This is a genomic window from Serratia sp. SA088, assembly GCF_049065515.1.
In the GTDB taxonomy this organism is placed as follows: Bacteria; Pseudomonadota; Gammaproteobacteria; order Enterobacterales; family Enterobacteriaceae; genus Serratia; species Serratia nematodiphila.
This window is the reverse complement of record NZ_JBAKGW010000006.1, coordinates 227,302-282,465: the sequence shown is the minus strand read 5'-3', so window position 1 is coordinate 282,465 and position 55,164 is coordinate 227,302. Positions and strand designations below refer to the sequence as shown.

Below are 55,164 nucleotides of genomic sequence, written 5' to 3'. Positions count from 1 at the left end.
GGCCAAAGCGTGACACCACGTTGCCCTGGTGTTCGTTCAGGCCCTTGATCGCACCGGCCACGATGCCGATGGAAGAGAAGTTGGCGAAGGACACCAGGAACACCGACAGGATCCCCAGGCTGCGCGGCGACAGCTCGGCAGAGACTTTCTGCAGTTCCATCATGGCCACGAATTCGTTGGAAACCAGCTTGGTGGCCATGATGCTGCCAACCTGCAGGGCTTCGTGCTTAGGAATGCCCATGATCCAGGCGAACGGATAGAAGAAGTAACCGAGGATTTCCTGGAAGCTCAGGCCGAAAATGGCGCTGAACACACCGTTGAGCGCGGCGATCAGGGCGATGAAGCCAATCAGCATCGCGGCGACGATAATCGCTACTTTGAAGCCCGCCAGGATGTATTCACCCAGCATTTCAAAGAAGCTCTGGCCTTCGTGCAGGTTGCCGAGGTGCAGCTCTTCTTCTTTATTGGTGTCGTACGGGTTGACCAGCGACAGCACGATAAAGGTGCTGAACATGTTCAATACCAGCGCCGCCACCACGAATTTGGCATCCAGCATGGTCATATAGGCGCCGACGATGGACATGGAAACCGTAGACATCGCGGTCGCCGCCATGGTGTACATGCGCTTTTCCGACATCTTGCCCAGGATATCCTTGTAGGCGATGAAGTTTTCGGATTGCCCCAGGATCAGCGAGCTGACGGCGTTAAACGACTCCAGCTTGCCCATGCCGTTCACTTTCGACAGCACGGTGCCGATAATGCGGATGATGAACGGCAGCACCTTGATGTACTGCAGAATACCGATCAGCGCCGAAATGAAGACGATCGGGCACAGCACCTTCAGGAAGAAGAACGCCAGGCCTTTGTCGCCCATGCCGCCGAACACGAAATCAGTCCCTTGTCCCGCAAACCCGAGCAGTTTGTCAAACAGCGCGGCGAATCCTTTTACGAAGCCCAAACCCGCTTCCGAATGCAGGAAAAAGTAGGCCAGCAGTACTTCGATAACCAGTAGTTGAATAACATAGCGAATGCGGATGCTTTTACGATCGCGGCACACCAACAGGGCCAGGATCGCTACCACCACTATCGCCAACGCAAAGTGCGCAATATGGGACATGTTTGCTCCAAATTTGAGGCAGGCTGAATTTCGGCTGTCATTTTATGTAACGCTACGTTTAAAAACGAGACTTCTATTGCAAATATGGAAAATCATAGTGGGAGTTCTCCTAAAGTGTTGCGCAAAAGCATAAAAAATCAAGATGTTAAAGCAGCAATAGGAAATTCGTATTCTTGTGCTAACCTGTCTTTCAGGGGTATTGCAGCCAAAATCCCATCAGAAAAGCACGGAAATCGGCAAGCTCCGCGCTGAACCCTTCGATAAAACCGTTAATGTTGGCTATTACAGAGATAAGTTTTACCGCTCTAAATGCGCTTGATAATTATTATCATTTATATAGAGTGGAGATAAACGTAATTTCAGTAAGGGTTCAACATATGCTGAACAGTCGCGTGGTTGAAACCACCTCCGGTCGCTCCGCCAGAAAAATCAAACTCTCGCTCATGGGGCCCGCCTTCATCGCCGCTATCGGCTATATCGATCCCGGCAACTTCGCCACCAACATCCAGGCCGGCGCCTCATTCGGCTACAGCCTGCTGTGGGTGGTGGTTTGGGCCAACGTGATGGCGATGCTGATCCAGCTGTTGTCCGCCAAGCTGGGCATCGCCACCGGGAAAAATCTGGCCGAGCATATTCGCGATCGCTTTCCGCGGCCGGCGGTGTGGGCCTATTGGGTACAGGCGGAGATCATCGCCATGGCGACCGATCTGGCTGAGTTTATCGGCGCGGCGATCGGCTTCAAGCTGCTGCTCGGTGTCTCTCTGTTACAGGGCGCAGTGCTGACCGGCATCGCCACCTTTTTAATTCTGATGCTGCAAAAACGCGGGCAAAAGCCGCTGGAGCTGGTGATCGGCGGGCTGTTGTTGTTCGTCGCCGCCGCTTACATCGTCGAGCTGGCTTTCTCCCAGCCGCAGTTGGCGCCGCTGCTGAAGGGGATGGCGCTGCCCGATTTGCCTAACGGCGATGCGGTATTCCTGGCTGCCGGGGTATTGGGCGCCACCATCATGCCGCACGTGATCTATCTGCATTCGTCGCTCACCCAAATCGGCGGCGAGCACGACAAGGCGGAACGCTATGCCGCCACCAAAGTCGACGTCGCCGTGGCTATGACCATCGCCGGTTTCGTTAATCTGGCGATGATGGCCACCGCCGCCGCCGCGTTTCATTTCAGCGGCCACAGCGGCATCGCCGATCTCGACGTGGCTTACCTGACGCTGCAACCGCTGCTCGGGCACGCCGCCGCCACCGTGTTCGGCCTGAGCCTGGTGGCCGCCGGCCTCTCTTCTACCGTGGTGGGCACGCTGGCGGGGCAGGTGGTGATGCAGGGGTTCGTGCGTTTCCATATTCCGCTGTGGCTGCGGCGCGCGGTGACCATGCTGCCGTCGTTTATCGTCATCATGTTGGGGATGGATGCGACGCGCATTCTGGTGCTGAGCCAGGTGCTGCTCAGCTTCGGCATTGCGCTGGCGCTGGTGCCGCTGCTGGCTTTCACCGGCAATCGGGCGCTGATGGGGGAAATGGTCAACGGCCCGCTGGTGCAAAATCTGGGCAAGCTGATCGTACTGGTGGTGGTTGGGTTGAACGGCTACCTGCTGATCGGCAGCGTGCTGTAAGCGAAAACAGTGCGGGCCGGCGTTGCGCCGGCCCGTCGTCGTTAATCGCGGTCGTCATCGCCGTGGCGGCGCCAGCGATCGCGGTCATGATCGTGATGGTGCTTTTTCTCTTTCTTCCAGTGGTGCTTATCGTAGTGTTTGTCGTATTTACGATAGCGTCCTTCATGATAGTAATAGTGTTTACGCCAGTAGTCGCCATCGCGCCAGCGATAGCCGTCCCAGTAGTAACCGCGACGGCTGCGGTCGCCGAGATAACGGCCCTGATGGCCTTGCCACCAGTCGCGATCCCGCCAATCGTAACCGTCCCAGTAACGGCCGCGGTTATCCTGATCGCCGATGCGCAATGAAACGCCCGGCATCAGATCGATGCTGATCCCTTCGGCATGCGCCTGCTGTACGGCGGGCAGTACCGTCGCCGCCAAAATGGCGGCCAAGAGCAGAGGTTTAAACATGGCTTCTCCTTCCCGCTTGCGCGGCCTGGCCGTTTGTCACTTTATGAAGCGCGTTCATCAGTTTAAAAGCGGCCTTATCGTTATTTTTGCTGCAATATCGGCATCATAGCGCCGGCATATAGGGTTGAATCTGAGAGCCACTCTGAAAATGATGCAGGAGGTTAAGATTTGAGATTTTTCTGGAGTATCGCCGCTCGATTGAACGGCGGAATTTGTAAACGATTACAATAAGATGTTCTCGATCTGCGCGAGCTCTTCTTCACTGAAGTGACGATTGGCCAGCATGCCCACCGCGTCTTCTATCTGCGCATTCTTGCTGGCGCCGATCAGCACTGAGGTCACGCGATCGCCGCGCAGCACCCAGGCCAGTGCCATCTGCGACAGCTTCTGCCCGCGTTGCCGCGCCAGCGCATCGAGGCGGCGCACCTTGTCCAGTCGCTCGGCGGTCAGCTGCTCCGGCTGCAGGAAGCGGCTGCCGCTGGCGGCGCGAGAATCTTGCGGGATGCCGTGCAGGTAGCGATCGGTCAGCAGGCCGCCCGCCAGCGGCGAGAAGGCGATAGATCCGACGCCATGTTCCTCCAGCGTATCCAGCAACGCCGTCTCCGGCCCGCGTTCCAACATCGAATACTTCGGTTGATGGATCACGCACGGCGTGCCGAGCTGCTGCAGAATGGCGAAGGCCTGTCGCGCGCGCTCGGCCGGGTAGTTGGACAGGCCGACATACAGCGCTTTGCCCTGGCGCACCAGCAGATCCAGCGCCGCCATGGTTTCTTCCAGCGGCGTGTCCGGATCCGGCCGATGATGATAAAAGATATCCACATACTCCAACCCCATGCGCCTCAGGCTCTGATCGAGGCTGGCGACCAGGTACTTTTTCGAGCCCCAATCACCGTAGGGGCCGGGCCACATGGTGTAACCGGCTTTGGAGGAGACGATCAGCTCATCGCGCCAGGCCCGCAGATCGGCGTTGAGAATGCGGCCAAAGTTCTCCTCGGCGGCGCCGGGCGGCGGGCCGTAGTTATTGGCCAGATCGAAATGGGTAATGCCGCGATCGAAGGCGCAGCGGATCAGGCCGCGGGCGTTATCGTACAAAGTGGCGTCGCCGAAGTTGTGCCACAGGCCGAGTGAGACGGCGGGCAGCTTCAGCCCGCTGCGGCCGCAGCGCCGGTATTCCATATCTTGATAACGCGAGGGGGAGGCTGGGTAAGACATAGTTATCCTTGTCGGCGAGAGGTGAAGTGCTTTGAGTGTATACGTTTCCACACCGTGTTGCCGCGGGAGCGATCACGGCGCCGGCATGTAACGCCAGGTTGCCGTTCGATGCCGGGATGATTGTTCGAAATTTGAACGGCATCTTCGATAATTAAGATAATCGCTTCAGCTGCAGACAGGTGATGATCATGACTCAGACCTATACGGTGGCCGATTATCTGCTCGATCGTCTGGCCCAAATCGGCATCCGTCATTTCTTCGGCGTGCCGGGGGATTACAACCTGCAATTTCTCGATCGCGTCCTCGCGCATCCGCAAATCACCTGGGTAGGCTGCGCCAACGAGTTGAACGCCGCCTATGCGGCTGACGGCTATGCGCGCTGCAAACCGGCGGCCGCGCTGCTCACCACCTTTGGCGTGGGGGAGCTGAGCGCGTTGAACGGGGTGGCCGGCAGCTACGCCGAATACCTGCCGGTGATCCACGTGGTCGGCTCGCCGGCGCAGCGCGCCCAGCGCGCCGGTGATTTGCTGCATCATTCGCTGGGGGATGGCGACTTCACTCATTTCGCCCGGATAGCCAAAGAGGTGACCGTCGCGCAGGCCGACCTGACCGCCGACAACGCCGCGCTGGAGATAGACCGCCTGATCGGCGTCGCCTTGCTGGAGCATCGCCCGGTTTACCTGATGTTGCCCAGCGACGTCGCGCAGGCGCCGCTGCCGAGTAAACCGGCGCCGCTGATGCTGCGCCAGGCCAGGCTGTCGCGGAGCGCATTGCAGGCGTTTATCGCCGCAGCGCGTGAAAAGCTGCAATCGGCGCGGCAAGTGTCGCTGCTGGCGGACTTTCTGGCGGACCGCTTTGGTGTTGAAACGGCGCTGGATAGCTGGATGCAGGAAGTGGCGATCCCGCACGCCACGCTGCTGCTCGGCAAGGGCGTGCTGGATGAGAACCGCGCAGGTTTTGTCGGCACCTACTGCGGCGGCGCTTGCGATCCGTCGGTGCAACAGTCGATCGAAAACGCCGACGTGGTGATCAACGTCGGCGTGCGCTTCACCGACACCATTACCGGAGGATTCACGCATCATCTGCCGGTGGAAAAATGCATCGATATTCAACCGTTCGAAGCCTGGGTCGGGCGGCAGCGCTTTAGCCGCATTCCGATGCGCGAGGCGGTGCAGGCATTGCACCGCCTGAGCCTGTCGCTGGCGTCGCGTTGGCCGTTGCCGCCGATCGTCCGCCCGGCGCTGCCGGAAGGCGATGGGGAAGGGCTGGATCAGCACGCCTTCTGGCGGCAAGTACAGGATTTCCTGCGGCCGGGGGATATCGTGCTGGCCGATCAGGGTACCGCCTGTTTCGGCGCGGCGGCGCTGACGTTGCCGCGTGGCTGCCGCCTGATCGTGCAGTCGCTCTGGGGATCGATCGGCTATACCCTGCCGGCGACGTTCGGCGTGCAGACCGCCGAACCGCAGCGCCGGGCAGTATTGCTGATCGGCGACGGCGCCGCGCAGTTAACCGTGCAGGAACTGGGATCGATGCTGCGCGACGGGCTTAAACCGGTGATCTTTGTGTTGAACAATCAGGGGTATACCGTTGAGCGCGCGATCCACGGGCCGGAGCAACGTTATAACGACATCGCGCGCTGGAACTGGACGCAGTTGCCGAAGGCGTTGGCCGGTGATCGGCCGGTGAAGGCGTTGCGGGTCAGCGATCCGGACGGATTGCGTCAGGCACTGCGCGAGGTAGCGGACGACGAGCGGCTGGCCTTCATCGAAGTGATGCTGCCGAAGATGGACATTCCGGAACTCCTCGATACCGTCTCTCGCGCCATTCAGGCGCGCAACGCCGCCGCTTAAGGCAGGGTGTCGCCCAGCAGGCGCTCCAGCATCCAGAACCCCGCCGGGCCCGGCGGGGTCAGTTTGGACCAGACCGCATCCACCGAAATCAGTTTGGGCCAGCCGCGCGGCCGCAGCTGGGTGAGCCTGGCGTGGCCGTATTGCTGCACCAGCCAGTGCGGCAACACCGCCCAACCGAATCCCTGTTCCGCCATCTCCAGCAACAGCAGATAGCTGGGTGCCGACCAGACCAGCCCGCCTTGCCTGGCCGCCTCGGCGCCGGTGTAGGTGTTCAGGATCAACTGGCGGGTGCTGGACAATTGCTCCGGCGTCGGCGCAGCGACCGGCGCCAGCGGATGCTGATGGGCGACGAACAGCCCCATTTCGGTCTGCTCAGGCAGCCGGGAGAAGGCGATATCCGGCGGATAACTTTTTTGCACTTCCACCATGCCCAAGTGCGCGCGGCCGCTTTGCAGCAGATCGATAACGTCGCCTTCCTCAGCGATCATCCATTCCAGCTCAATCTCCGGGTAGCGCTGTTCGAACAGTTGCATCAACCGATCGTGATGCTTGGGCTGGTAGGTATCGGAAAACACCATGCTCAGGCGCGGTTCAACCTCGCCCGCCAACTGAATGCTCAGGGCGTCGAGGCGTTCGCTGGCGGCGAGGATCGCCTGCACATGTCCCAGCACTTTGCGGCCGGCAGCGGTGAGCACCGGCTGGCGCGCGCCGCGATCGAACAGGGTCAGCGCCAGGTCCGCCTCCAGATTGGCGATGGCGGTGCTGATGGTGGATTGGCTTTTGCGCAATTTGCGCGCGGCGGCGGAAAACGAGCCGAGGGCGGCGGCTTCGACAAACGCGTGCAACGCTTCCGGGGAATAGTGCATGATCTATCTACTTTATCGATGGAACCTATTTTTAATCTACCCAAAAAAGCGATGATAATCACTTGGCTTTCGCAACAACTGTTGAAAAAAAGGTGATGTATGCAACTGCAAAACAAGTCTCTCATTGAACGTATCGTCCACGCCGTCGGTTTCGAGGCCATCGCCGTGATGGTTTGCGCCCCGCTGGGCGCGTGGCTGCTGAACCGTTCAATGGTGCAGGTCGGTGCGTTGGCGCTAATGCTCTCCACCGTCGCGATGCTGTGGAACATGGTTTACAACACGGTGTTCGACCGCCTGTGGCCGGTCAGCCGGGTGGTGCGTAACCTGAAGGTGCGTGCGCTGCACGCCGTCGGCTTTGAAGCCGGTTTTATCCTGATCGGCGTGCCGATCGCCGCCTGGATGCTGAGCATCTCCTGGACGCAGGCGTTTATGCTGGAAATCGGTTTCTTCCTGTTCTTCCTGCCGTACACCATGGCCTATAACTGGCTGTACGACATGCTGCGTCAGCGCTGGTTCGAGGCGCGCCAGCCGATCAATTCCGGCGCCAAATAAGGCGTCGTCAGCCCGGCGATTCTCAGGTAAGGTCAGAGGATCGTCGGAAAATGCTGAGGAACGAAGGATGAAAGTGTTGGGTCTGCTGGGCGGCATGAGCTGGGAATCCACCATTCCGTATTACCGCACCATCAACGAGCAGGTAAAGGCGCGCCTTGGCGGGCTGCATTCGGCCAAAATCGTGCTCTACAGCGTCGATTTCCAGGAGATTGAGCGCTTGCAGCACCAGGGCGATTGGGACGGCGCCGGCCGGCTGTTGGCCGCCGCCGCGGTGGCTTTGCGCGCCGCCGGCGCCGAAGCTATCGTGATCTGCACCAACACCATGCACAAGGTGGCGGAGGCGGTCGAGCAGGCCAGCGGCCTGCCGCTGATTCACATCGCCGATGCCACGGCGCTGCAGGTGCGGGAAAAAAACATTCGCCGCGTCGGGCTGCTGGGCACGCGCTTTACCATGGAGCAGACCTTCTACCGCGGCCGCCTGCAGGAATTGCACGGCATCGACGTGGTGACGCCGGTCAGCGCCGATCGCGACATCGTACACCGCATCATCTATGACGAGCTGTGCCTCGGTAAAATTCGCGACGCCTCGCGCGACGAGTATCGCCGGATTATCAGCGATCTGGAACAGCAGGGGGCGCAGGGGATTATTTTCGGCTGCACCGAAATAGGCTTGCTGGTGAGCGAGCGGGATGCGTCGGTGCCGGTGTTCGACACCACTGCAATCCACGCCCGCGCCGCCGCGGCGTTCGCGCTGGCCTAATCGTCGCGCGGCGGTTGCCGGCGGTTTACCAGCATCAGCGGCTTGCCCGCCAGCGCCAGCCAGGCGGGCAGCATCACGATGCACAAGACCGGCAGCAGGTGCAGATCCGGCACCACCGCCACCGCCATAAACAGGCTCAGCCAGCCGTCGCGCGTCACTACCAGCACCAGCCCCATGATGGCGCAGGAGACGGTGATCGCCGCCGGCACTGCCGGAACATGCTGGTGCAGCATCAGGCCCAGCGCCGCGCCGACGAACACCGCCGGGAAGATGCGCCCGCCGCGAAAACCGCAGGCGGCGGCGATCACCAGCGCCGCCAGCTTGGTCAGGGTAATGGTCAACAGCGCCGGCACCGAATAGCTGTCGTCCACCGCCAGGCGTTTCATCTCATCCAGCCCCTTGAACAGGGTAATCTCTCCGCCCAACAGCGCCAGCAGCCCCAGCACAAAGCCCCCCAGCCCTAACATCAACACCGGATTCTTCATTGAATGGAACAGGCGGTGAACGTGCGGGAAACACCACAGCGCCACCATGCCGAGCGCGATGGCGATCAGCGCCACGATGGCGCCGCTGAAAATGTCCGGCAGCCGCGTCACGTCGTAGGCATCGAGCTGCAGGGCGAAATTGGGCACGAAGAACATCTGCGTGGTGACCGCGCCGGCGGCGGCAGCCACCAGCGGGGCGAACAGCCGATCCCACAGCGGCGTTTCGTTATTGCCGGCCAGGGTTTGCGAGAAGATCAGCGCGGCGGCGACCGGTGTGCCGAACATTGCGCCGATAGTGCCTGCCGCCGCCAGGATGATCCAGTCCATGCGCGGCACCTTCGGCAGCAGGCGCGCGCCGGCCGCCGCCACCAGTGCGATGTTGATGGCGGTGATCGGGTTCTCCGGCCCCAGACTGACGCCACCGGCCAGGCCGACAATCAGCGCCAACCCCAACCCCGGCAAGGCGGAGAGTGGCAGCGGCATGCCGATCAGCGATTCCGTCGCCGGATCCGGCCCGGCGTGACCCGGCATATAACGCACGATCAGGCCGACCGCCACGCCGGTCAGCGTCAGCATCGCAACCGGCCACCAGGGCGACTGGGCGTCCAGGCTCAGCGCATCGGGCAGCGTCACCCACAGTAATTGCTGCAATGCGGCGGCAATTTTCATCACCAACAGCAGCACCAGACTGGAAACGGAACCGATAATCAGCGCAGGCAAAGCAAAGGCCAACATGGCATTGGCGCGCGGATGCAGCATGAATAATCCCTTGTCGATGCCTCCCTGCGGGGCAGGGAGTGCGGGTGGTTGGGCAGTGGCCACAGCTTGCCAGACTATCGGCGCGCAGGCACGCATTGATATTGCCCGGCGGCGATGACGGTTAACAGTCGCCGGGGGGCGTTTTTTGCCGCAATTTGTTTCAAATCGCGGCATAGCGGACAAGCTGAAACGTTTTTTGTGATCCGGATCGCTATTGAGGTGCAGATCCGAGGCGGGTGATTGTTGTTTTCGCAGCAGGATTTTACAGTGTGGGCAGCGTTTTATTTTTCATTTTGCGGAGACGAAATCAATGACCTATGCCCTCGTGGGTGATGTTGGCGGCACCAATGCCCGCCTGGCGTTGTGCACTGTTGCGACGGGTGAGATTACCCAGGCGAAAACCTATTCCGGCCTGGAGTTCGACAGCCTGGAGGCGGTGATCCGCCAATACCTGAAAGAGTGCGAGATCGAGGTGCAGGACGCCTGCATCGCGATCGCCTGCCCGGTGACGGAAGACTGGGTCGCGATGACCAACCACAGCTGGGCGTTCTCGATCAAAGAAATGAAGGCCAGCCTGGGGTTGAGTCATCTGGAAGTGATCAACGATTTCACCGCCGTCTCGATGGCGATCCCGATGCTCTCGCCGGACGACGTGCTGCAGTTTGGCGGCGGCGATGCGCAGCCGGGCAAACCGATCGCGGTGTACGGCGCCGGCACCGGGCTGGGCGTTGCCCACCTGGTGCAGGTCGATCGCCGCTGGGTCAGCCTGCCGGGCGAGGGCGGCCATGTTGATTTCGCGCCGAACAGCGAAGAAGAAGACATTATTCTGGAGGTGCTGCGCGGTGAAGTGGGGCACGTTTCCGCCGAGCGCGTGCTGTCCGGGCCGGGCCTGGTCAATCTGTATCGCGCCATCGTTAAGGCGGACAACCGCCTGCCGGAGAAACTGGAGCCGAAGGACATCACCGAGCGGGCGCTGGCCGACAGCTGTATCGACTGCCGCCGCGCGCTGTCGCTGTTTTGCGTGATCATGGGGCGCTTCGGTGGCAACCTGGCGCTGAATCTGGGCACCTTCGGCGGTGTGTACATCGCCGGCGGCATCGTGCCGCGCTTTATGGAATTCTTCAAGGCCTCGGGCTTCCGCGCCGCCTTCGAAGACAAAGGGCGTTTCCGTGACTATGTGCGAGACATTCCGGTGTTCATGATAACCCATGGCCAGCCGGGCCTGTTGGGGGCCGGCGCGCATCTGCGCCAGACGCTGGGCATGCGGCTGTAAGCCGCGCGGCGGGGCAATAAAAAAGGGGCGCAACCCGCAGGTTGCGCCCCTTGTCGTTTTCGCAGGGGATCAGGCTTTGGCCAGCTCCGCCGCCTGTGCGGTTTCTTCGCTTTCCATTTCCACCGCTTTCGGCGCTTTGATGAACAGTGTAATCAGCAAAGAAGCGGCAGACAGGACGCCAATCACCATGAAGGTGGCGTGGAAGCCGCCGAAGTATTTGGCGACGAACGAACCGGCCAGCGCGCCCAGGCCGAAGCCCTGATAGATGATGCCGTAGTTCTTGCTGTGGTTCTTCAGGCCGAAGAAGTCGCCGACAATCGCCGGGAACACGGTGATATTGCCGCCGAAGCAGAAGGCCACCGCGCCAACGCAGATGAAGAACAGCGTGTGGTTCAGGGTCATGAAACTCAGCGCTACAATCGCCAGCACGGTAACCAGCATGGTGAAGCTGATGACGCGCATACGGCCTACTTTATCAGACAGCGTACCCAGAATGATGCGGCCGGCGGTGTTGAAGATGGCGACGGCGGACACGGTGTTGGCGGCGGTGGCCAAATCCATCCCGGCCAGCTGAACGCCCATGTCTTTCACGATGCCAATCAGGTACAGACCGCTCATGCAGGCGGCGAAGAAGATGGTGAACAGCAGGTAAGCTTCTTTGGTGGCCAGCATCTGGCGCACGCTGAAGTCGTTGCCCAGACCGTTGGCGCCTGGCTGTGCGGCGCTGGTTGCCAGCACCGGCTCTTTCAGCAACAGGGAGCCGACGACGATCAGGCCCATCACGATGGCACCCCAGTAGAAGAAGGCGCCTGAAACGCCGACGTCGGCGATCAGGGCGGCGTTGACGTATTTGAACAGCAGGCTGCCGCTGCCGAAGGCGCCGACGGAGATGCCGGAAATCAGGCCTTTGTTGGCCGGGAACCATTTAATCAGGTTGGACAGGGTGGAGATGTAGGCGATACCGACCGCAAAGCCCACCACCACGCCGGCCAGCAGGTAGATCATGTCGAGCGAGCTGACATGGGCGCTGGCGATCAGGCCCAGGCCGACCAGGATGCCGGAACACAGCGTCAGGTTGCGGATGCCGAAGCGTTCTTGCAGCTTGCCGGCGAACAGCGTGGCGAAAGCCAGGAAGAAGCTGGTGATGGAGAAGGTGGTGGCGACGTCCGCCAGTCCCCAGTGGAACTTGTCGACCAGCGGCTGGTTGAACAGGCTCCAGGTGTAGATGGTGCCCAGACCCATCTGACAGATGATGGTGCCGAGAACGATTAAGCTGCGATTTGCCGGTTTGGTGTTCATGGCCGGTCTCCTTCCTGTGTGTGCGTTGCCGGGCGTGAGCCGCTGGCTGAAATTTGCGGGGTGAATCTGTGTTCCCGCGGTCTGGGCTTATTATATGGCCGGCCCCCCCGGCGGACGGCGGATCGGGAATGAATTGCACGGCAGAAGGAATGAAATGCATTTTATACGGCGTGAGTTGCCGTTTTTACGCCTAAAAGCGCGTGAAATTCCGGGAGTAACACGTGATCTACATCAAAGATATCAACGATTTATTGTTAATCGCCGGTGAACGATTGTGGTGAAATTGTGAAGGATGCGTCTGCAAGGCGTAAATCGGCATTGCGCCTATAGAGCGGCGGCGAGCGCGGGACTATGTTATCTGCGATCGGACGAGGTCCGCTCTGCAGGAGTCCATGAAATGAAAAAAACGCTGTTGTTACTGGCTGCGCTGCTGGCGCTGCCGCTGGCGAGCCAGGCCGACGTGTCCATCGGCGTGAACGTGCCGGGCCTGTCGTTGCATATCGGCGATCGCGATCATCGCGGCCACTACTGGGACGGCTATCGCTGGCGCGATCCGCGCTGGTGGGCCGATCATCACCGGTATGAACGTTCGCGCGGGTACTATTACGGCCCGCCGCCACGGGTGATTTACTACGGGCCGCCGCGGCGCGACTGGCGAGATCGGCCGCATTACCGCATGCCGCCACCGCCGCCGCCCGGCTATTACTACCGTCCGGGCCCGCGCTGGTAAGCGCTTACAGGCGCATCAGCTTGCGAAATTCTTTCACCTTGCTGCGGCTGACCGGCACTTCAAACTCAAGATCGCTCAGCCGCAGAATGTAGGTATTGTTGAACCAGGGCACGATCTCGCGGATCTTGGCCAGGTTAACGCAGTAAGAGCGGTGGCAGCGGAAGAAATGCTCTTCCGGCAGCCGGCCGTAAAACTCGGTGAGATTCATCGGCATCACGAATTCTTCCCGGCGAGTATAGACCCGCGTCACCTTTTCATCGGCGGCGGCGTAATAGATGTCGTTGATGTCGGTAACGATGATCCGCTCGTCTTTGATCAGGTTGATGCTGTGGCTGCCGCGGCTCGGCGCGCTGGTCGGTTCCGCCGCGCCGGCGGGGCGATGATGCAGCGCCTCCAGTTTTTGCAACATGGTGACGATGCGCGCTTCGTGATAGGGCTTGAGGATATAGTCGAACGCCTCGATCTCGAAGGCTTCCACCGCGTGTTCTTTATAGGCGGTGATGAACACGATAGACGGCCGATGGGCGAACTTGCTGATGTTTTGCGCCAGCAGCACGCCGTCCAGCGACGGGATGTTGATGTCGAGAAAAATGGCGTCGACCTGGTGGGTTTGCAGGTATTTCAGAACGTCGAGGCCGTCCTCGAAGGTAGCGACGATATCGATATTGCTGTGTTTCTTGATCAGGTAGCTGAGTTCTTCCTGCGCGAGGAATTCGTCTTCCACGATGATAGCTTTCATGAGGCCTCCCCGACCGGCGGCGCGCTCGGTTCCTGATGCAGCTTGCCGCCGTTTTTGCTGATATAGAACGCGATTTCGGTGCCCGGCTCCAGGCGGCGGATATGCAACCCTTCACCGTACAGCAGCGACACGCGGTGATGCACGTTGAGCAGGCCGATATTGTGGCCCGGCATCTCGTTGCGCGCCACCCGGTCGATGGTTTCCTGGTTGATGCCGTGGCCGGTATCCTTCACCGAAATCTTCACCCGATCGCCCTGATCTTTCACCGCGATCACCACCACCCCTTTACCCTTGCAGGGCTGGATGCCGTGCACGATGGCGTTCTCCACCAGCGGCTGGATCAGCAGGCTCGGAATGCGCACCGAGACGTCGTCGTCGATGTCGTAAATCACCGTCAGCTTGGCGCCGAAGCGCGCCTGTTCGATGGCGATATAGTCCTGAATCTGATGCAGTTCCTTACGGATATCGATCAGTTCGTCGTTCAGCTCCAGGTTGTAGCGCAGGTAGCGCGACAGGTTGATGATCAGCTGGCGCGCGGTGTCCGGATTCAGGCGGATGGAGGAAGAGATGGCGTTCAGCGCGTTGAACAGGAAGTGCGGGTTAATCTTGCTCTGCAGCGCGCGCATTTCGGCTTTATCCGCCATCTGGCGCAGATGCTCGATGCGCGAAACCTCCATCTGGGTGGAGATAATCTGCGACAGCCCGACCGCCATCACCTTCAGCGTGTTGGTGATCTGGTGAGCGTGGCAGTAGTAAATTTTCAGCGCGCCGGTCACTTCGCCCTTTTCCCACAGCGGCACCACCAGCTGCGAATGGATCTGCGGCGCGGCCGGGTTTTCCAGGTTGTTTTTGATGATGATTTTGCCGTGGCGAATGCTTTCGCGGGTAACGCGGCTCAGCCCTTCGCGGCCGATCGGGTAGGCTTCGCGCCCCACGCCGACGTAAGCCAGCACCTGATGGGTATCGGTGATCGCCACCGCGTCGGCGCGGATGTCCTGGCGGATGATATCGCAGATGGTGGCCAGCGATTCGCTGTTGATGTTGCGGAAATAGGGCAGCGTCTTGTGGGCGATATCCAGCGCCAGCTTGGCCTGGCGTGCGGCGATCACTTCTTTTTCATCTTCGACGCTCTGCACCAGCAGCACGATCAGGCCGATGCACACCGTGCCGAGGATCATCGGCAGCGCGATCTGCGACACGATGTCGAGCCCAAGCTCGGTCGGCTTGGCCCACAGCACGATCAGTAGCATGGTGAGGGATTCGCACAGCATGCCGCCGACGATGCCGGCGCGCCAGCGCTGCTCTTTTCTCACCTTGAGGTTGATGTAGCCGGCGCTGATGCCGGCGATGATGCTGGTGATGAGGCAGGGCACCGAGGTGATGCCGCCGATGTCGATCAGATAGCGGTGCACCCCGGCGATGATGCCGGTGACGATCCCCACCCAGGGGCCGAACAGAATGCCGCCGGCCATGATGGCGATGACGCGCACGTTGACCAGCGATCCCTCAACGTTGATGCCGGAGTAGGTGCTGAACAGCGCGAACAGCGAGAAGATCGCCGTGACGATGCCGAGCTCGAGCGGCGTATGGTCTTCTTTTTGCAGCAGTTGGCGGAACAGCCGGGTGCGGGTCAGAAAAAACAGACAGATCAACATCAGCGCGGCGCGATCAAACACCGCCAACAGCATTTCAAAAAAAGGGTGCACGACGGGTTCTCGCTGCGGCCTACGGATGGCGGCAGTATACCACAGCGAGAAAGGCCCGTGGCTCAGGCCGGCGGTCAGCGCATGCCGAGCTGCGCTTTGCCCAGCGGCGTCAGCAGATCGGCGGTGGCGCGGCCGTCAAAATCCACTTCGAAGTCGTCGGGAGCGAAGTCCGGCGGTGTTCTGCCGTCGATAAAGCTCGGCAGCTGACGCTGCAGGTAGGCGTCGTTTTTCGCGCAGCCCGGCGCGGCGGCGATGTACATCACGTTGCTGTCGAACTCGCCGTTATGCTCGTTCTCCACCGCGTGGATCACGTCGCAATGCCAAAATACCGTGTCGCCCGGCTCCAGATCGGGAATAGGGGAAATCCCACTTAATAAAAGGGGATGCCATTTTTCCGAGATCGACAGCGCGCGGCCCGGCGCCGCATCGCACAGATCGTCGTCGGCGACGTCGTCCTGCAGCGCGCGCAGCAACACATAGGCCATGGCGTTGGCGATCGGCACCAGGTTCAGCGTGCCGGCATTAGTGCGTTGCGGTGTCAGCGCCGTCCAGCCCTGGAAGGTGCGGAACATCGAGCAGACTGCCGGGGAGGCAATTTCGCGCACTTCGGTGCGGCCGTCGGCGGCAAAGGGATCGTACTGCTGCCAGTCGCCGGAGAACACGTGGCGATACACATAGCGGAAATTCTCGTCCAGCCAGCGCTCGATGGTGCCGCTGTCGACGTGCGGCGACAGGCCCAGCGACGAGGAGTTCGGCGGGCGGCGGCGGGTGCGATCGGCGTAGGTGGCGACGCGGGTCGGATCGAAATGCTGCTTGCCGTTGCTTTCGGTGGCCCACAGGCCGTTGAGGAACACCTGCACCGCATGCATGCGCGCATCCTGCCGCGCTTCGACCTGCGGCTTTGACCAATAGATGCCATAAATCTGTGGTTTGCTGGCGGCCAGCTTGCCGAAATAGTTGTCTTCGGCAGCGTTTTTCAACCGCTCGACGAAGTTGTTGCGCTCGAGATAGTCGCCGATTTCCCGGTTCCAGCCTTCGGCCTTGGCGCGGGGAAACACGCCGCGAATGGCGCAGGCGCCGCGCTGTTTGATCAGCGCTATCTGTTGATCGCTGACGCGCTGCTGCAGGATATCTTCCGCGTCGATCTGCGGCACCGGATTATGGCCGGCGGCCAGCTCGCGGCGGATCTGGTCGACCTGGCCGCGGATGTTCTCCTCCAGCGCCAGAAAAACTTCGCGGTAGTTCGGCAAGGCCTGGCGCAGCTGGCGCTTGACGTTAACGATCGTCTGCGGAATATCATCGATGACTAAAGAGGCCATGGTGTTCTCCTGGTGCCGCGTGAGTCACTGCGGCGGACGGTTGTAGGGAATCGGGCAAGACGTTATGGTTTTGTGGTTTTAACGTGAATGATTATCGGCAACCAATCGGGGAAAATAAAGAGATATATTTCATTCGTAAGTTCCTCTTTTTCGTTTTTCGGAGATTTTATGAAGCTGGTCACTGAACGCTTGTACTTACAGTCGATAACCGCCGAGGACTGGCCGCTGTTTCTGCGCCTTTACCAGGATCCTGAGGTGATCCGCTATATCGCCGATCCGCTCAGCGAAGCGGCGATCCGCGAGCGTTTCGACGCGCGGCTGCCGGCCTGGGACAAACACGGCGATCAGTGGCTGTGCCTGGTGATGCGTGAGAAGCACAGCGGGGAGGCGGTGGGCATTACCGGCTTTCGCCCGCAGTGGCTGCCGTATCGGCAGGCGGAGGTGGGATATGGCAGTTTGCCCTCCGGCCAGGGCAAGGGCTATGGCAAGGAGTCGCTGCGGGCGGTGCTGGATTTTGCGGTGAACGCCTGCGGTTTTCACAAGCTGACCGCTACCGTGACCTCCGGCAACCTCGCCTCGCGCGGCCTGCTGGAGTCGTGCGGTTTTCGGCTGGAAGGCACGCTGCGCGATAATTTCCGCCTGGCGGGAGAGTGGCGCGACGACTGGCTGTTCGGGCTGTTGGCGGCGGAGTTTCAGGGCGGCAAATAAAAATATCGCGCCGGGTATCGACAAGCTCGCCGGCGCTGCGCTATGTTCGATATTCGGTCAGTTCGCTGGCCAGCGTCGCTCGGACGGTCCGGGCGCTAACGTTTATCGAGGAATCCCCTATGGCTGATAACAGTCCACAGCGCCGTTTTACGCGCATTGAACGTCTTCCCCCTTACGTATTCAACATCACCGCCGAACTGAAAATGGCCGCACGCCGTCGCGGTGAGGATATTATCGATTTCAGCATGGGGAACCCCGACGGCCCGACGCCGCCGCACATCGTGGAAAAACTGTGCGCCGTCGCCCAGCGCGACGACACCCACGGTTACTCCACCTCGCGCGGCATTCCGCGCCTGCGCCGCGCCATTTCGCGCTGGTATGCCGATCGTTATCAGGTGGATATCGATCCGGAAAGCGAAGCCATCGTCACCATCGGTTCGAAAGAGGGGCTGGCGCATCTGATGCTGGCGACCCTCGATCACGGCGATACCGTGCTGGTGCCGAACCCCAGTTACCCGATCCACATTTACGGCGCGGTGATCGCCGGCGCCCAGGTGCGTTCGGTGCCGCTGGTGGACGGCGTGGATTTCTTCAGTGAACTGGAGCGCGCCATTCGGGAAACCATTCCGCGCCCGAAAATGATGATCCTCGGCTTCCCGTCCAACCCGACCGCGCAGTGCGTGGAGCTGGATTTCTTCGAGCGGGTGGTGGCGCTGGCCAAACAGTACAACGTGCTGGTGATCCACGATCTGGCCTATGCCGATATCGTTTATGACGGCTGGAAAGCGCCGTCGATCATGCAGGTGCCGGGGGCGAAAGACATTGCGGTGGAGTTCTTCACCTTGTCGAAAAGCTACAACATGGCCGGCTGGCGCATCGGTTTCATGGTCGGCAACCCTGAGCTGGTCAGCGCGCTGGCGCGCATCAAAAGTTATCACGACTACGGCACCTTCACGCCGTTGCAGGTGGCGGCCATCGCCGCGCTGGAAGGCGATCAGCAGTGCGTGCGCGATATCGCCGAGCAGTATCGGCAGCGCCGCAACGTGCTGGTGAAGGGGTTGCACGAGGCCGGTTGGATGGTGGAAAACCCGAAGGCGTCGATGTACGTGTGGGCGAAAATTCCCGAGCCTTATGCCCACCTCGGTTCGCTGGAGTTCGCCAAGCGCCTGCTTGCGGAAGCCAAGGTCTGCGTCTCGCCGGGCATCGGCTTCGGCGACTACGGCGATACCCACGTGCGTTTCGCGCTGATCGAGAATCAGGATCGTATCCGCCAGGCGGTGCGCGGCATCAAGGCGATGTTCCGCGCGGACGGGCTGCTGAAGCCGAGTAAAGCCGGCAGCGCCAAATAACCCTGTCAGGCCGGGCGTTCGCCCGGCCTTATTTTTTCCGTCCCAAGGTTTTCTTCATTATTTCCCCATTATGCTCAACTACGCTGAATTTTATTTTTTGGACAGAGTGTATGAGCAACCGCTACGCGCGATCGCAAATCGTTTTACATTGGCTGACGTTGCTGATGGTGATCCTCACCTATGCGGCGATGTTGCTGAAAGATTCGGTGCCGGAGGCGTGGGCGCCGATGGTCAAAAATCTGCATTTCAACTTTGGGGTATCGGTCTTTGCCCTGATGCTGATTCGGTTGGCGGTGCGCTCTTTCCATGCTGCGCCGCCAACCACGCCTCCGCTGGAGGAGTGGCAGGAGGTTGGCGCGAAGATTTTCCATTGGCTGCTGTACGTGGTCTTCCTGATGTTGCCGCTGCTGGGCATGTTAACCCTGGCCTACGGCGGGAAATCGTGGTCTTTGCTGGGCTGGCCGATGCCGCAGTGGGTGACGCCGGATCCGGTGATGCGCAAGCTGGTCAAAACGGTGCATGAGACGCTGGCAAACGTTGGCTACTTTATCATTGGCGCGCATGCGCTGGCGGCGCTGTATCACCACTACCTGCGCAAGGACGACACCCTGCGCCGCATGATGCCGGGCAAATGAGCGCTAGCCGAAACGACAAAGGGACGCTTGCGCGTCCCTTTGTCTGTGTTCCTGGTGTGGCTGCTGTCAGGCAACCATCAACATGAAGGTGCCAACCCAGGCAACCAGCATGAATGACACGCCCATCAAAAAATATTTCACTGAACAACTCCTGTCTGGAGTCCTCGCCAGCAATGATCCCGATTGTTGTGCTGAGTATTTTATGGGCAACCTGCTTGTCGGGCGGATTCTTCCAAGCGAAAGAACAACGTCCTCGAGCGCGGGTTGTCCGGTTGTCGCGCCTCATGCTCCGTGAGGTAAAATCCGAACCGCGACAGGATCGGCGCTAATGTACTCTCAATACTGGTCTGATTTCAATACTGTGTTTTTGATCACAATTTTAGGCTGTTTTTTGAACAGGGCGCGCTGTTTTATAACGCTTTTTATAAGCAAGCGACAGGAAGTAGCCCGCGGTGTGGCGGGCTTTAAAATCGGGTATTGCAATACGGTGGCAGGCGCTCAGGCGACGGCGTTGATGCCGGTCGCCAAAATGACCCAAAAAACGAGACAAGACAGCAGAATAACGGCCCAAATATGACGGCGACTCCACTCCATTTTTAGCCTTCGTTGTTGCGACAAGTGATTAGGTAGCCATCATATCGGCGCAAAACGGGGGAAATTTAGCCCCCTTGGATAATATTTCGCTTACCTGCCGCTAACTTATTGGCAAACTTCACTTATCGTCACGCGCACTTCGTAGCCCAGCAGATACAACGCCTGCTCCAGCGCTTCCACCTTCGAGGCGTAGCCGATATCCAGCAACCGCTCCATTTGCCCGCCGTTGAAACCCAGCTTGCGCGCCAGCGCCGCTTTGCCGGTGTTTTTGCGCAGCATGGCGTTGTGCAGTTCGATCTTCAGCGCCACCAGCGCCGGCAGGTGTACCCTCAAGTCATCGGTTTGCGAAGGAGAAGGGGCGGGCAGGGGCAGCCCTTCATCCATCGCGGCGGCGATGGCGGCCAGCAGGCTTTCCTGCGCTTCCAGCTCGATGTCTTCGCGTTTATAGCAGGCAGATTGCCACTCGGGGAAGTCGTGGAAACCGATCTGCCAGGCGTCGCTGTCGCTATCGAAGGTGTAATGGGCGGGGTAGTGGCTGTACATGGCAATCCCTGATTGAAACCAGAATGAGGCGCTATTGTGACGGCGCGGCCGGCGGATAGCCATAGCCTTGAGCAGAATGGCGCTCAATCGGCATGTTCACGCGGCTTGCGACGCCGCACATCGGGCGGCAACAGCAGGGCGCAGATCATGACGGCCAGACTGAACAGCGGCAGCCAGCGCGCCACCGGGCCGGGAGAGTAATTGTTCAGCACCGAACACACATAGCACGCCACGGCCAGCGCCCAACCGGGCAGGCCGATATCGTTGAGCCGAAACGCGGTTTTGGCCATAAACCACGCCACCAGGCCAAAACAGAACAGCGCCCACACCATGATGCACAGCAGATACAGCAGCACCGAGACGAATTCCTCGGTATCGCCGTGCGCATGGGCGCGAAAATGGTTTTTATCCAGATAGGTCGACAGAAACGACAGTAGCACGATGCCAACGGCGAAGATCGCCAGCGAAAAAACAAAGGGTTTGCGCGAGATGCGCCCACGATAAAGGTCTTTGGCGAGTTGTCCGAGAGAGTCCATCACAATCCGTTGTCGTAATCATTGACCGCCCGGCGGTGGCCGGATGGCAAGCAGCCCGGCATTTTATCGGGGTAAATGCGGGCGTCAAGGTGATAATTTTTCTCATTTAGTTGCGGTTGAGATTCCACGCGGCCGCATCGGGCGTCCCTTCACCGTGCAAAACGTCACAATTTGGCACGTTTGGCTACCTGACGCGGTAATTGGCGGCATAATCCTGTTTGTTCGCGTTGAACAATGCATTAACATAACTCCCACTTATCTCTTGCATGGCTATATGGATATCCGATGCGTCACCTGGTTGCGCTTTTACCGCTGATTACCTTGCTTGCTGCCTGTAGCAGCACGCCGAAACCCAGTACCACCGCTACGCCGCAGAGCACCCCGGTAAAGGGCGGCTTTTTGCTGAGCCCGGCACACAGCGGCGCGCCGTTGGGGGGGGATTTCGCCAATAACCCGAATACCGCGCGCTTTATCGATAAGATGGTGCAGGAACACGGCTTTGATCGGCAGCAGCTGCACGACGTGCTGGCGCAGGCACGGCGTTTGGATTCGGTGCTGCGGCTGATGGACAGGCAGGCGCCGACGCCGTCTACCCAGGGCCCAACCGGGCCGAACGGTTCCTGGCTGCGCTACCGCAACAAGTTCATCACCCCGGATAACGTGCAAAACGGCGTGGTGTTCTGGAATCAATATCAGGATGCGCTGCAGCGCGCCTGGCAGGTGTACGGCGTGCCGCCGGAGATCATCGTGGGGATTATCGGCGTGGAGACCCGCTGGGGCCGCGTAATGGGTAAAACCCGCATTATCGACGCGCTGGCGACGCTGGCCTTCAACTACCCGCGCCGCGCCGATTACTTCGCCGGTGAGCTGGAAACCTTCCTGCTGATGTCGCGCACCGAAGGCGACGATCCGCTCGAACTGCGCGGCTCCTTTGCCGGCGCGATGGGTTATGGGCAGTTCATGCCTTCTTCCTTCAAAAGCTATGCGGTCGACTTCAACGGCGATGGGCATATCAACCTGTGGGATCCGGTCGATGCCATCGGCAGCGTGGCCAATTACTTCAAGGCGCACGGCTGGTCCAAAGGCGAACCGGTCGCCATTCAGGCCAACGGCCAGGCGCCGGGGCTGGAAAACGGCTTCAAGACGCGCTACTCGGTTGCCGCGCTGGCGGAAGCCGGCCTAAGCCCGCAGGGCTCGCTCGGCGATAATCAGGAAGCCAGCCTGCTGCGGCTGGACATCGGCACCGGCTACCAGTATTGGTATGGCCTGCCGAACTTCTACGTCATCACCCGCTATAACCACAGCACCCATTACGCCATGGCGGTATGGCAGTTGGGCGAGGCGGTCGGGCGCTCGGCGCGCGGCGGCTTCTGACGCTGCGTCAATAAACGAAAAAGGCCGCTTGCGCGGCCTTTTTTGCGTTCTGAGCAATCAGAAATCGTAGCGCAGGCGCACCACGGTCATATCGCCGAGGTTGTCGGTGCTCGATGTCAGCACGTGCTCCACGTCAACGCGGAAACCGTAGTCAAACTGCACGGTAACCCCGAGGCCGTTGTCGATGCGCTGGTAGTTGCGGCCGGTGATGTATTCCAGGCGGTCGCCCATGAAGTACGGCATCACCGATTTCACCGCGTACTGGCCAACCGGCACGGTATAACCGGCCAGGTATTCGATACCCCATGCGTCGCCGGCGAAGTAATTATTGATGTCGGCTTTCTTGGTGGTCAGGAAGTCGTTGTAGTAACCGCCGCCGAAGGTGAGGGTCCAGTTGTCTGGTTTCCAGCTGATGGCGGTACCGAAAATGTTCTGGTCATAGCTCTTGCTGCCGCTGGTGGACGGATTGCGCATTTCGGCGCGGGTGTAGTTCCAGGCGGTGCCCCAGGTCAGGTCCTGCGTAATGTGGTAATCCACGCCCAGTGAGCCGCCGCCTTTGCGCTTGTAGCGCAGGCCGTTGCCCGGCAGATAGTCGCTGTCGCTGAACAGGTACGAAGCGTAAACGTCCGCATCGCCGAAGCGGTTCTTGTACTTCAGCATTTTGCGTGAGCGGTAAGAGCCGTCGTAGTCACCGTTGATGCCGTTGCCCGGTGCCTGGGCCAGCATGTCGTAGTCCCAGATATCGGTTTTGGCACCCACCACGTCATAATAAACGCTGTTCTGTTGACCGAAGGTCATCTGGCCCCAGGTGTTGCTTTTCAGGCCGGTGTACAGCATGCGGCGGCTGGTGTTTCTCGCACCGTCGGCATAGTGGTGATCCCAGTCGAACAGCGCCGGAATGTTCACGCCCAGCTCGTAGTAGCTGATCCAGCTGATATCGTCGAACAGGTAGTAGTCCGCCGCGAAACGGAAGCGGGTGCCGCCGTCGAAGCCGTTACGCTTGTAGGAGCCCTTGTCACCGTCGCCCGTCATGTTGTTGAACTGCGGACGGATACTGCCGCCAACGGTGAAGTTCAGGCGGCTGAGCGGATCGCCAGCCTGCGGATCCTGCTTCAGCAGGGTGATTTCCGCCTGAGCGGCGAACGACGCGCTGCCGATCGCCAGACCCAGCGCCACCGCTTGAGTCAATACGCGCAATTTCATTGCCATGTGTTATCCCTGTTTTATGTATGACCGCCCCCATCAGCGCCGCCATGCCGATGTTTTGCGCAGAACGCTGCGTTTTCACGCATTTTGACGGTTTTTTTGGTGTTTTAGCGGCGGGCGGCATTTGTAACATAAACGATAAAATAAATAATTACTTTTCTTGCTAATTACTGGCCGGTTTTTGACCATTTCGTGCGGTGAAAAGGGCCGCTTTTCATGCCTTTCGATTCGGATGAATTCATCTAACGCCAAGGTTTATATTTTTCATTTGTCAGTCATCGGCGTCAGCCTGTAATTTTATCCGTGCAAGAGATAATTAATTAAAGCCTGTCACCGCCGTATTAACGTTAGCCGCTTTCTGCGTAATCGGTCGGCAGGAATAAGCGATTGGGAGGTCGCCATGAGGAATCTGTTAATGTTGTTGGTGGGGCTGTTTTCATTACCGGCGATGGCGGCGGAATCGCACGTTTGTCATTCTCAAGCTTATGATTATGCAGAGGTTAGTAAACTCAGATTGTCTGACGATACCCTGTTTTCCTGCCGCGGCGTGGGGCGCCTGACGATCCCGGAACTGGCGCGCAAAGGATGGAAGGTGATTCATTTGGCGCAGCAAACTGAATATACCGACTCTGTCGACAGCGACGGCGAGGTTATTAAACTTTATCAGGAAATCGTGGTGTATAAAGAATAACGCGACGGCAGCCTGTTATTATTTCAACGGCGACGAGAACCCTATTATGAATGCAAGAATCGGTATTGACGGCAGAGCTGCCGCCGCCATGGTGATGCTTTGCGCCATCTGGGGAATGCAGCAGGTGGCGATCAAGGCTGCCGAGGCGGATGTGTCGGCGGTGCTGCAAATTGCCATTCGTTCGGGTCTCGCCGCGCTGGGGGTATACCTGTTGGCGCGTTGCCGCGGCGAGTGTTTCACCTGGGATCGCGCCACGCTGAGCGCCGGTCTGAGCGTAGGGGCATTGTTCGCGCTGGAGTTCTTTTTTGTCTCCGAAGGGCTGCGCTATACCAGCGCCTCGCATATGGCGGTGTTTTTGTACACCGCGCCGCTGTTTTCTGCCCTTGGCCTGCATTTCCTGAATCGTCAGGAGCGTCTGTCGCCGGTGCAGTGGCTGGGCATGCTCATCGCCTTTGGCGGTGTGGTGCTGGCCATATCGGGCATGGCCGAGGGCAGCGGCGGGGCCGAGCGGCTGAAAGGCGATTTCTATGGCCTGCTGGCGGGGATCGCCTGGGGCGGTTCTACCCTGGTGATCCGTACCACGCGCCTGGCTGAGTGCCCGGCCAAACAGACGCTGCTGTTCCAGTTGACGGGCGCCTGTGTGCTGCTGTCGCTGCTGGCGCTGGCTACGGACAATTTGCACGTTGTCCTGAGCCCCGTGGCGTGGAGCAGCCTGTTGTTCCAAACGGTGATCGTGTCGTTTTTCAGCTACCTGATCTGGTTTTCATTGTTGCGCCGTTATCAGGCTTCCTCGCTGGGCATTCTCACCTTTATGACGCCGGTATTCGGCATCCTGGCGGGGGCCGTCATTCTCGGCGAACCGTTGCAAATTGAATTTGTATTGGGTGCTGTGTTGATCGTACTGGGGTTAGTCGTAGTGAGTTGTTCATATCTTATTTATGTTGACCGAAGGGTGGCACCAAAAATATAAATTATGGATGTTGATGTACAGAACTACCAAATAAGCTGCGAAAGCCAATTCATTATTCAGCTGCAAATATCCCGCTATGCCTGGGGCGTGCCGCTGATTACGCTCAGCGATAACGGTGATTTTACCGTGATAAGAAGCCGAGGTTGGTCGAGGTTGGCTAATGGGATGCAATTGGAGGTTTATTATTTTGCCAATAATTCCCTGCTGACCTGGGATAAAAACCGCAAAAATATCTCTTATTCAAAGGCCGGCCGGCTCTACGCCTGCGCGCTGCATTTTTCTTATTCCCCCAAAGTATGGCGATAATCCTCTGGCCATCAGACCAGAGGGGAGATTTTCATGATCCACTGCTTAAACGCGAGGATCTTCGGCCACTGCCGCTCGGAGATGGTCGAGGTAAAATAGCAGTGCTCGCAGGGCACGGTCATGTCGGTGAACGGAATGATCAGTTCGCCGCTTTTGATCCAGTCCTGCACCAGATTGAGCCGCCCCATGGCGACGCCAAGGTGTCGCGTCGCGGCCAGCACTGCAAGATCGGAACGGTCGAACTCCATGCTTTTACTGTCGGTATCCAGCCCCAGCGCAAAGTGTTGCGACCAGGTTTGCCACTCATCTTCGCCGGAGTTGTAGCGATCGTGCAGCAGCGTGCAGTGGGCCAGGTTTTCCGGCGCATCGTACAGGTTATGCGTGGCGGCGTACTGCGGCGTGCAGATCGGCACCATTGATTCCTGCATAAAGGCTTCGTCCAGATGCCGCCCCGAGGGCAGTTTGCCGAAGTACATCGCCAGATCCACGCCGCGGTTGGCCAGGTTGATGATTTCCTGCCCGGTCAGAATATTGAGGTGAATGGTGGGGTGCTGGGCGATAAAGTCGCCGATGCGCGGCAGCAGCAGACATTGCACCAGGGATGGGTGCGAGTAGAGGGTCAAGGTCCCCGTCAACTCGCGATTTTTGATGTCCAGAATTTCTTGATTCAAGGTGTTGAAGGAACTGTCCAGCGCCCATTGCATGCGCTCGCCCTCCGGCGTCAGCGTAATCCGGCGATGAAAGCGTTGGAATAGCAGAAAACCCAATTCCTTTTCGAGCAAATTAATACGGTGGCTCACGGCGCTGGGGGTGATCGACAATTCTTGCGCCGCCAGCGCAAAAGATAAATGACGGGCGACGCATTCGAAAGTATGCAGCCGGGAAAATTGATAGCTGGTCAGCGGGGTCGCCCGCTGCGAATGTTTTTTACTGGGGAACATGCTATTTCTCCGTGCGCATAATCCGGCAATATTAACATTTAATGGCGCGGAGGATAAACCCAGGCTGATTGATATATTCAGTTTTTACGCTGAGAAATATCGTTATGTTGCAGGGGAATTAACTGGCTTGCATAACAACCGGAAATAACAGGTGGTGGACGCGTTGAGTGAGAGGGTGATGATAATCTGCAATAGGACGAATATAATAAAAAGACGTGCCGTATAAGCAGCGAGTAAAGACGGTGTGCGGCAGCCTGAACGATAAAGGCTCATGTTCCCTGCGGGATATAGCGGTTTCACCGCAATAATTCGTCGCATGGCGACACAGAATACGCGTTAATCCCAGCGGCAAACGAGCGGAGGCATCAATCGATAATACTGCGCCCCCCTTAGGCCGATAGAACCGCGCCCGGTGGCTACCCACCGGGCGCGGCATTCAGGGAAAAGCGGTTTGTTCGCCGGCGCGCATCAACGGCGACGCAGCAGCAGGCCGGTCAACAGGCCTGCGCCGGCAATGAGGGCCAATGCGGCGAGGGGGTTTTTCTTCATCATGCTGCCGGCGCAGCTCAGGGCATCGCCGTATTTTTCTTGCAGCACGCCCGCTGCCTGGCGCGCGGCGCCTTCGGCCTGCAAACGTTCGTTGCCGGTGACGTCGCCCGCGATTTCCTGCGCCTTGCCCGCCACTTTTTCCATCATGCCATTGGCTTTTTCGCTGTTCATTGTGATGCGCTCCTAAGGTTCGATCCGTTTGGCTTCCGCACAGGACGGAAGCCTGCATTTGCACCGCCATGTTATGCACTTCACTTTTGGCCTATAAGGGGCGTTTGCATCGGTTTGGGTAGTGCATTTGCAGGCTACTTGCCATTCCTGAAGGCCAGCCCACCGGTAAACAGCCCGCGTTCTCTGGCCCAGACGATGGCTTCGCTGCGGCTATGCACGCCGAGTTTGGAATAGACCGTCGCGACATGGTTGCGGATGGTGTTGAGCGCCAGATTGAGACGCGCCGCGATTTTCTTGTCCGGTAGCCCCTCGCAAATCAATTCCAGCACATCGCGCTCGCGCGGCGTGAGATCGCTGGCGGTAAATCCAGCCTGGTCGGGCCGATTGATGCTTTTCACGTTGGCCAGTTTTTCGATCAGGGTTTGGCTGAACCAGGAGGCGTCCTGCATCACTTCTTCGATGGCGCTTACCAGCTCCAGCTCCGAGCGTTTGCGTTCGGTAATGTCCATGAGCACCAGCAGATAACAGGGCGCATTGTGGATGCTGACGGCATCCGCCGAGGCCACACAGTCAATCGACTCGCTCCCTTTCTTGCGCACCCGGATGTCCAGCCCTTCGACGTTGCCGCTTTTTTCCAGGGCGGCAAACAAACGCCGGTTCGCCTCCGGATCGTCAATAAACGGGATCTCTCCGACCGTCTTGCCGATCAAGTCTTCGGCGTCGTACTCGGTGGCGCGGGTGAAGGCTTCGTTGACATCCAGCACGCGCCGCTCGTGCGCGGTACATAACAACGTCGGCACCGGGCTCAGGCGAAATGCCTTGGCGAACCGTTCTTCACTTTCTCGCAGCGCCGATTCCGCCTGGCGCCGGGGTTCGAGATCGGTAAACGTGAACAGCATGCAGTCGTCTTCATTGATATCCAAGGGTTGGCCGGCAACCACCACCAGCTTGCTTTCGCCGCCGGGCAGCTTCAGCTCGGCCTCCATCTGCGGAATGGTAGCGCCTTCCCCCAGGCGCTGAACGGCCAGTTCTTTGTGCTCCGCCTGTTCCAAAACGTCGAGTTCATAAACCGAACGCCCCATGACCTGTTCACGTTGGTAACCGGTCATATCAAGGAACCCCTGGTTGACCTTGACGTAACGCAGGTCGCTTAGCCGACAAATGACTGCCGGTGCCGGATTGGCGTTGAAGGTTTTTTCAAAGCGCTGTTCGGCGCTGGCCCACTCCGTCGCGTCGCTCAGGATCAGCGCCAGCAGCTCCGGTTGCCCCTGCGCATCGGTGATAATCAGGCTCCGCAGGCGGTGCACCCAGAAGCTGTCCGGATCGTCGACCTGTCGAACCTCCACCACCACATCGGTGAAGGTTTCGCCTTCCGCAACCCGGTTCAGCGGGTACTGTTCCAAAACCAGCGGATGATTGTTGCGATAGCGCAGGGCAAAACGCGCCGCGTACTCGCCGGCATTGGCCCCCAGAGCTTTCTGATGACTCACGCCATGCATGGTCAACGCGGCCTCGTTGGCCCATAGCAAGGTTTGATCGGTATCCGTCAGGATCACGCCGTCGGACAAGCCGGAGATGATTTGCTGCAGGTGGCCGCGGTGGGTTTCGCTGGCCAAAACGGATTGGCTCATGTGTTCTCCGCTAGACAGAAGGGGGGCGGCCTCTTAAGGGGCCGCGGGTTACGCTACTCGCTGAGCAGCTTAGTGCATAACGTGCGTATTCGCAGGGTGTAAATGCACCAGGCATTCTGATGCAAATGAACCGGGACGGCCGACGATGCCGCGCGGCAGACTGAATTTGTCTGCGCGGTTACCCGCCGTGCGTGCAATCACTTGTCCAGAAAATATAAGGAACAACGATGACCACTGTCTATGAATCAAATCGCTTAGCGTTTCAGGTGTCATGGGGCTCGATATTGGCCGGGAGTGCCGTGGCGCTGGTGACTTATCTGACCTTCAGCGTGCTGGGCACGGCTATTGGTGCCCAGGCCGTGGATATGATGCAAAAGGGCAACCCGCTGAGCGGCTTTGGCACCGGCACCGGGATCTGGCTGCTGGTTTCAACGTTGGCATCGCTGGCCGCAGGCGCGTTCGTCGCCGGCCGCTCCGCACCGAATCGCGGCGGCTTGCATGGCTTGCTGAGCTGGGCGATCACCACCTTGTTGACCACCTGGCTGATGGTTTCATTGGCGAGCGGCGTAGTGGGGCTGGCGGGAAGCGCGGTGGGTAAAGGGCTTTCGCTGGCAGGCAGCGGCCTGGCGGCGGCAGCGCCAAACGTAGGCGAAGGCCTCAAGCAACAGCTGGATAAAAAGGGCATCAGCCTTGACTGGGGAAGCCTGGAAAATCAGTTGAACGCCATGCTTAAGCAGAGCGGCAAGCCGGAGCTGGATCCTGCTCGGTTGGAGCAGAAAGCCAATCGGGCGGCCGCCGACGGCAAACAGTCGGCCGTGGATGCCGCAGCCGATCCGGCGCAGGCCGCCACCGAGCTTAAGCAGTGGTTCGAGCGCGTCAAGCAGTCCGGTGAGCCGGCGTTGAGCGCCGCCGATAAGGACGCGCTGGTGAATATCGTTGCGGCACGCACCGGCAAGAGCCGCGATGAAGCGAGCCAAATCGTCGACAACTACGCCCAGGCTTACCAGCAGGCGGTGCAGAAGGTGGAAAAAATCAAGGCCGAGGCCGAGCAGAAAGCGCGTGAAGCGGCCGATGAAGCGGCCAAACAGCTGTCTCGCGCCGCGTGGGGTTCGCTGTTGGTGCTGCTGTTGGGCGCTGCGTTGAGCGCCGGCGTGGGGCGGATTGCCGAATCAACCCGCCGCACTGTCGCGGTAAGTTGAGATGAAAAAAAACCTGTCGTGCATCTCGCTGAATTATCGAAAAGTAGCGGGGGCCTCTGCTCCCGTGCTCGTCATCGATTTCTGCAACGAGAACAACGAGCGTTATACCCTGCGCTACAACCTGCCGCCGGATACCCCGGAACGCACCGAGCGGCGGGTATCTTTGCTGCTGTACCTGTTGCGCAAGCACAGGTCCGCAGAGATCGACAACCTGGCTGATTAATCAGGCCGTTAATGAAAAGCCCAGCCTCGCGTGCTGGGCTTTTTGTTTGCGGCCGCAGGCCGTTCTGACAATAAGGCGCGGGCGAGTCGGCTCGGCATTTTACCGGGGGAGAGATGGGTGATTCATGGGAGTAGGCAGGGTTCCCAATGGGCGCGGTTTGTAAAACAGGGCATCGAGCAAGGTTTGTTAAAATATCCGTTTTCTCTGCGCAGGAACGATAAAAAAGAAACGCGCTATTGCGACGCGAGATTATTGAGACCGATGTTCAGCCTTGAGCTTATCACTCCCGTCTTCTTTTACTGCCGGTCATACTTTATATCTCTTTTGCAGTACGTTTTATCGGCGGCCCAGGCATATAAAATGCGTTTTCATTTGTGATGATGAAATTCCTATTCGGCCATGCAATCTGGCTGTAAAAAACACTTTAAGGTAAAACAATTAGCAAAAAGTGTGATTCTGCCTGGTGTGGCAAGTGCATCTTTGATGAGTGCACTTTACGCGAGTTGATTTTGTTTTATGGGTTTCTTGCGGAGAGATTTATATAACATGATCATTTTCAGTTATTTATGCGATAGTTTTTCCTATGCCGAAAAAAATGAATTGACAGGCTGGTTTTTTTTAGGATTAATCTTAATGACTTGGTTTGATTGGTTAACGATTTTAATAAAAAGGACGCGAATCTTATAAAAGCAAGGAGCACATATGGATTACAGAAAAGATATTCTTTTACAGGTGTTGGAGTATATGGAAAAGAATATTGTCGAGGGGCTGACAGTTGAAAAGGTTTCCATTATCTCAGGTTACTCTAAATGGCATTTGCAACGGCTGTTTAAGCATTATTTTGGCATAACGCTAGGGACTTATATAAGGAATAGAAAACTGAGTCGCTCTGCTATTCTGCTCAAACAGCACCAAGGGAACATATTGGATGTCGCCCTGGCATCCGGGTTTGCCTCTCAGCAATGTTACACGCGGGCATTCAAACGTTTCTTTGGCGAAACGCCCAACAGCTTTAGAAACAGCCGGGGATGGGATTTTTCCACGCAGATCCCGCCGTATGGCAACGATAAGAAACCCTACTTCTACCACACGGTCATGCCGGATGACATTGAGATGTTAAAGCATTACAAATCACTGATTTTTCATTCTATAAGAAAATTCAGAGATGCCGGCGACATTGCACAGACCAATGATAAATGGTTAAGCAAGCAGCGGGGGGCATGTAATGTGGAAAAGAACAGGAGTAATAAATGGCATTCCAACAGCAAGGGGCAAGAGGTTTTTCATTCCATCTTTAACTTCTATATCCCTATGGGTAAATATATTGTCATTCCCTTTATGGGGGAGTTTTCAGAATATATTGACTTTTTCGATGTAATGTATGACGCTTATCTGCCTGCTATCAATGTCAAAATGCGGGAGAGCTTTTTTATAGAGTTATATAGGCAAGAGGATCTAAATGGCAAGGTTGTCAATGTCGATATACTTATTCCTGTGACATAGTGATGAGGCAAGAAGACATCATGAATAGAGAAAAACCTCTCGACTCGATTAATAAACGCCATCCAGCTCGCTTTATGCTACCTTCTATATTGTCTGAACTTGGTCCAACAATCGTTGCCGGCTCAGGCCGGCAAGCCATTCAATTAACTGCGGTGTTAATTTTTCTCATGTTTTCAGGAAATGCGATGGCCAATAATCGGGAACATCAGCAAATAGCGTTAGTCGGTACCTGGACCCATATTCCGAATGCGCCTGCGGTGCAGAAACCGGCAAGACCCAGTGAAGGGCTCTATCGCCTGGCGGTTAATGGCGACGGCACGTTAACGCTGCTCGACGTGGTTAAAATGAACAGCCCATCGTGGATCGTAAAATCTCGCGATGGCCGTTTCGCCTATGCTACCAATGAGGAGAACGCGGGAACGGTGGCCGCCTTGGCAATAGACGAAGCCGGCAGCGTGCGGGTGCTGAATACGGTGAGCAGTGCGGGCCAGCAGCCGACGCATGCCACCCTCAGTCCGGATGGCAAGTTTCTGTTTGTCGCCAACTACTCCGTCGCCAAAGGCGGCGCGGGGATGACGGTATTGCCAATTGGCAGTGACGGCAAACTGGGTGAACAGGTGCAGCATTATCCGTTTATATCAGGTTCTGGCGCCGTGCAGGGGCGTCAGGAAGGGGGCCATGCGCACTCAACCACCTTCAGCCGCGATGGTAAATATCTGTATGCGGCGGACCTCGGCGGGGACAAGCTGCACGCCTATCGCTATCGCCCGGATAGCGCACAGCCGCTGCAGGCGGACGCATCGCGCGATGTCAGCTTTGCGCCAGGCGCCGGCCCAAGGCACATGGTGTTCTCGCCGAAAGGCGAGTATGCCTATGTCATCACCGAAATGGCGGGTGAAATCGAGGTGTTTACCGTCAGCGACCATCGATTGACGCAACAAGGGAAAGTGAAACTGAACGGCGGGCAGGATTCAGCGGAGGCGAAAAGCGGCGGAGCCATTATCCTCAGCCCGAGCGGCAGATATCTTATTGCCACCAATCGCGGTGCCGATAACCATTTGCTGGTATTAAAAATTGGTGGGGATGGGCTGCCAGGGGAGACGACGCGCTATGAGGCTGGCGGCATTGAACCGCGTGCGCTCGCTTTCGATGCCACCGGCAAGCATCTTTATGTCACGAATGTGTTCACCAATACCGTTACGCTGTTCGATTTCGATGATGAGACGGGTGAGTTGAAGGCCAGAGGCGAGGCGGCGACGATCTCAACACCGACGGATATTAAGTTTTTCAATTAACGCCCATCATAACGCGCGGGGGAAATCGGGTCTGAGGCGTGGAGAAGGAGGATTGCGGGTGCCGATGATGGGGAATGGCTTGATAATAAATAATGGCGTCCCCGACTGGAATCGAACCAGTAACTAGCCCTTAGGAGGGGCTTGTTATATCCGTTTAACTACGGGGACGCTGCGGGCTGGCAACCGAAGCTGCCGGGGCATTATACCTTTTTTTACCCGCAGAATAAGCGCTTAGCGGTGCGTTTGCTCAATACCTCGCCAGTTAGCGCCGAAATTTCCTCGCCTGACCGACGGCGATCACGGTTTTTCCCCGCCGTGGCGCCGTTTTTCCTCTTGCTGCCGCTCCGTCCGTTTTTGGGCGCTCAAATCGTTGCGGATCTGCGCATGGCTTATCAACGCAAAGATAAAGGTGCCGCCGATGATGTTGCCCGCCAGCGTCGGCAGGGCGAACGGATAGACGAATTCCTGCCACCCAATCGCGCCGTTGAACACCAGATAGAGGATCTCTACCGAACCGACCACGATATGGGTCAAATCGCAAATCGCTACCAGGTAGGTCATCAGCGCGATCACCCAGATTTTCGCCGCGCCGGCGGCCGGGATCATCCACACCATGGTGGCGATGATCCAGCCGGCCAGGATGCCGTTGGCGAACATTTCTCCCGGCGTATGGCGCATCACCTCTTCGCCCAGGCTGATGAAGGCGCCGCGCGTCTCGGCGTCGAACAGCGGCATATGGGTAAACGCCAGCGCCGCCAGCCCGGTGCCGATCAGGTTGCCGAGCAGCACCACGCCCCACAGACGCAGCAGGATCAGCAGGTTGCGCGGTGTGGGTTTATGCATGATTGGCAATACCGCCGTGACGGTATTTTCGGTAAACAGCTGTTGGCGCGCCATGATGACAATGATAAAACCGAAGGTGTAGCCGAGGTTCTCAAGGAAGAAACGGCTGGGATCGTCCGGCAGGCGGGCGTGGAAAATGCCCTTCGCCGCCAGCGAGGCGCCCATCGACAGCCCGGCGGCGATCGCCGACCACAGCAATGCCAGCCCGTCGCGCTCCAGCTCTTTTTCGCCTTCCATCCGGATCTGTTCATGCACCGCCGCCGCGCGCGACGGCAGATTCTCTTCCCTGACTTCGATTTCGCGCTTGCCCTGTTCCTGCTCTTCACTCTCTACCCGCATCGTTTCATCCTGCTCGTGCTCCTGGCGTTGCTGTTCGTTCATGCTGTCGCTCCTGCTCAATAAGGGTGAGGTCACGTCATTAAGCGTAGTTGCCCGGCCTAAATGCGGCGAAATACAGAAAAAGGTAACAAGAGTTAAAATCCGCCGCTTTTTTCCGCGCATTCTTGATCCTGCTCGCCATATTGGCCCCCGGCGCGCCCGCCGCAGGCTGCTTGTGGGGAAAGGCTTATGCTATGATTCGCTATCCCAAAGAAAAATATGAGTTCCCCGATGCTGGAAGCCAAAAGTCTGAGTTGCGTGCGCGATGAACGCATCCTGTTTAGCGAGCTAAGCTTTTCAGTTCAGCCGGGCGATATCATTCAGGTAGAAGGGCCGAACGGCGCGGGCAAGACCAGTTTGCTGCGCATCCTCGCCGGTCTGGCGCGGCCGGACGGCGGTGAGGTGTGCTGGCGCGGGCGTAACACGCTGCGCGATCGCGCGGCGTATCAGCAAGATTTGCTGTTTATCGGCCATCAACCGGGCATCAAAGCCGTATTGACACCTTTCGAAAATCTGCAGTTTTATCAGGCGGTGCGCGGCGCGGCCGAGCAGCAGGCCATCTGGCGCGCGCTGGAGCAGGTGGGATTGGTGGGCTACGAAGATCTGCCGGTGGCGCAGCTTTCCGCCGGGCAGCAGCGGCGCGTGGCGTTGGCGCGCCTGTGGCTCAGCGCGGCGCCGCTGTGGATCCTCGATGAGCCGCTAACGGCGATCGATAAACAGGGCGTGGCCGAGTTGATTAGCCTTTTTGAGCAACATGCACAGCGGGGCGGCATGGTATTGTTGACCACCCATCAGGATTTGGCCGGCGTCAGCCAAACGGTGGGCAAAATTCGTTTGGCGGAACACGACGCGGGGAGTTTGTGATGTTTTTGACCCTGGTGCGTCGCGAACTGAAGATCGCCTGCCGTAAAGGTTCGGAGATCGTCAACCCGCTGTGGTTTTTCCTGATTGTGATCACGCTGTTCCCGTTGGGGATTGGCCCGGAGCCGCAGTTGCTGGCGCGCATTGCGCCGGGCATCGTATGGGTGGCGGCGCTGTTGGCCTCGCTGCTGTCGCTGGAGCGGCTGTTTCGCGACGATTTCCTCGATGGCTCGCTGGAGCAGCTGTTGCTGCTGCCAACGCCGCTGCCGATGACGGTGCTGGGCAAAGTGTGTGCTCACTGGGTCGTGACGGGACTGCCGCTGCTGATCCTGTCGCCGCTGGTGGCGCTGCTGTTGTCGCTTGATATGCAAACCTGGCTGGCGGTGGCGGGGACGCTGCTGCTCGGCACGCCGACGCTGAGCCTGATCGGCGCTATCGGCGTGGGGCTGACCGTCGGCCTGCGCAAAGGGGGCGTGCTGCTCAGCCTGCTGGTGCTGCCGCTGTATATCCCGGTGCTGATCTTCGCCACCGGCGCGATCGACGCCGCCGCGATGGGCATGCCGATTGATGGTTACCTGGCGATACTCGGCGCGATGCTGGCGGGCAGCGTGACATTGGCGCCGTTTGCCGCCGCAGCGGCGCTGCGAGTGAGCGTGCACTAGCTAACAAATTGAATGAACAGACGGGGCAAGGCCGGCAAGAGCGTACCCCGCAGAAGATTTTCGCCGTTTCGAACGCTCGAGGCGGCCGACGCATAAAAATTACCGTGAGCACTGACGACAATGTGGAAATGGTTACATCAACTGGCGCGGCCTGAACGGCTGTATCACGTCTGCGGCCGCTTTATCCCCTGGCTGGGGCTGGCGGCGGCGGCCTGCCTGCTGCTTGGCTGGGCATGGGGCTTTGGCTTCGCGCCGAAGGATTATCAGCAGGGCGACAGCTTCCGCATCATTTATATTCACGTGCCGGCGGCCATGTGGTCGATGGGCATCTACGCCTCGATGGCGGTGGCGGCGTTTATCGGCCTGGTGTGGCAGATGAAAATGTCCGATACCGTGGTGGCGGCGATGGCGCCGATCGGCGCGGTGTTCACCTTTATCGCGCTGGTGACCGGCTCCGCCTGGGGTAAGCCGATGTGGGGCACCTGGTGGGTGTGGGACGCGCGTCTGACTTCCGAACTGGTGCTGCTGTTCCTCTATATGGGCGTCATCGCGTTGTATAACGCCTTCGAAGACCGCCGCCTGGCGGGCCGCGCCGCCGGCATTCTGGTGCTGGTGGGCGTGGTGAATATCCCGATCATCCATTTCTCCGTCGAATGGTGGAATACGTTGCATCAGGGTTCGACCAATATGCAGCAATCCATCGCGCCAAGCATGCGCACCCCGCTGCGCTGGGCGATCCTCGGCTATCTGCTGTTGTTCGTCACGCTGACGCTGATGCGCCTGCGCAATCTGATCCTGTTCCAGGAGCGCCAGCGCCCGTGGGTCGCCGGGCTGGTGAATAAGGAGCGTCAGTCATGAATGCCGCATTCGATTCCTGGTCGGCGTTTTTCGCCATGGGCGGTTATGCCTTTTATGTCTGGCTGGCGGTCGCCGCCACGCTGATTTCGCTGTTGGGGCTGGTGGCGCACACCGTCTGGCAGCGGCGGCAGTTGCTCGCCGAGATCGGTCGCCGTCAGGCGCGCGAACGGCGCATTCGCCATGCGCAACAGTCAAAACAAAAATCCGCCGCACCGCGGGAGAAATCATTGTGAATCCACGTCGTAAAAGCCGCCTTTATCTGGCGATCGTTGTGCTGATCGGCATCGCGCTGACCGCAACCCTGATGCTGTACGCGCTGCGCTCCAACATCGATCTGTTCTACACCCCGGGTGAAATCCTGCAGGGTAAGGGCGAAAACCATGAGAAGCCCGAGGTTGGCCAGCGGCTGCGCATCGGCGGCATGGTGATGCCCGGCTCGGTGAAACGCGATCCCAATACGCTGCAGGTCAGCTTCAAGATTTACGATGCGCGCGGCGCGATCGGCGTGACCTACACCGGCATTCTGCCGGACCTGTTCCGCGAAGGGCAGGGCGTGGTGGCGCAGGGGGTGCTGGGCGAGGGCAACGTGGTCAACGCGCGCGAAGTGCTGGCCAAGCACGACGAGAAATACACGCCGCCGGAAGTGGCCGACGCGATGAAAGAGAATCACAAAGGACCGGCGGAAGCGTATAACGCGCCGCAGGCGGAGGGCGCCAAGTCATGATGCCGGAACTGGGCAGTTTTCTGCTGTGCCTGGCGCTGGCGATCGCGCTGCTGCTGAGCATTTACCCGCAGTGGGGCGCGGCGCGGCAGGACAGCCGCATGATGGCGGTGGCCCGCCCACTGACCTACGGCATGTTCGCCGCGATTGCGCTGGCGTTCCTGTGCCTGGTGCATGCTTTCGTGGTCAACGATTTTACCGTCGCCTACGTGGCCACCAACTCCAATACCCAACTGCCGGTGTATTACCGCATCGCCGCCACCTGGGGGGCGCACGAAGGTTCGCTGCTGCTGTGGGTGCTGCTGCTGAGCTGCTGGTCGCTGGCGGTGGCGTTGTGCAGCCGGGCGATGCCGCAGGATGCGGTGGCGCGGGTGCTGTCGGTGATGGGGATGATCACCGCCGGTTTCCTGCTGTTCATCATCATGACCTCCAATCCGTTCACCCGCACGCTGCCGAACTTCCCGATCGACGGCAGCGATCTCAACCCGCTGCTGCAGGATATCGGCCTGATCTTCCACCCGCCGCTGCTGTACATGGGCTATGTCGGCTTCTCGGTCGCCTTCGCGTTCGCCATCGCCTCGCTGATGGCCGGCCGGCTCGACACCGCCTGGGCGCGCTGGTCACGCCCGTGGACCACCGCCGCCTGGGTGTTCCTCACGCTGGGCATCGTGCTCGGATCGGCCTGGGCCTACTATGAGCTGGGCTGGGGCGGCTGGTGGTTCTGGGATCCGGTGGAGAACGCCTCCTTTATGCCGTGGCTGGCCGGCACCGCGCTGATGCATTCGCTGGCGGTGACCGAGAAACGCGGCACGTTCAAAGCCTGGACGGTGTTGCTGGCGATCACCGCTTTCTCGCTGTGCCTGCTGGGCACCTTCCTGGTGCGCTCCGGCGTGCTGGTCTCGGTGCACTCTTTCGCCTCCGATCCGGCGCGCGGCATGTTTATTCTCGCCTATCTGGTGATCGTGATCGGCGGCTCGCTGCTGCTGTACGCGGTCAAGGGCGGCCAGGTGCGCAGCCGGGTGCAGCACGAGACTTTCTCGCGCGAGACCTTCCTGCTGGGCAACAACGTGCTGCTGATCGCCGCCATGCTGGTGGTGCTGTTGGGCACGCTGCTGCCGCTGGTGCACAAACAGCTGGGGCTGGGCAGCATCTCGATCGGCGAGCCGTTCTTCAACACCATGTTCACCTGGCTGATGGCGCCGCTGGCGCTGCTGTTGGGTATCGGGCCGCTGGTGCGCTGGCGCCGCGATGAGCCGGGCAAACTGTGGCGCCGCCTCGGCGTGGCGCTGCTGGCGACGCTGGTGCTGTCGATTCTGCTGCCGTGGTTGCTGCAGGACAGCATCGCCGGCATGACGGTGGTGGGCCTGATTATGGCGCTGTGGGTGATCATCCTGACGCTGATGGAGCTGCATGAGCGCGCCACCCACCGCCACGGTTTCTGGCGCGGTCTGCGGCAGCTGTCTCGCAGCCACTGGGGCATGGTGCTCGGCCACCTCGGCGTGGCGGTGACGGTAATCGGCATCGCCTTCAGCCAGAATTACAGCGTGGAGCGCGACGTGCGGATGAAGGCCGGCGACAGCGTGGATATCCACAACTATCACTTCGTGTTCCGCGACGTGCACGACATTCGCGGCCCGAACTACAGCGGCGGCGTCGGCATCATCGACGTCACGCGCAACGGCAAGCCGGAGGCGACGCTGCACGCGGAGAAACGTTACTACAGCGTGGCGCGCAGCATGATGACCGAGGCGGCGATCGACGGCGGGTTCAGCCGCGATCTGTACGCGGCGCTGGGCGAGGAGCTGGAAGACGGTTCCTGGGCGGTGCGCCTGTATTACAAACCCTTCGTGCGCTGGATCTGGTTCGGCGGCGTCTTTATGGCGATCGGCGGCCTGCTGTGCATTCTCGACCCGCGTTATCGCATGAGCAAAAAGCTCAAGCGTGAAGGCAAACTGGAGGCGCAATCATGAAGCGTAAGCTGCTGTTTATCCCGTTGGTGCTCTTCCTGCTGCTGGTGGCGGCCCTGATGGTGCAGCTCACGCGCAACGCGGGCGGCGAAGATCCGACCATGCTGGAGTCGGCGCTGATCGGCAAACCGGTGCCGACCTTCAGGCTGGAATCACTGGATCAGCCTGGCAAAACCTACGATCAGGCGGTGCTGCGCGACGGCAAGCCGATCTTGCTCAACGTCTGGGCCACCTGGTGCCCAACCTGCCGCGCGGAACACCAGTATCTCAATACGCTGGCGGCGCGCGGCGTACGGGTGGTCGGCCTGAATTACAAAGACGATCGCGCCAAGGCGGTGACCTGGCTCAACTCTCTCGGCAATCCCTACGCCCTCAGTCTGTACGACGGCGACGGCATGCTGGGGTTGGATCTCGGGGTGTACGGCGCGCCTGAGACCTTCCTTATCGACGGCCAGGGGATTATTCGCTATCGCCACGCCGGCGACATGAATGAGCGCGTCTGGCAGCAGGAAGTGCTGCCGCTGTATAAAAAGTACGGGGGTGAGGCATGAGGCTGATTGTTCTGCTGTGCGCCGCGCTGCTGAGCTGGAGCGCCGCCGCGGCGATCGATACCTATCGCTTCAACTCCGTCGAGCAGGAGCAGCAGTATCGCGAGTTGACCGAACAGCTGCGCTGCCCGAAATGCCAAAACAACAGCATTGCCGATTCCAACGCCATTATCGCCGCCGACATGCGCACCAAGGTGTACGAGCTGATGATGCAGGGGCAAAGCAAGCAGCAGATCATCGATTACATGGTGGCGCGTTATGGCAACTTCGTCACCTACGAGCCGCCGGTAACGCCGGCGACGCTGATCTTGTGGATCGGCCCGCTGCTGTTCGTATTGATCGGCGGGGCAGTGGTGATCCTGCGCACCCGTCGCAAGCCCGACGCGGCGGTGGACGATGCATTCTCCGAACGGGAACGGCAGCGCCTGGTGGCGCTGTTGCAAGAGACTGACAGGAAGAAACCCTAATGGCTTTTTGGCTGATTATTTGCGTGTTGCTGGCCGGCGCTGCCGCGTTGCTGGTGGTGCCGGCGATGCGCCTCGGCAAGCAGAGCGCCGCCACGCGCGATGCGCTGAACAAGGCGTTTTATCAGGATCGCCTCAGCGAGTTGGAGCAGGATGAGCAGCAGGGCGTGGTGGCCGAGCGCCCGGAACTGGTCAAAGAGCTGCAACAGAACCTGTTGAACGACATCCCGGCCGAGCAGATGGCGCAGGCGAAGCCGATCAACCGCTGGGCGCTGGTGCCGGGCGTGCTGTTACTGCTGGCGGTGACCGTTGGCTTTTATCTGAAAACCGGCGGGCTGGCGCAGGTGCTGGACTGGCGTCTGGTGCAGGCGCAAATGCCGGAATTGCGCGAGCGCGTTGCCAATGAGCGCGCCAAACCGCTGAGCATGGAAGAGATTGCTCGCCTCGGGCTGGGGCTGCGCACCGCGCTGCAACAGGACGATCGCAACATCAGTGACTGGATGATGCTGGGGCGCGTCGGCATGGCGCTGAATAATGCCACCACCGCTACGCAGGCGTTTGCTCATGCTTATCAATTGGATCCGAATAGTCTGGAAGTGCGGCTCGGCTATGCCGAGGTCTTGACGCGCTCCAACGATCCGGAGGATAACAAGCAGGCGGCGCAGCTGTTGCGGCGCATGATCGCGGAAAACCACGGCGATCCGCGGGTGCTGAGCCTGCTGGCGTTCAATGCCTTCGAACAGGGCGATTTCAAGCAGGCGATCGGCGCCTGGCAGGTGATGCTGCAGCTGCTGCCGGCCAACGATCCGCGCGCGGAAGTGATAAAGCGCAGTATTGCACAAGCAAAAGCCCAGGCAGGCGGAGAAAATGTTAAACTGAATGTGACCGTTGCGCTGTCACCGCAGGCGGCGAAAGCCATGCCGCCGCAGGGGACGCTGGTCATTTCGGTCACCGACGGCGTCAGTCCGGTGCCGGTCGCGGTAAAACAATTGCCGCTGAGCCGTTTTCCGCTGTCTTTCTCACTGGATGACAGCAACGCCATGATGCCCGAGCGTCTGCTCTCGGCGCAGCATCAGGTGCAGGTGCGTGTGCGCCTCTCACAGGACGGATTGGCCACGCCGCAGCCGGGGGACTGGTTCGGCGAAAGCTCGCTGCAGACATTCAGCGGTAAAGAGCAGGTTAGCGTTCAGATAAACAAGCAGGTCCCTGAAAAATAAGACCGAACGTGTTTTTATGGAGAAAAATATGAACTTTCGCCTGACTGGGGTGGCATTCGCAACGGTATTACTGGTGGGCTGTGCCAGCGCGCCAGACAACGATCCGCAAGGGCGTTCCGATCCGCTGGAAGGATTTAACCGGACGATGTTCGACTTCAACTACAACGTCCTGGATCCTTATATCCTGCGTCCGGTCGCGGTGGCCTGGCGCGACTACGTGCCGATGCCGGCGCGTAACGGCATCAGCAACTTCACCTCCAACCTGGAAGAGCCGGCCAGCATGGTCAACGCCTTCCTCAAGGGCGATCCCTACCGCGGGATGATCCACTTCAACCGTTTCTTCCTGAACACCCTGCTCGGGATGGGCGGCCTGATCGACGTGGCCGGCATGGCCAACCCGAAACTGGCGCGCGAAGAGCCGAACCGCTTCGGCAGCACGCTGGGCCATTACGATGTGGGTTACGGCCCGTACGTGATGCTGCCGGGCTACGGCAGCTTCACGCTGCGTGACGAAGGCGGCGACTTTGCGGATACGCTGTATCCGATGCTGAGTTACCTGACCTTCTGGATGTCGGCGGGCAAATGGGTGGTCGAGGGGATCGAAACCCGCGCTCAACTGCTGGATTCCGACGGCCTGCTGCGCAACTCCTCCGATCCTTATGTCATGGTGCGCGAAGCTTACTTCCAGCGCCACGACTTCATCGCCAACGGCGGTTCGCTCAAGCCGGAAGAGAACCCGAACGCCAAGGCGATTCAGGGCGATCTGGACGAGATCGACTCGCAGTAACCGCCGGCCTTATGCCCATGAAAACCCGCCGTCTGGCGGGTTTTTTTACGCCCGCGGCGAGCGACAGGCAAAGAAAAAGCGCCCCGCGGGGCGCTTTGGCATCCATCTCAGGCGAGATTAGAAGCGGTAGTTGAAGTTGGCGCCGTACAGCCAGGCCTTGCCTTCGGAGGTGAAGGTGTAAGGACCTTCGTTGATGGTGACTTTTTGGCCGTGCATGTAGGACACGCCGACGTCGACCGAGGCGTCTTTGTTGAACGCATAGGTGGTACCGGCACTCAGCCAGAAACGGTCCTGATCCGGAATGGAGATCGAACGGTTTTGGGCGGGCACCGGGCTGTCATCGAAGGCGATACCGGTACGGAAGGTCCAGTTGTCGTCGTAGAAGTAGGTGGTGCCCAGCGCGATACGGTAAGCGTCTTTGAAGCCTTCATGCTTCTGGAACAGCGTCTGGCCGTTGTTGCCGGTGGCTTTCAGCTCTTGGAACTGGCTCCAGCTGGTGTAGGCCAGGCTGTAGTGGATAGCCCACTGCGGCGCCACTTTGTTGTAGCCGGACAGTTCCCACATTTCCGGCAGGTGCAGGCTCAGAGAACCCGGAATGGTGGTGCCGTTGGTGCCCCACGGCAGACCTTGAGAGGCCAGCAACGGGTTGAAGGCTGAAGGCAGGCTGCTTTTGTAATCGCCGTCAAAGTCGATTTTCACTTCTGAGCGATAGGTGAAGCCGTAACGGTTGTTTTCATCCACTTCGTACAGAATACCGGCGTTCCAACCGAAGCCCCATTCGTCGCCTTTCAGGTGCGAAATCTGGGTATCTGCCGGGATCTGCGAAACCGGGCCGGCCAACTGTGGCGGTAACTTGCCCGATCCGGCGATCAGTTTTGGCAGATCGCCGGCATAGCGCTCGAGTTTGGCCTTGGCATAAACGGCGTCAAAGCCCAGACCGAAGCTGAAGTTCTTGTTCAGGCGATAAGCGCCGCTCAGGTTAAGGTTCAAGGTTTCCAGGTCGGTTTTGCCGCCCATGGAACCCGCCGCGTAACCGTCGTTGTATTCGGTCGCCAAACCGAAGTTGCTGGTGACCGAGCCGCCTACGGCGAATTGATCGTTAATCGGGTGAACATAATGCAGGTTTGGCACCCAGGCTGTCGGCGCGATGTTTTTCGCATCCAGGCTGGCGCCGGAAGGGGACCGGCCACTGATATCGACATCCGGATCGATGAAGACTGCGCCGAAAGAGAGTTCCGGGCGGGTATACATCATCAACAACGCCGGGTTGCGGCTTGCTGAAGCCGCCGTATCCGCCATGGCGCCTTCGCCAGAATACGAACGTCCTAAACCAGCTGATGAGAACTCATTCAGCTGGAATCCTGCGGCAGACACGTTTGAAGAAATAATTGCCACTGCAGCTGCGAGAGCTGATTTAGTCAATAGGTTTTTCTGGCTCATGACCAAAACCTCATTATGTGTTTATTATTTAAACTATTGTTACACGAAGTAACAAGGAGCGCGGGATTGTAGGGTCCGTTATCGTTCAGACAAATCAGACCAGTGGCTGAAGTATAGGTCTGACCTGTGAAAATGTTGCAAGTTTGTTTTTGAAATATTTCCAATCTGATATCAAAAAAGAGATCTGCTTAACAAAAAGCCAGCGGTAAATAACAAAATTCTTACCATTCCTTAGCAGTCGCTCATTTTTATTTGTGATTTCCATCACTTAAAACACCCAGTAAAAGTAAGTGCTAGTGATTGCCGGCGCGGAAGCGTAAAATACCTGCAGAATTTTGTGGCTTTGTGCCGGTGAGTGAAACGGCAATTTGGGCTGATAACCGAGGCCCTTGAGGAGAACCAATCATGTCAGATGCAATTAATAAATGCAGCGCCCAGGAAACCGCCGCGTGTTGCTGCGTGGATGTCGGCACCGTGATGGATAACACCGATTGCACCGCATCCTACAGCCAGGTGTTCAGTAATCAACACGATGCGGAGGCGATGTTGGCGGCCCTGAGCGAAAAGGCGCGCGCGGTCGAATCCGACCCTTGTGATATCAGCAGTAGCATTAAACCGGTTGACGGCGGCGTGCAATTGGAGGCCGATTTCACCTTCGCCTGCCAGGCGGAAACTCTGATCTTCCAGCTCGGCCTGCGTTAATCCCGGCTTTACCCCCGGCGCCGCCTGTTATGCGCCGGGGATTTCCTTTCCCGTACCCCTCCCGATAGAAAGTGCGCCTGCTCGCAGTTTTGATCTCTGCCGGTTTGCCAAATGTAACCGTTTGGTTAACAATGACCTCATCAGGTCAGACCTCTTTCTGCCCATTGCGCTGACGTTATTTTCTTCAGGAGCATTTATGAGTAAGGCACTGCCGTTGGTGACCCGTCATGGTGACCGCATTGCGATTGTGAATGGACTGCGTACCCCCTTTGCCAAACAGGCGACCGCCTATCACGGCATTCCGGCGGTGGATTTAGGGAAAACGGCGGTGAGCGAGCTGTTGGCGCGCAGCGGTATCGATCCGCAGCTTATCGAGCAGCTGGTGTTCGGCCAGGTGGTGCAAATGCCCGAGGCGCCGAACATCGCGCGTGAAATCGTGCTGGGCACCGGCATGAGCGTCCATACCGACGCTTACAGCGTGTCGCGCGCCTGCGCCACCAGCTTCCAGGCGATCGCCAACGTGGCGGAGAGCATCATGGCCGGCAGCATCAGCGTCGGCATCGCCGGCGGGGCGGACTCTTCTTCCGTCTTGCCGATCGGCGTCAGCAAGGCGCTGGCGCGCACGCTGGTGGATGTCAACAAGGCGCGCACGTTGTCGCAGCGTCTCAAACTGTTCAGCCGGCTGAAATTCCGCGATCTGATGCCGGTGCCGCCGGCGGTGGCGGAGTATTCCACCGGCTTGCGCATGGGCGATACCGCCGAACAGATGGCGAAAAGCCACGGCATCACCCGTGAAGCGCAAGATGCGCTGGCGCACCGTTCCCACGAGCTGGCGGCCAAGGCCTGGCGTGAGGGGTGGCTGCGCGATGAGGTGATGACCGCCTACGTGCCGCCATACCGCGCGCAGCTTTCCGAAGACAACAACATCCGTAAAGACTCCAGCCTGGCGTCCTACGCCAAGCTGAAACCGGCGTTCGATCGCAAACACGGCAGCGTCACTGCGGCCAACAGCACGCCGTTGACCGACGGCGCGGCGGCGGTACTGATGATGAGCGAATCGCGCGCCAAAGAGCTGGGCCTGCAGCCGCTCGGCTATCTGCGCAGTTTCGCTTTCGCCGCCATCGACGTGTGGGAAGACATGCTGCTGGGGCCTTCCTACGCCACGCCGCTGGCGCTGGATCGCGCCGGCATCGGTCTGGCCGATCTGACGCTCATCGATATGCATGAAGCTTTCGCCGCGCAAACGCTGGCTAACCTGAAGATGTTCGCCAGCGAAGCGTTCGCCCGCGAGAAGCTTGGCCGCAGCCAGGCGATCGGCGAGGTGGACATGGACAAATTCAACGTCCTGGGCGGTTCCATCGCCTATGGCCACCCGTTCGCCGCCACCGGCGCGCGCATGATCACCCAGACGCTGCGTGAGCTGAAACGCCGCGGCGGCGGGCTGGGCCTGACCACCGCCTGCGCCGCCGGCGGGTTAGGGGCCGCGATGATCGTGGAGGTGGAATAATGAGTTTCGAAAACGCATTGCATGAACAGCGCGCCAAACCGTCGGCCTTTCAACTGACGATCCGCCCCGACAACATCGGGGTGATCACCATCGACGTGCCGGGCGACAAGGTCAATACGCTCAAGGCCGAGTTCGTCGAACAGGTCAACGACGTGCTGATCCGGGCGCAGCAGCACACTGCGCTTGAGGGGCTGGTGATCGTTTCCGGCAAGCCGGACTCGTTTATCGCCGGCGCCGACATCACCATGATTGCCGCCTGCACCAGCGCCAAAGAGGCGGAAACGCTGGCCAAGAAAGGGCAGAGCACGCTGGCGCAGATCGCCGCTTTTCCGGTGCCGGTGGTAGCGGCCATCCACGGCGCCTGCCTGGGCGGTGGCCTGGAATTGGCGCTGGCCTGCCACGGCCGCGTCTGTTCGCTGGATGACAAAACCGCGCTCGGTCTGCCGGAAGTGCAGCTGGGCCTGCTGCCGGGCTCTGGCGGCACTCAGCGCCTGCCGCGCCTGATAGGCGCCGCCAAGGCGCTGGACATGATCCTGACCGGCAAGCACATTCGCGCCCGCCAGGCGCTGCGCATGGGGCTGGTGGACGACGCCGTGCCGCAATCGATCCTGTTGCAGACCGCCATTGAGCGGGTGAAGCAGGGCTGGAAGCATCAGCGCGAGCTGCCGTGGCAGGATCGCCTGCTCAATGGCCCGCTGGGCAGAAATCTGCTGTTCAGCATCGTGCGCAAGAAAACGTTGGCGAAAACCCACGGCAACTACCCGGCGGCGGAGCGCATTATTCAGGTGGTGCGAACCGGGCTGGATCACGGCAGCGCCAGCGGCTATGAGGCCGAAGCGCGCGCCTTTGGCGAGCTGGCGATGACGCCGCAGTCGGCGGCGTTGCGCAGCCTGTTCTTCTCCTCCACCGCGCTGAAAAAAGAGCGGGGCGGCAATGCGCAGCCGCATGCCTTGCATCGCGTCGGCATTCTCGGCGGCGGCCTGATGGGCGGCGGCATCGCCTGTGTCACCGCCACGCGCGGCGGTTTGCCGGTGCGCATCAAAGACATCAATGAAACCGGCATCAATCACGCGCTGAAATACAGTTGGGACGTGCTCGGCAAACGGGTACGCAGCAAGCGCATGCGCCCGGCGGAGCGGCAAAAGCAGATGATGCTGATCTCCGGCTCTACCGATTACACCGGCTTCGAGCAGGTGGATATCGTGGTCGAGGCGGTGTTTGAGGATCTGGCGCTGAAACAGCAGATGGTGGCCGAGGTCGAAGCGAACTGCGCGCCGCATACCGTGTTTGCCTCCAATACTTCCTCGTTGCCTATCGGTCACATCGCTGAAAAAGCCCAGCGGCCGCAGCAGGTGATTGGCCTGCACTACTTCAGCCCGGTGGACAAAATGCCGCTGGTGGAAGTGATCCCGCACGCCGGCACCAGCGAAGAGACCATCGCCACCACCGTGGCGCTGGCGCACAAGCAGGGCAAGACCGCCATCGTGGTGGGCGACAGCGCCGGTTTTTATGTCAACCGCATCCTGGCGCCGTACATCAACGAAGCGGCGCGCTGTCTGCTGGAAGGCGAGCCGATTGAGTCGCTGGACAAGGCGCTGGTGGACTTCGGTTTCCCGGTCGGCCCGATTACCCTGCTGGATGAAGTGGGCATCGACGTCGGCACCAAAATCATTCCCGTGCTGGTCGAGGCGCTGGGGCCGCGTTTCGCCGCGCCGGCCGCGTTCGATGCGGTGCTGAAAGACGGGCGCAAAGGGCGCAAGAACGGCCGCGGCTTCTATCTCTACCCGAGCGAAGGGCAGCAGCGGCAGCGGCGTAAACGCGCGGATACCTCATTGTATACGTTGCTCGGCGTCACGCCGAAGGCGCACATGCTGCCGGCGACCGTCGCCCAGCGCTGCGTGATGATGATGCTGAACGAAGCGGCGCGCTGCCTGGATGAAGGCGTGATCCGCAGCGCGCGCGACGGCGATATCGGTGCGGTGTTCGGCATCGGTTTCCCGCCGTTCCTCGGCGGCCCGTTCCGCTATATGGACGAGCTCGGCGCCGAGAAAGTGGTGAAGACGCTGGACTACCTGCGCCAGCAGCACGGCGAGTACTTCGCGCCGTGCGAGCGCTTGCAGCGCATGGCGCAGCAGGGCGAACGCTTTTACCCGCTGGGGAGCTGAACGCAGGGCGGCCCGATTTGCACTATAGTTGCAACAGGGTCGCGTTGTGATCGCCATCACTCCTTGCGACAGCGTCAGCCGGTGAGGCTGTACAGCAAGGCTGAGGCAGCGGTAAGTTAGCTTGACCGCCATCAATAAATTTCATGGCGGCAAGGTTAAAATTTAACCCGTTGAATTGATTGTTCTGTGAGCAATCGAGGTTTGCCCGGGGAGGGTTGCTGTAAAAAACAGCGTTTTCTTTAGGCAAACTTTCAGGCAAAATGCCCGGCCGCCATAAAGAGACGGCGCGTTATCGTTTTAAAGCTTTGGCTTTGGGTTGGAAAACTCGGCGGTACAGCACGCACGGCGTTTCTGTATAGCGTTACTTTGTCAACAACAGCGGTGCAATATGCAAGTTTTGATTATGCGTCACGGAGAGGCGGCGCTCGAGGCAGCCAGCGATGCGGTAAGGCCCCTTACCCTGTGCGGCCGCGACGAGTCCCGTCAGATGGCGGCCTGGTTGAACACCAAGTCTGTGGATATTGAACGCGTGCTGGTCAGCCCCTATCTGCGGGCCGAACAGACGCTGGCGACGGTGCGTGAAGCCTTGACGCTGCCGGAGGGCGAAGAAGTGCTGCCCGAGCTGACGCCGGGCGGCAACGCCGAACAGGTCGGCAGCTATCTGCAGGCGCTGGCGATGCAAGGGGTGAGCTCGGTGCTGATCGTGTCGCACCTGCCGCTGGTGGGGTATCTGGTGGCCGAACTGTGCCCGGGCGAGTGCCCGCCGATGTTCGCGACCTCGGCGATCGCCAACGTCGATCTGCCGGCGGACGGCAGCTACGGCAAGTTTGAATGGCAGGTCAGCCCATCACAGGTGATGGCCAAAGTGTGAACCGCGGATGCGGTGCGGAATAAACTCAGGGCGATGTCTGACATCGCCCTGAGTCGTTTCTGTGGGGGGTTACTCGGCCAGCTCCACCAGCAGCAGGATGGCGGCGTTGCCACCCCATTCCTTCGGCGCCTGGTGGAACGCCAGCACGTCGGGGTGCTGCGCCAGCCACAGCGGCGTTTGCTGCTTGAGGATATGCTTGCCGTGCCCGTGCATCACGCAGGCGCAGTGCACGTGCTCGCGTTTGCAGGCGGCGATCAGCGCCCCCAGCTCCTGCTTGGCCTGCAGCTGGGTCAGGCCGTGCAAATCGAGAAACAGCTCCGGCGAATAATCGCCGCGCCGCAGCTTCTTCAGCTCATACGGGCTGCTGCCGGGGCGCACGTAGCGCGTCGGGCCTTCCTCTTCCAGCTGCGGCTGGTATTCATCTGAAAAATAATAGCTGGCATCGACCTGCTCCTGCAGCAATCGCTGCGGCGCAATCTGTTTGACCTTGGGCTTCGGCGGGCGGTGGACGATGGTGTCCTGGCGCAGCTTTTTCGCGCCCGCCACCGACTCTCTGAAGAGCTGTTGTTCGTCTTTGCTCAGAGGGGGCTTGTTATTCATGCTTCATTCACCGGAAATCGTTTATTTCGCTAGTTTACCTTGTGAATGAGCGCTGTCGACGCAAAACTCGGGCCAGAGTGAAAAGCGCGAGGGGCAAGCGTGATTTGTCGCGGGCTTCATGGCAAACTATGCGGCTAAATCATGAAACACAGCGCCTGCCGGAGGGCAAATTGGACAAAATTTTCGTCGACGAAGCAGTGAACGAACTGCACACCATTCAAGATATGCTGCGCTGGACGGTAAGCCGCTTCAACGCCGCCAATATCTATTATGGTCACGGAACCGATAATCCGTGGGACGAAGCGGTGCAATTGGTGCTGCCAAGCCTGTTCCTGCCGTTGGACATTCCGGAGGACATGCACACCGCCCGTCTGACTTCCAGCGAGCGCCATCGCATCGTTGAGCGCGTGATCCGCCGCGTCAACGAACGCATCCCGGTCGCCTATCTGACCAACAAGGCCTGGTTCTGCGGCATGGAATTTTACGTCGACGAGCGCGTGCTGGTGCCGCGTTCACCGATCGGCGAGCTGATCAACGATCGTTTCAGCGCGCTGATCCCGCACCCGCCGCGCCATATCCTCGACATGTGCACCGGCAGCGGCTGCATCGCCATCGCCTGCGGCTACGCTTTCCCGGAAGCGGAAGTGGACGCGGTGGACATTTCCAGCGACGTGCTGGCGGTAACCGAGCGCAATATTCAGGCGCACGGCGTCGAACATCAGGTGATCCCGATCCGTTCCGATCTGTTCCGCGACGTTCCCGCGATCCAGTACGATCTGATCGTCACCAACCCGCCGTACGTCGATGCGGAAGACATGTCGGATCTGCCGCAGGAGTTCCGCTTTGAGCCGGAACTGGGGCTGGCGGCGGGCAGCGACGGCCTGAAGCTGGTGCGCCGCATCCTGGCGTGCGCGCCGGACTACCTGACCGACGACGGCGTGCTGATTTGTGAAGTGGGCAACAGCATGGTACATCTGATGGAACAATATCCGGACATCCCGTTCACCTGGCTGGAATTCGAAAACGGCGGCGACGGCGTGTTCATGCTGACCAAGCAGCAGCTGGTGGATTGCAAGGATCACTTCAGCCTCTATCGCAGCTAAGCCGCATTTCCAAGGCCCGCATGGCGGGCCGCATAACGATAAAAGACTAACGGTAAGGAGCCGTGATGGCAGGAAACAGTATTGGGCAGATTTTCCGCGTCACCACCTTCGGTGAATCTCACGGGGTGGCGCTGGGTTGTATCGTCGACGGCGTGCCGCCCGGCATCCCGCTCACCGAAGCCGATTTGCAACACGATCTGGACCGCCGTCGTCCGGGCACCTCGCGTTACACCACCCAGCGCCGTGAACCGGATCAGGTGCGCATTCTCTCCGGCGTATTCGAAGGCGTGACCACCGGCACCAGCATCGGTCTGATCATTGAAAACACCGATCAGCGCTCGCAAGACTACAGCGCCATCAAAGACGTGTTCCGTCCAGGGCATGCCGACTACACCTACGAACAGAAATACGGTCTGCGCGACTATCGCGGCGGCGGCCGCTCTTCGGCGCGTGAAACCGCCATGCGCGTCGCGGCGGGTGCTATCGCCAAGAAATACCTGCAGCAGAAGTTCGGCGTGCAGGTGCGCGGCTATCTGGCGCAGATCGGCGACGTGACCTGCGAGCTGAAAGACTGGGATCAGGTCGAACAGAACCCGTTCTTCTGCCCGGATCCGGACAAGCTGGAAGCGCTGGACGAACTGATGCGCGCGCTGAAAAAAGAGGGTGACTCCATCGGCGCCAAGGTCAGCGTGATTGCTGAAAACGTGCCGGTTGGCCTGGGTGAGCCGGTGTTTGACCGCCTCGATGCCGATCTGGCGCACGCGCTGATGAGCATCAACGCGGTGAAAGGCGTGGAGATCGGCGACGGGTTCGCCGTGGTGACCAAACGCGGCAGCGAAAACCGCGATGAAATCACCCCGGAAGGCTTCCAAAGCAACCATGCCGGCGGCATTCTCGGCGGAATCAGCAGCGGCCAACCGGTGATTGCGCATCTGGCGCTGAAGCCGACCTCCAGCATCATGGTGCCGGGCCGCACCATCAATCGCCAGGGCGAAGCGGTGGAAATGGTCACCCGCGGTCGCCACGATCCGTGCGTGGGCATCCGCGCCGTGCCGATCGCCGAAGCGATGATGGCGATCGTGTTGATGGATCACCTGCTGCGCCAGCGCGCGCAAAACGGTGATGTGGTTTCCGACGTACCACGCTGGTAATCGCCATGAAAAACTGGATGTTGGGCCTGGTGGCCCTGACGGCCTCCGCTTCCGCCATGGCGCTGACGCCGTGGCAGAAAATCGATCATCCGGTGGCCGGCGCGCCGCAGGCGGTGGGCGGTTTCGCCAACGGCTGCGTCATCGGCGCGCAGCCGTTGCCGCTGAACTCACCGAACTACCAGGTGATGCGTACCGACCAGCGCCGCTATTTCGGCCATCCGGATCTGCTGGCGTTCATACAGCGCCTCAGCAGCAAAGCGAACCAGAAAGCGCTGGGCACGGTGCTGATCGGCGATATGGCGATGCCGGCCGGCGGGCGCTTCAGCAGCGGCCACGCCAGCCACCAGTCTGGGCTCGACGTCGACATCTGGCTGCAGCTGCCGCGCCAACGCTGGAGCGCGCAGCAATTGCTCAAGCCGCAGCCGATCGACCTGGTGTCGGGCGACGGCAAGCAGGTGGTGGCGAGCCAATGGCAACCGCAGATTGAGTCGCTGATCAAACTGGCGGCGCAGGATGCGGACGTGACGCGCATCTTCGTCAACCCGGCGATCAAGCAGCGTCTGTGCCTGGACGCCGGCGCCGATCGCGCCTGGTTGCACAAGGTGCGGCCGTGGTTCGGCCACCGTGCGCACATGCACGTGCGTCTGCGTTGTCCGGCCGGCAGCCTGGAGTGCCAGGAGCAGGATACGCCGCCGCCGGGCGATGGCTGCGGCGCCGAACTGGCGAGTTGGTTCGTACCTCATCAGCCGAACGCGAAGCCGGGCAAATCCGTGCCGCCGCCGTTACCGCCTACCTGTCAGGCATTGCTGGATCACCATTTCTCAGCGGAATAACACATGGACTGGTTCGTCATTGGCCCCGAGATGCTCGGGGTGTTGTTTGCGGTAGCGCTGCTGGCGGGGTTTATCGACTCCATCGCCGGCGGCGGCGGATTACTGACGGTGCCGGCCTTGCTGGCAGTGGGGGTTCCTCCGGCGCAGGCGCTGGCGACCAATAAGCTGCAGTCGGTCGGCGGCTCCTTCTCCGCCAGTCTGTACTTCATTCGTCGGCGAGCGGTGAACCTCAACGACCAGAAGCTGACGATTTTTCTGACGCTGATCGGCTCGATCGCCGGCGCCATTCTGGTGCAGCATATGCGCGCCGATGTGCTGCGGCAGATGTTGCCGCTGCTGGTGATCGGCATCGGTCTCTACTTCCTGCTGATGCCGCGCCTGGGTGAGGAAGATCGTCAACGCCGCCTCGGCGCCTTGCCGTTCGGGCTGGTGGCCGGCGGCTGCGTCGGGTTTTACGACGGCTTCTTCGGCCCCGGCGCCGGCTCATTCTACGCGCTGGCCTATGTGACGCTGTGCGGTTTCAACCTCGCCAAGTCCACGGCGCACGCCAAGGTGCTGAACTTTACCTCCAACGTCGGCGGGCTGGCGCTGTTCATCATCGGCGGCAAGGTGGTGTGGAGCATCGGTCTGGTGATGCTGGTAGGGCAGGTGCTGGGGGCGCGTTTGGGCGCGCACATGGTGCTGACTCGCGGGCAGAAACTGATTCGGCCGATGATCGTGATCGTCTCGCTGGTGATGAGCCTCAAGCTGCTGTACGACAATCACGGCGCAGAGATTCAGCAGTGGCTGTCCGCCTTCTTGCACGGTTAAAGATGAAGAGGGTGCGCTGCTTACGCGCCCTGTCTTATCGGATATAATGGCCTCTTTATTTTTGTGGTTATAGAATTTTTATGTCAGACACGCAGACCCGTCATCACTATGAGCAGTTGATCGCGATCTTCAATCGCTGCTTCAGCGATGACTACAACACCCGCCTGGTGAAGGGCGATGACGAACCCATTTACCTGCCGGCCGACGACGAACTGCCGTATCACCGCATCGTGTTCGCCCACGGCTTCTACGCCAGCGGCCTGCACGAAATCTCGCACTGGTGCATCGCCGGTGAAGCCCGCCGTCAATTGGTGGACTTCGGTTATTGGTATTGCCCGGACGGGCGCGACGCGCAGACCCAGAGCGAATTCGAAGCCGTGGAGATCAAACCGCAGGCACTGGAATGGATGTTCTGCGTGGCGGCCGGTTTCCCGTTCAACGTCAGCTGCGACAACCTGAACGGCGACTGCGAGCCGGATCGCATTGCGTTCCAACGCAAGGTGCGCGCCCGGGTATTGGCGCTGCTGGAGCAGGGAATACCCACAAGGCCTGCGCGCTTTATTCAGGCGCTGCAATCGTTCTACAATACGCCACCGTTGGCGGCCGAGCACTTTCCGTATCCGGAAGATCTCAACTGACGCCACAGCCCGTTATTTAATGAGGAAATTTGATGATCGCAGAATTTGAAGCGCGCATTTTGGCGCTGATTGATGACATGGTAGAGCACGCCAGCGATGATGAACTGTTTGCCGGTGGCTACCTGCGCGGTCATCTGACGCTGGCGGTGGCCGAGGCGGAAGAGCAGGGCGAACACACCGCCGCAGCGCTGAAAGCGCGGGTGGAGGAGAGCCTGCACAAAGCGATCGCCGCCGGGGAACTCTCGCCGCCGGATCAGATCCTGGTGCGCGGCATGTGGGAAAACCTCTATCAGGCTGCAACCCCTGCGGCCTGATCGTCATGCCGGGGCGCGTCGCCGCGCCCCTCAAGGTTGATTAAACCGCACGTCCTTTCAGCAATTTCCGCACCCACATCCGATTCGGATTCAACGCCGCCAGCAGGCGCGCATCGCCCGGCAACGGCTCGCCGAACAGCTGCGCCGCCAAAATTTCCGCCGCCAGGGGCGCCGAGCACAAGCCGCGCGAGCCTAACCCGCCGATAGCGAACAGGCCGGGATAGACCGGCGCATCGGCGACGGTTTCGCCGCGCTGGTTCTGCCGCTGCAAATCCTGATACTGCGTCAACGTGGCCTGATAGTCCGGCAGCGCGCCGACCATCGGCAAATGATCGCGGGTGGCGCTGCGCACGCCGCAGCGCGCCTGCTGAGCGCTGACGTCCACCTGCTGCGGCCAGGCCTGTTCCGGCAGGCAGCGCAGCAGGCGTTCACGGTTTTCCTGTTGCTCCTGCTCGCGGTAGTCGGTGGCGATGTCGCCGCGCTGGTAACTGGCGCCGATGCAGTGCTGGCCGTTGTTGGCATTAACCGGCGTCAGGTAGCCGTCGTAACACAAGACCTGTTTCAATTG

Annotated in this window: 57 protein-coding genes and 1 tRNA gene (2 of these 58 cut by a window edge); 37 read left to right on the top strand and 21 right to left on the bottom strand. The window is 59.6% G+C overall.

Translation table 11 applies throughout. The features are described from left to right. Positions 1-1,117: the 5' portion of a NupC/NupG family nucleoside CNT transporter gene (locus ACOWVD_RS17175; protein ID WP_004936373.1), read on the bottom strand. 71 nt of this gene lie to the left of the window's left edge; the window shows 1,117 of its 1,188 coding nt (coding positions 1-1,117); the start codon lies at positions 1,115-1,117; the stop codon falls past the left edge of the window. Between the two features lie 377 nt (positions 1,118-1,494). Here ACOWVD_RS17175 and ACOWVD_RS17170 point away from each other — a divergent pair, with 377 nt between their 5' ends. Next, positions 1,495-2,730, top strand: a complete 1,236-nt coding sequence (locus ACOWVD_RS17170; protein ID WP_004936371.1) for an Nramp family divalent metal transporter — start codon at positions 1,495-1,497, stop codon at positions 2,728-2,730. A 41-nt stretch (positions 2,731-2,771) separates the two neighbouring features. On the opposite strand, the gene ACOWVD_RS17165 is transcribed toward ACOWVD_RS17170, so the two are convergent. Beyond that, a complete protein-coding gene (locus ACOWVD_RS17165) occupies positions 2,772-3,182 on the bottom strand; it encodes a DUF2502 domain-containing protein (protein ID WP_197798936.1) in 411 nt (136 codons plus the stop codon). Positions 3,183-3,404: 222 nt separating this feature from the next. Further along, complete coding sequence (gene mgrA / locus ACOWVD_RS17160; RefSeq protein WP_049240046.1) at positions 3,405-4,394, bottom strand: L-glyceraldehyde 3-phosphate reductase; 990 nt, start codon at positions 4,392-4,394, stop codon at positions 3,405-3,407. Positions 4,395-4,582: 188 nt separating this feature from the next. On the opposite strand from mgrA, the gene ACOWVD_RS17155 reads away from it, so the two are divergent. Next, complete coding sequence (locus ACOWVD_RS17155; protein WP_049240047.1) at positions 4,583-6,244, top strand: alpha-keto acid decarboxylase family protein; 1,662 nt, start codon at positions 4,583-4,585, stop codon at positions 6,242-6,244. Here ACOWVD_RS17155 and ACOWVD_RS17150 read toward each other — a convergent pair. Further along, the gene (locus ACOWVD_RS17150) at positions 6,241-7,110 is read right to left on the bottom strand and encodes a LysR family transcriptional regulator (RefSeq protein ID WP_164095523.1); all 870 of its coding nucleotides are present in this window, start codon (positions 7,108-7,110) and stop codon (positions 6,241-6,243) included. The genes ACOWVD_RS17155 and ACOWVD_RS17150 overlap by 4 nt on opposite strands. Before the next feature lie 99 nt (positions 7,111-7,209). On the opposite strand from ACOWVD_RS17150, the gene ACOWVD_RS17145 reads away from it, so the two are divergent. Both ACOWVD_RS17145 and ACOWVD_RS17140 read left to right on the top strand, forming a co-directional pair. Next, complete coding sequence (locus ACOWVD_RS17145; RefSeq protein ID WP_049240044.1) at positions 7,210-7,662, top strand: multidrug/biocide efflux PACE transporter; 453 nt, start codon at positions 7,210-7,212, stop codon at positions 7,660-7,662. Positions 7,663-7,729: 67 nt separating this feature from the next. Beyond that, positions 7,730-8,422: an aspartate/glutamate racemase family protein gene (locus ACOWVD_RS17140; protein ID WP_044030750.1), complete on the top strand. Its 693-nt coding sequence runs from the start codon at positions 7,730-7,732 to the stop codon at positions 8,420-8,422. Here the strand turns inward: ACOWVD_RS17140 and ACOWVD_RS17135 are convergent. Beyond that, on the bottom strand, positions 8,419-9,666 hold the full coding sequence (locus tag ACOWVD_RS17135; protein WP_021505606.1) for an ion channel protein: 1,248 nt from the start codon (positions 9,664-9,666) through the stop codon (positions 8,419-8,421). The genes ACOWVD_RS17140 and ACOWVD_RS17135 overlap by 4 nt on opposite strands. 310 nt (positions 9,667-9,976) lie before the next feature. Between ACOWVD_RS17135 and glk the strand changes: the two genes are divergently transcribed. Continuing rightward, positions 9,977-10,939, top strand: coding sequence for a glucokinase (gene glk / locus ACOWVD_RS17130; RefSeq protein ID WP_015378652.1), 963 nt, complete (start codon positions 9,977-9,979; stop codon positions 10,937-10,939). Between the two features lie 69 nt (positions 10,940-11,008). On the opposite strand, the gene ACOWVD_RS17125 is transcribed toward glk, so the two are convergent. Next, positions 11,009-12,238: an L-lactate MFS transporter gene (locus ACOWVD_RS17125; RefSeq protein WP_004936347.1), complete on the bottom strand. Its 1,230-nt coding sequence runs from the start codon at positions 12,236-12,238 to the stop codon at positions 11,009-11,011. Between the two features lie 397 nt (positions 12,239-12,635). On the opposite strand from ACOWVD_RS17125, the gene ACOWVD_RS17120 reads away from it, so the two are divergent. Continuing rightward, entirely contained in the window at positions 12,636-12,968 is a 333-nt protein-coding gene (locus ACOWVD_RS17120; RefSeq protein ID WP_033632450.1) for a DUF2502 domain-containing protein, read from the top strand. 4 nt (positions 12,969-12,972) lie between these two features. Here ACOWVD_RS17120 and ACOWVD_RS17115 read toward each other — a convergent pair whose 3' ends face one another. From ACOWVD_RS17115 to ACOWVD_RS17105, 3 genes are all read right to left on the bottom strand, one after another. Then, positions 12,973-13,707 carry a LytR/AlgR family response regulator transcription factor gene (locus tag ACOWVD_RS17115; RefSeq protein WP_004936341.1) on the bottom strand — a complete coding sequence of 245 codons (735 nt, stop codon included), beginning with the start codon at positions 13,705-13,707 and terminating at the stop codon, positions 12,973-12,975. After that, the gene (locus tag ACOWVD_RS17110; protein WP_033632451.1) at positions 13,704-15,395 is read right to left on the bottom strand and encodes a sensor histidine kinase; all 1,692 of its coding nucleotides are present in this window, start codon (positions 15,393-15,395) and stop codon (positions 13,704-13,706) included. Before ACOWVD_RS17110 ends, ACOWVD_RS17115 begins: the two co-directional genes overlap by 4 nt. 92 nt (positions 15,396-15,487) lie before the next feature. Next, on the bottom strand, positions 15,488-16,732 hold the full coding sequence (locus ACOWVD_RS17105; RefSeq protein ID WP_274852017.1) for a DUF1479 domain-containing protein: 1,245 nt from the start codon (positions 16,730-16,732) through the stop codon (positions 15,488-15,490). A gap of 168 nt (positions 16,733-16,900) precedes the next feature. Between ACOWVD_RS17105 and ACOWVD_RS17100 the strand changes: the two genes are divergently transcribed. The 3 genes from ACOWVD_RS17100 (at position 16,901) to ACOWVD_RS17090 (ending at position 19,424) form a co-directional block, all read left to right on the top strand. Next, positions 16,901-17,440, top strand: coding sequence for a GNAT family N-acetyltransferase (locus ACOWVD_RS17100; protein WP_164095519.1), 540 nt, complete (start codon positions 16,901-16,903; stop codon positions 17,438-17,440). 119 nt (positions 17,441-17,559) lie between these two features. Further along, a complete protein-coding gene (gene alaC, locus ACOWVD_RS17095; RefSeq protein WP_049239829.1) occupies positions 17,560-18,789 on the top strand; it encodes an alanine transaminase in 1,230 nt (409 codons plus the stop codon). 110 nt (positions 18,790-18,899) lie between these two features. Continuing rightward, complete coding sequence (locus ACOWVD_RS17090) at positions 18,900-19,424, top strand: cytochrome b (protein WP_015378645.1); 525 nt, start codon at positions 18,900-18,902, stop codon at positions 19,422-19,424. 66 nt (positions 19,425-19,490) lie between these two features. Here the strand turns inward: ACOWVD_RS17090 and ypdK are convergent, their stop codons facing one another. The 3 genes from ypdK to ACOWVD_RS17075 form a co-directional block, all read right to left on the bottom strand. Further along, positions 19,491-19,565, bottom strand: a complete 75-nt coding sequence (gene ypdK, locus ACOWVD_RS17085; protein WP_099782600.1) for a membrane protein YpdK — start codon at positions 19,563-19,565, stop codon at positions 19,491-19,493. Between the two features lie 558 nt (positions 19,566-20,123). Continuing rightward, positions 20,124-20,561: a hypothetical protein gene (locus ACOWVD_RS17080; protein ID WP_004936322.1), complete on the bottom strand. Its 438-nt coding sequence runs from the start codon at positions 20,559-20,561 to the stop codon at positions 20,124-20,126. A gap of 83 nt (positions 20,562-20,644) precedes the next feature. Then, complete coding sequence (locus tag ACOWVD_RS17075) at positions 20,645-21,097, bottom strand: DUF805 domain-containing protein (RefSeq protein ID WP_049239828.1); 453 nt, start codon at positions 21,095-21,097, stop codon at positions 20,645-20,647. Between the two features lie 285 nt (positions 21,098-21,382). On the opposite strand from ACOWVD_RS17075, the gene mltB reads away from it, so the two are divergent. After that, positions 21,383-22,471, top strand: a complete 1,089-nt coding sequence (mltB, locus tag ACOWVD_RS17070) for a lytic murein transglycosylase B (RefSeq protein ID WP_015378637.1) — start codon at positions 21,383-21,385, stop codon at positions 22,469-22,471. Positions 22,472-22,528: 57 nt separating this feature from the next. Here mltB and ACOWVD_RS17065 read toward each other — a convergent pair whose 3' ends face one another. Continuing rightward, the gene (locus ACOWVD_RS17065; RefSeq protein ID WP_028127761.1) at positions 22,529-23,680 is read right to left on the bottom strand and encodes a porin; all 1,152 of its coding nucleotides are present in this window, start codon (positions 23,678-23,680) and stop codon (positions 22,529-22,531) included. A 397-nt stretch (positions 23,681-24,077) separates the two neighbouring features. Here ACOWVD_RS17065 and ACOWVD_RS17060 point away from each other — a divergent pair, with 397 nt between their 5' ends. The 3 genes from ACOWVD_RS17060 to ACOWVD_RS17050 are packed head-to-tail and all read left to right on the top strand — an operon-like array spanning position 24,078 to position 25,644. Beyond that, the gene (locus tag ACOWVD_RS17060; protein WP_015378635.1) at positions 24,078-24,368 is read left to right on the top strand and encodes a hypothetical protein; all 291 of its coding nucleotides are present in this window, start codon (positions 24,078-24,080) and stop codon (positions 24,366-24,368) included. A 46-nt stretch (positions 24,369-24,414) separates the two neighbouring features. After that, positions 24,415-25,338 (top strand): DMT family transporter, encoded by a 924-nt coding sequence (locus ACOWVD_RS17055; protein WP_049239826.1) that lies wholly within the window; start codon positions 24,415-24,417, stop codon positions 25,336-25,338. 3 nt (positions 25,339-25,341) lie between these two features. Beyond that, on the top strand, positions 25,342-25,644 hold the full coding sequence (locus ACOWVD_RS17050; protein ID WP_015378633.1) for a hypothetical protein: 303 nt from the start codon (positions 25,342-25,344) through the stop codon (positions 25,642-25,644). An 11-nt stretch (positions 25,645-25,655) separates the two neighbouring features. Here the strand turns inward: ACOWVD_RS17050 and dsdC are convergent, their stop codons facing one another. The 3 genes from dsdC to ACOWVD_RS17035 form a co-directional block, all read right to left on the bottom strand. Continuing rightward, positions 25,656-26,585 (bottom strand): DNA-binding transcriptional regulator DsdC, encoded by a 930-nt coding sequence (dsdC, locus tag ACOWVD_RS17045; protein WP_004936301.1) that lies wholly within the window; start codon positions 26,583-26,585, stop codon positions 25,656-25,658. A gap of 468 nt (positions 26,586-27,053) precedes the next feature. Beyond that, positions 27,054-27,305 (bottom strand): CsbD family protein, encoded by a 252-nt coding sequence (locus ACOWVD_RS17040; RefSeq protein ID WP_049239824.1) that lies wholly within the window; start codon positions 27,303-27,305, stop codon positions 27,054-27,056. A 134-nt stretch (positions 27,306-27,439) separates the two neighbouring features. Beyond that, on the bottom strand, positions 27,440-28,936 hold the full coding sequence (locus ACOWVD_RS17035; RefSeq protein WP_085337366.1) for a helix-turn-helix transcriptional regulator: 1,497 nt from the start codon (positions 28,934-28,936) through the stop codon (positions 27,440-27,442). A 227-nt stretch (positions 28,937-29,163) separates the two neighbouring features. Between ACOWVD_RS17035 and ACOWVD_RS17030 the strand changes: the two genes are divergently transcribed. The 4 genes from ACOWVD_RS17030 (at position 29,164) to ACOWVD_RS17015 (ending at position 33,156) form a co-directional block, all read left to right on the top strand. Then, positions 29,164-30,135 (top strand): hypothetical protein, encoded by a 972-nt coding sequence (locus ACOWVD_RS17030; RefSeq protein ID WP_049239822.1) that lies wholly within the window; start codon positions 29,164-29,166, stop codon positions 30,133-30,135. Position 30,136: 1 nt separating this feature from the next. Continuing rightward, positions 30,137-30,358 carry a hypothetical protein gene (locus ACOWVD_RS17025; RefSeq protein ID WP_004936288.1) on the top strand — a complete coding sequence of 74 codons (222 nt, stop codon included), beginning with the start codon at positions 30,137-30,139 and terminating at the stop codon, positions 30,356-30,358. A 702-nt stretch (positions 30,359-31,060) separates the two neighbouring features. Further along, the gene (locus tag ACOWVD_RS17020; RefSeq protein WP_049239820.1) at positions 31,061-31,861 is read left to right on the top strand and encodes a helix-turn-helix domain-containing protein; all 801 of its coding nucleotides are present in this window, start codon (positions 31,061-31,063) and stop codon (positions 31,859-31,861) included. A gap of 20 nt (positions 31,862-31,881) precedes the next feature. Then, positions 31,882-33,156 (top strand): lactonase family protein, encoded by a 1,275-nt coding sequence (locus ACOWVD_RS17015; protein WP_306377599.1) that lies wholly within the window; start codon positions 31,882-31,884, stop codon positions 33,154-33,156. A 93-nt stretch (positions 33,157-33,249) separates the two neighbouring features. Here ACOWVD_RS17015 and ACOWVD_RS17010 read toward each other — a convergent pair. After that, positions 33,250-33,324, bottom strand: a tRNA-Arg gene (locus ACOWVD_RS17010). Positions 33,325-33,453: 129 nt separating this feature from the next. Then, a complete protein-coding gene (locus ACOWVD_RS17005; RefSeq protein ID WP_273875491.1) occupies positions 33,454-34,380 on the bottom strand; it encodes a formate/nitrite transporter family protein in 927 nt (308 codons plus the stop codon). Positions 34,381-34,608: 228 nt separating this feature from the next. On the opposite strand from ACOWVD_RS17005, the gene ccmA reads away from it, so the two are divergent. From ccmA to mlaA, 10 genes are all read left to right on the top strand, one after another. Next, positions 34,609-35,241, top strand: coding sequence for a cytochrome c biogenesis heme-transporting ATPase CcmA (gene ccmA, locus ACOWVD_RS17000; protein ID WP_004936275.1), 633 nt, complete (start codon positions 34,609-34,611; stop codon positions 35,239-35,241). Further along, positions 35,241-35,900: a heme exporter protein CcmB gene (ccmB, locus tag ACOWVD_RS16995; protein ID WP_016926839.1), complete on the top strand. Its 660-nt coding sequence runs from the start codon at positions 35,241-35,243 to the stop codon at positions 35,898-35,900. Before ccmA ends, ccmB begins: the two co-directional genes overlap by 1 nt. Positions 35,901-36,020: 120 nt before the next feature. Continuing rightward, complete coding sequence (locus tag ACOWVD_RS16990; RefSeq protein WP_004936270.1) at positions 36,021-36,758, top strand: heme ABC transporter permease; 738 nt, start codon at positions 36,021-36,023, stop codon at positions 36,756-36,758. Beyond that, on the top strand, positions 36,755-36,991 hold the full coding sequence (gene ccmD, locus ACOWVD_RS16985; protein WP_004936267.1) for a heme exporter protein CcmD: 237 nt from the start codon (positions 36,755-36,757) through the stop codon (positions 36,989-36,991). The genes ACOWVD_RS16990 and ccmD overlap by 4 nt, the downstream gene beginning before the upstream one ends. Then, positions 36,988-37,482, top strand: a complete 495-nt coding sequence (gene ccmE / locus ACOWVD_RS16980) for a cytochrome c maturation protein CcmE (protein WP_004936264.1) — start codon at positions 36,988-36,990, stop codon at positions 37,480-37,482. The genes ccmD and ccmE overlap by 4 nt, the downstream gene beginning before the upstream one ends. Then, positions 37,479-39,449 (top strand): heme lyase CcmF/NrfE family subunit, encoded by a 1,971-nt coding sequence (locus tag ACOWVD_RS16975; RefSeq protein WP_015378624.1) that lies wholly within the window; start codon positions 37,479-37,481, stop codon positions 39,447-39,449. The genes ccmE and ACOWVD_RS16975 overlap by 4 nt, the downstream gene beginning before the upstream one ends. Then, positions 39,446-39,997, top strand: a complete 552-nt coding sequence (locus ACOWVD_RS16970; RefSeq protein WP_015378623.1) for a DsbE family thiol:disulfide interchange protein — start codon at positions 39,446-39,448, stop codon at positions 39,995-39,997. The genes ACOWVD_RS16975 and ACOWVD_RS16970 overlap by 4 nt, the downstream gene beginning before the upstream one ends. Further along, complete coding sequence (locus ACOWVD_RS16965; protein WP_421105700.1) at positions 39,994-40,461, top strand: cytochrome c-type biogenesis protein; 468 nt, start codon at positions 39,994-39,996, stop codon at positions 40,459-40,461. Before ACOWVD_RS16970 ends, ACOWVD_RS16965 begins: the two co-directional genes overlap by 4 nt. Further along, entirely contained in the window at positions 40,461-41,675 is a 1,215-nt protein-coding gene (gene ccmI, locus ACOWVD_RS16960) for a c-type cytochrome biogenesis protein CcmI (protein WP_021505591.1), read from the top strand. The genes ACOWVD_RS16965 and ccmI overlap by 1 nt, the downstream gene beginning before the upstream one ends. 28 nt (positions 41,676-41,703) lie before the next feature. Next, the gene (mlaA, locus tag ACOWVD_RS16955) at positions 41,704-42,462 is read left to right on the top strand and encodes a phospholipid-binding lipoprotein MlaA (protein WP_044030769.1); all 759 of its coding nucleotides are present in this window, start codon (positions 41,704-41,706) and stop codon (positions 42,460-42,462) included. A gap of 117 nt (positions 42,463-42,579) precedes the next feature. Here mlaA and fadL read toward each other — a convergent pair whose 3' ends face one another. Beyond that, positions 42,580-43,902 (bottom strand): long-chain fatty acid transporter FadL, encoded by a 1,323-nt coding sequence (gene fadL, locus ACOWVD_RS16950; protein ID WP_004936243.1) that lies wholly within the window; start codon positions 43,900-43,902, stop codon positions 42,580-42,582. 405 nt (positions 43,903-44,307) lie between these two features. Between fadL and ACOWVD_RS16945 the strand changes: the two genes are divergently transcribed. The 4 genes from ACOWVD_RS16945 (at position 44,308) to sixA (ending at position 49,147) form a co-directional block, all read left to right on the top strand. Further along, the gene (locus tag ACOWVD_RS16945) at positions 44,308-44,604 is read left to right on the top strand and encodes a YfcZ/YiiS family protein (RefSeq protein ID WP_004936240.1); all 297 of its coding nucleotides are present in this window, start codon (positions 44,308-44,310) and stop codon (positions 44,602-44,604) included. A 196-nt stretch (positions 44,605-44,800) separates the two neighbouring features. Beyond that, on the top strand, positions 44,801-46,111 hold the full coding sequence (gene fadI / locus ACOWVD_RS16940) for an acetyl-CoA C-acyltransferase FadI (RefSeq protein WP_004936237.1): 1,311 nt from the start codon (positions 44,801-44,803) through the stop codon (positions 46,109-46,111). Next, the gene (gene fadJ, locus ACOWVD_RS16935) at positions 46,111-48,276 is read left to right on the top strand and encodes a fatty acid oxidation complex subunit alpha FadJ (protein WP_049239816.1); all 2,166 of its coding nucleotides are present in this window, start codon (positions 46,111-46,113) and stop codon (positions 48,274-48,276) included. The genes fadI and fadJ overlap by 1 nt, the downstream gene beginning before the upstream one ends. A gap of 388 nt (positions 48,277-48,664) precedes the next feature. Beyond that, complete coding sequence (sixA, locus tag ACOWVD_RS16930) at positions 48,665-49,147, top strand: phosphohistidine phosphatase SixA (RefSeq protein WP_004936230.1); 483 nt, start codon at positions 48,665-48,667, stop codon at positions 49,145-49,147. Positions 49,148-49,216: 69 nt separating this feature from the next. Here the strand turns inward: sixA and smrB are convergent, their stop codons facing one another. After that, entirely contained in the window at positions 49,217-49,747 is a 531-nt protein-coding gene (gene smrB / locus ACOWVD_RS16925; protein WP_421105699.1) for an endonuclease SmrB, read from the bottom strand. Positions 49,748-49,917: 170 nt separating this feature from the next. Here smrB and prmB point away from each other — a divergent pair, with 170 nt between their 5' ends. From prmB to ACOWVD_RS16895, 6 genes are all read left to right on the top strand, one after another. Continuing rightward, positions 49,918-50,850 (top strand): 50S ribosomal protein L3 N(5)-glutamine methyltransferase, encoded by a 933-nt coding sequence (gene prmB / locus ACOWVD_RS16920; RefSeq protein ID WP_004936224.1) that lies wholly within the window; start codon positions 49,918-49,920, stop codon positions 50,848-50,850. Positions 50,851-50,915: 65 nt separating this feature from the next. Then, positions 50,916-52,001: a chorismate synthase gene (aroC, locus tag ACOWVD_RS16915; protein ID WP_004936219.1), complete on the top strand. Its 1,086-nt coding sequence runs from the start codon at positions 50,916-50,918 to the stop codon at positions 51,999-52,001. 5 nt (positions 52,002-52,006) lie between these two features. After that, positions 52,007-52,834, top strand: coding sequence for a penicillin-insensitive murein endopeptidase (gene mepA, locus ACOWVD_RS16910; RefSeq protein ID WP_031300552.1), 828 nt, complete (start codon positions 52,007-52,009; stop codon positions 52,832-52,834). Positions 52,835-52,837: 3 nt separating this feature from the next. Next, on the top strand, positions 52,838-53,644 hold the full coding sequence (locus ACOWVD_RS16905; protein WP_015378616.1) for a sulfite exporter TauE/SafE family protein: 807 nt from the start codon (positions 52,838-52,840) through the stop codon (positions 53,642-53,644). Positions 53,645-53,724: 80 nt separating this feature from the next. Then, positions 53,725-54,282, top strand: a complete 558-nt coding sequence (locus ACOWVD_RS16900) for an elongation factor P hydroxylase (protein WP_015378615.1) — start codon at positions 53,725-53,727, stop codon at positions 54,280-54,282. Between the two features lie 32 nt (positions 54,283-54,314). Continuing rightward, positions 54,315-54,596 carry a YfcL family protein gene (locus ACOWVD_RS16895; RefSeq protein ID WP_004936209.1) on the top strand — a complete coding sequence of 94 codons (282 nt, stop codon included), beginning with the start codon at positions 54,315-54,317 and terminating at the stop codon, positions 54,594-54,596. A gap of 40 nt (positions 54,597-54,636) precedes the next feature. Here the strand turns inward: ACOWVD_RS16895 and mnmC are convergent, their stop codons facing one another. Further along, positions 54,637-55,164: the end of a bifunctional tRNA (5-methylaminomethyl-2-thiouridine)(34)-methyltransferase MnmD/FAD-dependent 5-carboxymethylaminomethyl-2-thiouridine(34) oxidoreductase MnmC gene (gene mnmC / locus ACOWVD_RS16890; RefSeq protein ID WP_197763337.1), read on the bottom strand. Its footprint extends 1,494 nt past the window's final position; only the last 528 of its 2,022 coding nucleotides appear in the window; its start codon lies beyond the right edge, outside the window — the gene reads right to left on this strand; the stop codon is at positions 54,637-54,639.

Coding starts and splice junctions, on each gene's coding strand:
- ACOWVD_RS17140 (WP_044030750.1), top strand. CDS start 7,730: ATGAAAGTGTTGGGTCTGCTGGGCGGCATGAGCTGGGAATCCACCATT.
- ACOWVD_RS16900 (WP_015378615.1), top strand. CDS start 53,725: ATGTCAGACACGCAGACCCGTCATCACTATGAGCAGTTGATCGCGATC.
- dsdC (WP_004936301.1), bottom strand. CDS start 26,585: ATGTTCCCCAGTAAAAAACATTCGCAGCGGGCGACCCCGCTGACCAGC.
- ACOWVD_RS16905 (WP_015378616.1), top strand. CDS start 52,838: ATGGACTGGTTCGTCATTGGCCCCGAGATGCTCGGGGTGTTGTTTGCG.
- ACOWVD_RS17105 (WP_274852017.1), bottom strand. CDS start 16,732: ATGGCCTCTTTAGTCATCGATGATATTCCGCAGACGATCGTTAACGTC.
- ACOWVD_RS16945 (WP_004936240.1), top strand. CDS start 44,308: ATGTCAGATGCAATTAATAAATGCAGCGCCCAGGAAACCGCCGCGTGT.
- ACOWVD_RS17015 (WP_306377599.1), top strand. CDS start 31,882: ATGAATAGAGAAAAACCTCTCGACTCGATTAATAAACGCCATCCAGCT.
- ACOWVD_RS17050 (WP_015378633.1), top strand. CDS start 25,342: ATGGATGTTGATGTACAGAACTACCAAATAAGCTGCGAAAGCCAATTC.
- alaC (WP_049239829.1), top strand. CDS start 17,560: ATGGCTGATAACAGTCCACAGCGCCGTTTTACGCGCATTGAACGTCTT.
- ACOWVD_RS17170 (WP_004936371.1), top strand. CDS start 1,495: ATGCTGAACAGTCGCGTGGTTGAAACCACCTCCGGTCGCTCCGCCAGA.
- ACOWVD_RS16965 (WP_421105700.1), top strand. CDS start 39,994: ATGAGGCTGATTGTTCTGCTGTGCGCCGCGCTGCTGAGCTGGAGCGCC.
- sixA (WP_004936230.1), top strand. CDS start 48,665: ATGCAAGTTTTGATTATGCGTCACGGAGAGGCGGCGCTCGAGGCAGCC.
- ccmA (WP_004936275.1), top strand. CDS start 34,609: ATGCTGGAAGCCAAAAGTCTGAGTTGCGTGCGCGATGAACGCATCCTG.
- ACOWVD_RS17150 (WP_164095523.1), bottom strand. CDS start 7,110: ATGCACTATTCCCCGGAAGCGTTGCACGCGTTTGTCGAAGCCGCCGCC.
- ACOWVD_RS17060 (WP_015378635.1), top strand. CDS start 24,078: ATGAGGAATCTGTTAATGTTGTTGGTGGGGCTGTTTTCATTACCGGCG.
- ACOWVD_RS16990 (WP_004936270.1), top strand. CDS start 36,021: ATGTGGAAATGGTTACATCAACTGGCGCGGCCTGAACGGCTGTATCAC.
- ACOWVD_RS17115 (WP_004936341.1), bottom strand. CDS start 13,707: ATGAAAGCTATCATCGTGGAAGACGAATTCCTCGCGCAGGAAGAACTC.
- ACOWVD_RS16975 (WP_015378624.1), top strand. CDS start 37,479: ATGATGCCGGAACTGGGCAGTTTTCTGCTGTGCCTGGCGCTGGCGATC.
- ACOWVD_RS17030 (WP_049239822.1), top strand. CDS start 29,164: ATGACCACTGTCTATGAATCAAATCGCTTAGCGTTTCAGGTGTCATGG.
- ACOWVD_RS17005 (WP_273875491.1), bottom strand. CDS start 34,380: ATGAACGAACAGCAACGCCAGGAGCACGAGCAGGATGAAACGATGCGG.
- fadJ (WP_049239816.1), top strand. CDS start 46,111: ATGAGTTTCGAAAACGCATTGCATGAACAGCGCGCCAAACCGTCGGCC.
- ACOWVD_RS17145 (WP_049240044.1), top strand. CDS start 7,210: ATGCAACTGCAAAACAAGTCTCTCATTGAACGTATCGTCCACGCCGTC.
- ccmB (WP_016926839.1), top strand. CDS start 35,241: ATGTTTTTGACCCTGGTGCGTCGCGAACTGAAGATCGCCTGCCGTAAA.
- ACOWVD_RS17155 (WP_049240047.1), top strand. CDS start 4,583: ATGACTCAGACCTATACGGTGGCCGATTATCTGCTCGATCGTCTGGCC.
- mepA (WP_031300552.1), top strand. CDS start 52,007: ATGAAAAACTGGATGTTGGGCCTGGTGGCCCTGACGGCCTCCGCTTCC.
- ACOWVD_RS17025 (WP_004936288.1), top strand. CDS start 30,137: ATGAAAAAAAACCTGTCGTGCATCTCGCTGAATTATCGAAAAGTAGCG.
- ACOWVD_RS17135 (WP_021505606.1), bottom strand. CDS start 9,666: ATGCTGCATCCGCGCGCCAATGCCATGTTGGCCTTTGCTTTGCCTGCG.
- ACOWVD_RS17080 (WP_004936322.1), bottom strand. CDS start 20,561: ATGTACAGCCACTACCCCGCCCATTACACCTTCGATAGCGACAGCGAC.
- ACOWVD_RS17020 (WP_049239820.1), top strand. CDS start 31,061: ATGGATTACAGAAAAGATATTCTTTTACAGGTGTTGGAGTATATGGAA.
- ACOWVD_RS17090 (WP_015378645.1), top strand. CDS start 18,900: ATGAGCAACCGCTACGCGCGATCGCAAATCGTTTTACATTGGCTGACG.
- ACOWVD_RS17110 (WP_033632451.1), bottom strand. CDS start 15,395: ATGCTGTTGGCGGTGTTTGATCGCGCCGCGCTGATGTTGATCTGTCTG.
- glk (WP_015378652.1), top strand. CDS start 9,977: ATGACCTATGCCCTCGTGGGTGATGTTGGCGGCACCAATGCCCGCCTG.
- aroC (WP_004936219.1), top strand. CDS start 50,916: ATGGCAGGAAACAGTATTGGGCAGATTTTCCGCGTCACCACCTTCGGT.
- ACOWVD_RS17040 (WP_049239824.1), bottom strand. CDS start 27,305: ATGAACAGCGAAAAAGCCAATGGCATGATGGAAAAAGTGGCGGGCAAG.
- ACOWVD_RS17100 (WP_164095519.1), top strand. CDS start 16,901: ATGAAGCTGGTCACTGAACGCTTGTACTTACAGTCGATAACCGCCGAG.
- mltB (WP_015378637.1), top strand. CDS start 21,383: ATGCGTCACCTGGTTGCGCTTTTACCGCTGATTACCTTGCTTGCTGCC.
- ACOWVD_RS17120 (WP_033632450.1), top strand. CDS start 12,636: ATGAAAAAAACGCTGTTGTTACTGGCTGCGCTGCTGGCGCTGCCGCTG.
- mgrA (WP_049240046.1), bottom strand. CDS start 4,394: ATGTCTTACCCAGCCTCCCCCTCGCGTTATCAAGATATGGAATACCGG.
- ACOWVD_RS16970 (WP_015378623.1), top strand. CDS start 39,446: ATGAAGCGTAAGCTGCTGTTTATCCCGTTGGTGCTCTTCCTGCTGCTG.
- smrB (WP_421105699.1), bottom strand. CDS start 49,747: ATGAATAACAAGCCCCCTCTGAGCAAAGACGAACAACAGCTCTTCAGA.
- ACOWVD_RS17055 (WP_049239826.1), top strand. CDS start 24,415: ATGAATGCAAGAATCGGTATTGACGGCAGAGCTGCCGCCGCCATGGTG.
- ACOWVD_RS16895 (WP_004936209.1), top strand. CDS start 54,315: ATGATCGCAGAATTTGAAGCGCGCATTTTGGCGCTGATTGATGACATG.
- ACOWVD_RS17165 (WP_197798936.1), bottom strand. CDS start 3,182: ATGTTTAAACCTCTGCTCTTGGCCGCCATTTTGGCGGCGACGGTACTG.
- ACOWVD_RS17075 (WP_049239828.1), bottom strand. CDS start 21,097: ATGGACTCTCTCGGACAACTCGCCAAAGACCTTTATCGTGGGCGCATC.
- mlaA (WP_044030769.1), top strand. CDS start 41,704: ATGAACTTTCGCCTGACTGGGGTGGCATTCGCAACGGTATTACTGGTG.
- ACOWVD_RS17065 (WP_028127761.1), bottom strand. CDS start 23,680: ATGGCAATGAAATTGCGCGTATTGACTCAAGCGGTGGCGCTGGGTCTG.
- ccmD (WP_004936267.1), top strand. CDS start 36,755: ATGAATGCCGCATTCGATTCCTGGTCGGCGTTTTTCGCCATGGGCGGT.
- fadL (WP_004936243.1), bottom strand. CDS start 43,902: ATGAGCCAGAAAAACCTATTGACTAAATCAGCTCTCGCAGCTGCAGTG.
- ccmI (WP_021505591.1), top strand. CDS start 40,461: ATGGCTTTTTGGCTGATTATTTGCGTGTTGCTGGCCGGCGCTGCCGCG.
- ACOWVD_RS17035 (WP_085337366.1), bottom strand. CDS start 28,936: ATGAGCCAATCCGTTTTGGCCAGCGAAACCCACCGCGGCCACCTGCAG.
- fadI (WP_004936237.1), top strand. CDS start 44,801: ATGAGTAAGGCACTGCCGTTGGTGACCCGTCATGGTGACCGCATTGCG.
- ACOWVD_RS17125 (WP_004936347.1), bottom strand. CDS start 12,238: ATGAACACCAAACCGGCAAATCGCAGCTTAATCGTTCTCGGCACCATC.